Here is a 57,671-nt window from a genome sequence, read left to right as displayed (position 1 = left end):
TTGCTTGGATTTGGAGTTTATCTTGGCTGATCGCAGCACCTGTGGCAGCAGCAAGTTTTCCTCCCCACAAGTATATTGCACATTTTATCCTTTGTGGAGCAGCAGCAGCCAGTGTCGGAGTTGTACTGGCACTGGTAAGATTATACTTAGGCTGGTTCTACGTGTGCGATCGCCTTTCCAGCCCCACAGTATTTTATGAAGAGTCCGGCTGGTACGACGGCCAAACTTGGACGAAACCACAGGAAATCCTTAACCGCGATCGCTTAATTGTTGCATACGAAATCAAACCCATTCTGCGGCGGTTGCAATTTACCTTTGCTAGCTTGGCGGGAATGTACGTTACTGGTACGATAGTTTGGCATTTGTTTTAAAGAGTCATTGGTCATTAGTCATTAGCTAAGGACTAATGACTAATGACCAATGGCTAATTAATTAAAAAAGGTAATAAATATAAACCCATGACAATGGGAAAACGAACTCAAGCCACAGCACTGGAAGTCCGGTTGCTGCGAGAAGGTATTATTGAATCCAGGCATATAGTCCAAGCCGTTGTATGCGACGATCGGGGACGGGTTCTAACAGTTGCCGGAAATTCTGAAACTGCTGCATTTATCCGTTCAGCGCTCAAACCATTTCAGGCACTCGCAGTCACCACTACAGGTACACTGGAACGCTATGACCTTAGCGATCGCGACTTAGCAATTATCACAAGTTCCCATAAAGGAAGCATAGATCAAGTCCGACAGGTATTTAACATCCTGTGGCGGGCCGATCTTGACCCCACCATACTCCAGTGTCCAACTCCTGAAGGTAAACACAGTCCTCTGGAATACAATTGCTCTGGAAAACATGCGGGAATGTTAGCTGTTTGTCAACAACGCCGTTGGCCCTTAAATAACTACTTGGATCGCAAGCACCCAATACAGCAATTGATTTTAGGCAAAGTAGCAGAATTGCTGCGAATGCCAGCCGCAGAATTTATTAACGCTCATGATGACTGTGGCGCACCCACTTATGTGATGCAACTCGGTCACATGGCATCTTTATATGCCCTGCTAGCCTCTAGTACTAATTTGGATATGGAGCGCATCGTCCGCGCTATGACTCATCACCCCGCAATGGTAGCAGGAGATGGAGAATTTGATACGGAACTGATGCGCTTAACTCCAGGGGAACTAGTCAGTAAGAGTGGTGCTGAAGGAGTGCAGTGCATTGGTAGACTCGGTGAAGGCTTGGGATTAGCAATCAAAGTCATGGATGGGACAAAACGAGCCAAACATGCCGTTGCTATTCACTTACTTAAGCAAATGGGTTGGATTAGTCCTAGCGCCGCCGAAAGCCTTTCAGAAAAGTTTGCCACGTTGGGAAAATACACGCGTTTAGAAGTAATTGGAGAATTATCGTTTTTATAGTTGCCAAACTCTTGACTATAAGTTATTATAAATAAGTCGAGAGCAACGCGGGATAGAGCAGCCTGGTAGCTCGTCGGGCTCAACGGGCAAAGTTAACTAGACGCTTATTAGTTAGGTTTGCTATGGGCGGCACGTAAAGAAACTTATGTGCGTTTATCTGTCAAACTCGGGGAAGCCAATAGCGCGGTAATCCCGAACCAATCCTCAGAAATGAGGAAGGTGTAGAGACTGGAAGGCAGACACCCTAACGATAATGGCGAGGGTGAAGGGACAGTCCAGACCACAAACCAGTATAACTGGGCAACGAAAGTTGTAGTTGGTAAGCATAACCCGAAGGTCAGTGGTTCAAATCCACTTCCCGCCACCAAATTAAAATAAAACCTCAGAATTTGAAAAGATTCTGGGGTTTTGTTTTATTTAATTATTTTTATTTTGCAGATGGACACAAAGCTTAGAGGAGACATAGCAGAACAAGCTGCTGTTCTTCATGCCTTAAAGCGTGGTTGGGAAGTTTTAAAACCTTTTGGCGATCGCCTACCTTACGATCTAGCATTTGATGTAAAGGGAACTCTAATTAAAATCCAAGTCAAATATGCTTGGTTGGATGAGCCTTCCGGGAATTATGTTGTAGATAATCGCCGCACTAAAACTAATCGACGGCTCATGCTTCGAGAACCATATCAGCTATCAGACTTTGATTTTGCTTTAGTATATATAGAAAAACTTGACCTATTCTATGTCTTTCCCGTAGATGTGTTCATAGATTATGGGAGCGAAGTACACCTAGTTGAAGCTGAAAAAAGACAGCGTAAACCACGTTCGGCACAATATAGGAATGCTTGGGAGTTAATTTTAACAAAATCTCTAGGTAAAGAAAGTTGTGTTCGATCGCCTGTTAAATTCCCAGAAGCAGGATTTTAATCTATTCTGGAAGAAATAGCCATCTAAAAGGCGCGGAGAATCATGGTTGTGAAGTTGCAGCGACCAATTTTAGTGGGAGGATTGGGACTTTCCTTTTCTCTGTGGATGTTGGACAGTTGGCACGATTCGATAGTGCAGGTGGGTGAGTTTGGTTTGTTGAGTGCCTTAGCTGTAGGTGGTGGTTTGTGGTTATTCCAGCAAAATCGCCCGAAAGACAGTTTAGAGCCGCTAAATGGTATGCTGGTTGATCGGAAAACAGTGGAAAGTGCGATCGCTAAAACTGAAACTGTAATTAACCAACTGGCACAAGAAGCAGAAAACCATCCAGCATTACCGACACTGCGAGAACAAGTTGCCCAATTGTTCTTTGAATTAGATAGACAAAAAATTAAAGTGGCTGTGACTGGCGGGAAATCCGTAGGTAAAAGCACCTTAATTCCAGTGTTAAAGCAAAATCTAGAGACACAAAACTGGGTGTCTTTAGAAGAGACAGCACCTTTGTTTAGAGAAACTGGGGACAATTCAGATGCAGCTGTTTTAGCAGAAGTTGCAAAATCAGATTTTGTTCTGTTCTTGACAAACGGTGATTTGACAGACTCAGAATTTCAAACCTTACAGCAGCTAAAAGCAGCAAATCAGCCGACAATATTGGTTTTCAACAAACAAGATCAGTATTTAGCCGATGAAAGCGCCAGCATCTTGCTGTCATTGAAACAGCGAATGCAAGGAAATGTAGTTGCAACAGCAGCCTCTCCCATCTCCATCAAAGTCAGAAAACATGAGGCTGATGGTGCTGTACAAGAGTGGATGGAAAAACCAGCAGCAGATATCCAGCAGTTGACGCAGCAGTTGGGTGAAGTTTTGGCACAGCAAGGACAACGGCTAGTTTGGGTAACTACCATGAGGAAAGCCGGATTGTTGAAAGCTGAGGCGAAAAACTGGTTGAATGGAACTAGACGCGATCGCGCCACCCCAATTATTGAACAATATCAATGGATAGCTGCGGCTGCTGCCTTTGCTAACCCAGTTCCAGCCCTTGATATTCTGGCAACTGCGGCAATTAATGCTCAAATGGTAATGGATTTGGGTAATATCTATCAGCAGAAATTTTCCCTAGAACAGGCGCAAACTGTAGCTGGAACAATGGGAAGTTTGATGCTGAAACTGGGTTTAGTCGAACTTTCTACAAAAGCTGTTAGTACTGTTCTCAAAAGTAATGCCATTACCTTTGTTGCTGGTGGCGTAGTGCAGGGAGTTAGTGCAGCTTATCTGACTAGAGTCGCAGGGTTAAGTCTAATTGAGTATTTCCAACAGCAGGAAATAGCAATAGATTCTGGTAATGATTTGAATTTGGAGAACTTGCGGCAAACTTTGCAAAAGGTATTTGGGCAAAATCAGCAGATTGGTTTTTTGCAGGGATTTGTTAAGCAAGGCGTGAAGCGTTTGTTGCCAGAAGTGCAGCAGGTTGAAGTTGTAGGTATGCAGAAGGCTGTAGGATAATTTCACTTACTTCTTGCTTTAGAAACCTAAAATTTACCCAAGCCCATAATGGGCTTGGGTGTATTTAAGAATTATTGCAAGAGTTGGAGTTAACAAAAAATTGTGAATAAGGGTAGTTAGCTAAACAGCGCCACTGTTTCTATTAAATAGAATAGCTATAGTTTTGAAAATTAGCTTTAAATCGTACACCAAACTCCAATTTTTTTGATACTGCAAATCTAGGCGAATTACATCTTCAAAACTGCGGACTGTAGACCTTCCATTGACTTGCCATTCGCCAGTCATACCGGGTTTTACATCTAAACGTTGCCACTCTGGTACTTCATAACGTTCGACTTCATCGGGTGTAGGTGGTCGAGTACCAACTAAACTCATTTCTCCTTTGAGGACGTTCCAAAATTGCGGTAATTCATCAAGACTAGTTCGCCGTAATAAGCGCCCTACCCTAGTAACTCTAGGATCGTTCTCATTCTTGAAAAATGCACCTTGTACTTGGTTTTTAACTTGGGATTTCTTCGCTTCTGCATCCACACACATAGAGCGGAATTTCCAAATCTCAAACCGTTTACCCATCCAACCACAACGGGTTTGACTAAAGAAAATTGGGCCGGGATCGTTAATTTGAATAGCGATCGCAATCGGAATAAATAAAACTCCCGTAATTAATAAACCAACTATAGACCCCACAATATCTAAAAACCGTTTCATCCAAGATGCCACAGAAGGATGAGTAGTAGGTAACGGCTCTACTTTACGGGAAGTTGTTTTCCGATTATCTACTAAGTCTTCTGGTTCTATGAGTAACCCATCGTCAACCGACTCTAGGGGAAAAACCTGATCCAATCCCGTGAGTTTTAAGACTGCCATTACTTGAGGTGTTACATTCCGCAGTGTTAATGTAACACCTTGAGTTTGGGCATATTTAAAATTACTCACCAATGCACCTAAACCACTACTATCCATAAAAGTAGTTTGGTGAAAGTCAATGATGATTTGTTTAGGATGTGAATTAGCCCCAATTAAGCTTTGGCAGGTTTGCTTAAAGCCTAAAGCCTCCAGCACGCTCAACCGCGCGGGCACCTGCATTATAGCCGTGTCGTTTAGGGAATTCACTGGAAAATCGACCTCTGTCGGTTGGCTAGTCATGAAGCTCTGCACTTTCGTTGCCATGTATAATGTAATCTGCCAAACATTATTTTGTCCTCCAAAATTACTTAACCTAATATTTAGAATCAGTAGTAATAAGGACTAATTTTTATTTACGGGGCTGAGATTGGAGATCGCTAGCGACGATTCACAATAGAACAAGAAGCCAAAAAACATCCTTGCTGTTGTGCCGACGCAGCGCGATCGCGTTACTCTCATCAAATGATTGCTAAAACTACGGTTACACCTACCGCACGCCTAATTGAGGTCTTTTCTGCCATTCAAGGGGAAGGACTGAATGTAGGGACACGTCAGATATTTATTCGTTTTGCTTTGTGTGATTTGCGCTGCCACTTTTGTGATAGTGCCCACACTTGGAATGCACCTGCAACTTGTCGGATAGAGCGATCGCCTGGATTGCGCGACTTTGAAATCCACTCTAACCCTGTTCCATTACCTATGTTAATCGAATGGGTGGAACAACAAAATCTACCTCGTCTACACGACAGCATTAGCTTAACTGGGGGTGAACCACTTCTTCATGCCCCATTTCTAACGCAGTTTCTACCCCAAGTGCGAGACATAACTGGTCTGCCCATATACTTAGAAACTGGGGGACATCGCTCAGAACAACTAGCAATGATTCTTCCCTATTTAGACTCTGTGGGTATGGATTTTAAATTGCCCAGTGTTAGCGGCGAGAGCCATTGGCAAGAACATGCTAAATTTCTCCAATTATGTCATGACTCATATTTAAATGTTTTTGTCAAGATAATTGTGTCTCAAAACACAGATCCAGCCGAGTTAGAACGTTCAGCTTCGTTAGTGGCAGAGGTTAGTCCAGATATCTCAGTATTTTTACAACCTGTTACGCCTTTAGCAGCATCCGAACAATTCTCCCCAATACCGATGCTTGCACCTACGGCCGATCAAGTTTTGACCTGGCAAGCTTTGATGAAGGGCTTTATCAAGCATGTGCGTGTGATCCCTCAGACGCATAAGATGCTTAACCAACTGTAAAAGCTTCTGTAAAATTTGAGTTTGATAAAGATGTAGTCAAGAAAAAAGTAAGATTCGATGAAATAGTCATTGCTGCCGTGAATCAGCAAAGCAACAGCCGCCTCAGCAGGTATTCCACTCAAAGGCAGAGTTTGAAGTTTAGATTTCACTCATATACAGACGCGATGAATCGCGTCTCTACTCCTAACTCTTGTACAGACGCGATTCATCGCGTCTCTCCTAACTAATTACAACCCGCCTTCATCTGGAGTTTTGGATTTAGCTTTTGCTTTATTGGCACTGCGCTTGAGGGCAGACAGCCTTGCTTCGTATTTCGACCGTTGGCGCTTACTAGGAGTATTGTCAATCAAGGTTTTCAAGGCGCTACCAAGACTCTTGTAGGCATTGGGGAGGCTATAACCAAAACGAGTTGCTAGAGCGATCGCTTTCTCATCAGCATTGAGCAATTCTCTTAGTTGCTTTTCCCCGCTATTTTTTTGGTACAGTCGCCAACCTGACACACCACACAGCGACAAAGCTAACACCAGCAGCAATCCATCTTGTACCCACAATTCGCCGACAGCACCACCTAAACCGATGGCTAGCGCTGCCATTTCCCAACCATCTTTAGGAATTGTGTCATTTTGAACGCGAGCAACTTCATGCCAGAACAGCAGATTACGCTGATCCATTGCCAGGGCATCCCATTTCACCAAGTCAATTTGAATTTCTACCTGGTCTTTACCAATTTCTTCGCAGCGAACCAGGGGTGGATTGACCTCAGTTGTGCCTTCAACCGTGACCCAGCTCTGTAATTCTGGCGGTAGTAAGCCTTTCAACCGCCGTAGTTCACTCATTTCCGCTTTGGCAGAGGAGGTTGCATAGGATGTCATAATATCCAGCCCTAGAAAATTTCAGTATATAGTGAGGGTATCACTTTGGAGTATAGCGATTTAAGTGATGATCCGTCTCAGTCGTTAGGAAAACTTCCTCGTTTTTTCCGCGCCTCCATTGCCTTTTCTAGCAAATCTAGTAATCCTGGAGCTTCTTCTTGGATACTGAGTAACAGTCTTTCCCCAAGTTCTATATTTCCCGGATCGAAACCTGTTGCCATCACTTCTTTAAGGCGAGGTATCGCTATCCCATCCACAATCTGAATTAATCCACTCAGACAACGGTGAAATTGCTTTTCTGTGAGAATCGAGTCTTCTAAAGGAAACTCAATAATGGCACGAATTTCACCATCAGACGGGTCATACTCCCATTGCAACATTTTGGTTTCCCAGGAAATGGCAAGGATCGTCTGTAAAATAACCCCCTTGTGAGGGTGATCTTGAATTCCTGCCAGAACTTGGGGGGCAAATACCCTAAAAAATTTCCCCTCTTCATCTAACTGAACAACTATTAGAAAATCTTCTAAGTTATCAGCCTCCACACCTGTTATAATTCGGTCTTCTTCATCATCAAAACGGTAGTCCCAACCAAGGTTATCTAAATAGTTGGCAATCTGTTTGAGGTTAGCTCCCATAAAAGCCTCATAAGGAACGGTGGAGCAGCTGTTACCAGACCTAGTTTAACCTGTCAGGGGAGTTGTTTAGGTTGGTGTAGATACTTCTGATTACATAGAAGTATGCAATTAGGGAGTTGGGAATTGAAGATAGGAAAAATAGATGATCGTTCGGCGCTGTGAATGATATTTTCCTTTATGACTTTTGCTCATTCTTAAAGAAGCAGACTTCAAATTGTTGTTTCGCTAGGTTGTCAATGTATTCTTGAAATAGAAATTCTTAAATCAAGCACCGCCATAAATTGGAATTAAACCTGTGTCTGCTAAAGATGCTTTTCATGCAGTTGTCAAAACAGCACTTGAGAAAGAAGGGTGGTTAATTACTCACGATCCTTATGCTCTCCAGGCGGGAACTCTTGAGCTATATATTGATTTAGGAGCAGAAAAAGTTATTGCAGCCGAAAAACAAGGACAAAAAATAGCTGTTGAAATTAAAAGTTTTTTGAGTCCTTCAAAAATTACAGAACTTTATGCTGCATTAGGGCAATTTATTATTTACCGAATTGCTTTACAAAAAAAAGAAGCCAATCGCACTTTATATTTAGCAGTTCCTAGTACTGTTTACAATGAGTTTTTTATACTTCCATTTATCCAATCTGTTATTCAAATTAATCAACTCTGTTTACTAATTTATAATATTGAACAGGAGGCAATAGACCAATGGCAAAGCTAGACGAATATCGACAGTATATTAAGAATTTACTTCAACAACACGCTAGTATTGTTTGGGATAATCGCATTCAAGCACAGACAATTTATGATACAGAACACGATCATTATCAATTAGTTTATGTAGGTTGGCACGATCAAGACCGCATATATGGGCCTGTTCTCCATCTAGATATTATTGACGAGAAAATCTGGATTCAGCAAGATGGGACAGAGGTAGGGATTGCTAATGAATTGGTTGAATTAGGTGTACCAAAAGAGGATATTGTTTTAGGTTTTCAATTACCATCTGTGCGTAAATATACAGATTTTGCTGTTAGTTAGTTGAATTTATTAAAAATAGCGATCGCTCTCTCATCTGTGGTTTGTTCAATCCTCTGGAGGATGCCAACCCGCAAGTACCCAATAACTGCGAACTTCTAGTGCATCTGCGTCATCACTCAAATGTAAGGCTGCAACAGTTGCTCTACCAGTTGGTGTTTTGCCAAAAATCTGCAGACCATCTTCAGTCCAGCCAAAATGCTCAAGCCAGACTTGGTTACGAGGGTTAAATAGCTTTACAATTTCGTTCGTATCTGGATCTAATCCTGTAGTTTTATCACTTTTATAGCGATTACACAGGGGACAAGCTAACCACAAGTTTGATTCATGATTGCTACCATTTTTAGATATGGGAATAATATGTTCAATTTCCAAACGTGCCATTACTAAACGCTGAGGACTTAAGCAATAACCACAGCGATTTCTAGCAGTAGTGCGGACACGACGTTCTATTTCTACAGAAATATAAAAGCGGGCCATTATTATTAATTAAGGGCGGGTTTCAAGCCGCGTTCAACAGCCACTTTTAAGGCTCTTGCTTTACTTACTAAGCCACGTCGATAGACCTGCATGAGTTCATCTAGTTGAAGAACTTCTGCATCATTCAGCTGTCCCTCTCGGTGACGTGCTTGCAACTCACTGAAAACCTCTTGCTGCTGAGTTTCCATCTGCATATCGCAGATAGCTAAAACCTGCTCATCGGGTAGAGACTCCAGAGGTAGTTCGGTAATAGCGCGATCAATCCATTCTAGTAATACATCTTCAAGTCGCCGATGTGTGAAAGCAGCGATTTCCTTTGCTCTTTGTGCCAGGATTTCAGGCAGTTGAAGGGTGACAATTTCAGTCATTTTCTACCAGCTTACCTTTTACTTATGATTGTATCTGCGATCGCTCTCTCATCTGCAATTTCCTAATTGAGAGCGGGTTTCAAGCTTCGTTCAACGCTTGTATCTGCGAGCGCTCTGCATCTTCTGGTTAAAAAGTGCGATCGCCTTAACTAAAAAAATATCCCCACTCAATAAAGTTTATTGTTCATAATGATATTTACAAGTCAAAATAATCAACAAATCTTCTTCCACTTTGTAAACTAATCTATGTTCATCTGTAATCCGCCTTGACCAGTAACCTTGTAATTCATATTTTAATGGTTCTGGCTTCCCTATCCCTGCAAAAGGATCTCTTTGTATATCTCTAATCAGTTCTAATATTTTTTTAAAGATTTTTTTATCTTCTGTTGCCCACTGACCTAATTGTTCAAAAGCTTCTGGCTCAAAGGCAACTTTTTTCATATTCATCTAAATCAATATAAACTAGGTTTCCTGCTTCTACATTTTCTAAAGCTGTGAGTAGATGTTTTTTGTTAGTTTCTGATTTCAGAAGATAGGTAGTTTCATCTTCTTCGGTTTGTGTTTCAATTAACACAATAACTTCTACAACAGTTCCTTCTGGTAATTCAGTTGTAGACAGTTCAATTTTGCCATCTTTTCCGACAATAGCCTTTTGCTTAATTCCACTAAGCATAATTTTTATTTACTCGCATCTTTATTACCATATTCTAACTGTATCTGACTGAGATGAGAGTGCGATCGCTCTCTCATCTGCAATTTCCTAATTGAGAGCGGGTTTCAAGCTTCGTTCAACGCTTGTATGTGCGATCGCTCTGCATCTTCTTGTTAAAAATTGCGACACCGAACAGCCCGTCGGAGACATCGCTATTAGACAGAATAGAACTCACATTAGTATTAGCTGAATTGTTAAACAACACATCAATGTGGGAATACTGAGTAAAGTGTAAATATTTTAGTAATTAGGAGAAGATTATGAGTTTACCAGTAACAGTAACCTTTATGCTTGCTGATTGGATTGTCAAAGGACTAAAAGATGGAACTCTTGAACGAGTTGGAGGTGTAATTAGAGAAGTAGGAAGCAAACATATCGTTACCTGGTTACGGGAGCAGATACCAAATAATTCTACTGTAAATCAGTTAGGGGAACTTGGGCGAAGTGTGCAACTAACTCAAGAAATTTTGCAGGTAACTAGTGCAGTCAGTATACTTAACCTTGGTGTCTCAGTTATAGGCTTTGCTGTAATAGCACAACGGCTTAAAGAATTAGAACAACGCTTACAACAAGCGCAAAAACTGTTAAATAACATTAATCGTAAAATCGATCTTAGTTTCTATGCTAATTTTCGTGCTGCAATCGAATTAGCAACTAATGCCTTTACGATGACCAAAACTGAAAATCGAAGAAGCAGCGCACTACAAGCCATTAACCGCTTTTTAGAAGCAGAGCATATTTATACTGAATACACAGATATCGAAATTGAGCAAAAAAGCCAAATTGCTGATGAATATCTGCTGACTTTATCTTTAGCCTATTTAGCTGAAGCTCGTTGTTATTTAGAATTAGAGGAACATGATACAGCACTTCGTCGCTTTCAAGAAGGGTCGATAGTTATTGGTTCTCGCATTCAGAAATATGTTAAGCTTCTGCTTACTTTTAATCCAGCAGTTTACTTACAGCCTCAGTTCAGAGGTCAGATTGATTTGCGGAGATTAACCCGAATTTATCAATGGCTCGATCCAACCTTGGATGAAAATGCAGTCTTCGATATGCAACGGATGAATCTATTCATGTTGGCTCAAGACCCGAATAACTCGAAGTGGGTACAATCAATACCAGGCGCAATTTGGGATTCCGAGATAGATTGGGTAGGTAAAGCAATTTGGGATGATCCTAAGCCGCAGATTTACGCACGTCTTCCTAAAACTTTGGCAGTAATGGAATCTATGATTGAAACCAATCGCCGCTTTGAATCTTACCAAACAGAAGTACAAGCAATATCCAAATTAGGAATCAGCTTTCATGATTGGCTTAAATTAACTCCGTCTACAGAAATTAAACCAGACAGCGCAGAATTAATCTACATAATTCCATCCAAACCTTTATAGTTACAGCCTTCCATCTGAACTAATTACAGGATTAAAGATGAATTAATTAAGGTCAAGAAACTCTCTGGGAGTAATAATCTGGTTTTGATATTCGGCTAGGGTCTTGAGTGATAAAAGGTCTTGATCTCCTGTGATTATAAATTCTGCATTGGCATCTTTAGCAAGTTCTAAAAATTTGTTATCATTTGGATCTCTACAGGTGTTTATTTGAGATTTTATTTCTATAAATTGACTGTACTTTTTAACTATGTTCAAAAAATCTTGTCGGTCTTCATCTGAGATATATTTATCGAACTTAGGTTTATAAATTCGTGTGTTTAATTCTTGATAAGTTTCATCGCTTTGAGCAATTTTAAATTCTTTATAGACTTTATCTAGGGCTTTACGGGCTGTTCCATTAGGACTTAGAGCAGCACTAATTAACACATTTGTGTCAATGACAATTAGTTTATGATTCATCGGCGAGTAATTTTTCTAGAGTCTCTTCGGTTAATCCTTTAGCTTGAGCATTTCTGCCGATTCTGTCAAAAACACTAAGTAAATTTTCATCTTTATTATTTGAAGAGGTTTTCTTTATTTCTTGAATAAGTTGTTCTTGTTCTTGTGCGGGAAGTTGTAGGACAAGATTAAGAATTTGCTCGAAGGTTAGGGGGAGTTGATAGGTTTTTTGAGTCATGGTGAGTTCTGGAGTTAGGGAATAGAAACTTGTTAGCTTTTTTAATCAGGTTTGAACCAGTTTTCTACTTTTAAATTATGATTCCTCTATACCTTGGCGAATTGCATTATCCATATCCTCAAGGGTTTTAGGTTTTCCTTGATATTTTAAACAACCTGCTACATCATCTAATTTAGTTTTTGGAAAAAGCTTCTTAGGTTTTAAAATAATTCCATTACGTATATCAATAATAATAAATTCTTGCTCCTTTGGTAGTCATGATTGCATTTTAAATTACTTTAATTCATAGATTCAAAGTCAACAAAAAGCCAATTTATTCCATCCATTATTATTGGAAATTTTTCTTCAGGTATGTTTAACTCATGAAAACATTTATCTCTATATTTTTCTTTTTGAGTAAAGTTAGTGATGGCTTTAACTAATGGCTTTTTTACTTCGTAACTTTCTTCAGCTTTAGCAATTGCACCTGCGGGGATTTCGTTATTTACACGCAATATTGCTAAGTCAATCAAATCTCTAGATTGTGTACTTGAATCGTTCCATCTGTCAGCATTAGCTATTAGTTTTGATGTAAATCTATCGCTTATACTCAGACAAGGTATTTTTGTCCATTCTGGATAAATAGGAGGGTCTAAAGTAAAAATCCCATTAGCTACAATTTCTACTTTAATAGTTGTTTCATTGACTACAACAAGGAAACGAATACCATATTGATTTATTGTACTGTCACCTAATTCGATATCTGTTGTACTTTGAAATAATGCCACAATTCCTTCATCGTAAATCAAATTTCTTAAATACCTATAATTTTCCATTCCATAAGGGAAGAGGAAATCAATATCTTTACTAAGCCTGTATTCATCATATTCTAACGCCAAGAGAGTACCACCGCCAAAGTATGCAGAAGCTTTTTTGAAAACTTCTGGATTGAAAGCATTAAGGATTTTAAGTATATTATTATGATGATCGAGATGAAACATTTCAAAATCCGGTAATATCCAGGAGTTATATTTTTTTGCTAAATAATGAACAAAATCCTTTTCTTCTTGTTTTAAATTCTTGAAGGTAGTTTGATGATGCCAATTGCGTTGATACAATTGAACAATTTCTTTCTCACTCATTTGATATACATTTTTTAGCTGCCAACCAATAGACTCTAGAAATGGTAGCTTTTGTGGATTGAGCTTAAGCATAATTAACTCTAATGGTTAAATTTTCTCTAAGTTATGATTTAGCGATATCCACCTGATTGTAACTATTTTTAGGCGATCTTCCTTTGCGCCTTTGTGAGACAAAAAAGGCGAACTTTTTGGGTTCGCCTTAATTACATGCTGTTGCTAAATCCAAATCCAAATCTAAATCTTCGCTTCTTCTCTCACCAACTTATCCCAACCCAAATCTTTCAAATTATTATTCCGACGCAACGGACGAGTCACCAACTCTAACATGTCACGCGCATTGGTAAAGCCGTGAATTTGAGCAAAGGTGAATTCTACAGACCACTTAGTATTAATACCGCGTGCTTCCAACGGATTAGCGTGAGCCATACCAGTAATTACCAAATCTGGTTTCAACTCATAAATCCGTTGAAGTTGATTGTAATTATCCGGCTTCTCTACAATCCTTGGCAGGGGTGAATTCATTTCTTGGCAAGTTTTCTCCAACAGCGCCAACTCAGCAGCTTGATAGCGCTTATCCATGTAGGGAATGCCGATTTCGTGAACTGTCATCCCACAACGGATTAAGAATCTTGCTTGGGAAACTTCTAGCAAGTTATCACCCATGAAGAATACAGATTTACCGCGAATCAGTTTCACATAATCTTCCAAACCTGCCCAAATTTGTGCTTCCCGTTCATCCAAACCCTTGGGAGTAATACCGAACACCGAGCAGATTTTCTCAATCCAAGCGCGGGTACCATCGGGGCCAATGGGGAAGGGTGCGCCAATGAGTTTACACTTGCGGCGGCGCATTAAGGTTGTAGCTGTGCGGCTAAGGAAGGGGTTGACACCAGCGACATAATACCCTTCTTCCAGGACTGGCAGTTCTGTGAAGCGCTTCGCGGGTAGCCAGCCGGAAACTTTGATGCCTTGTTTCTTCAGTTCCAAGGTTAACTGAGTAACTACGGGGTCGGGAAGGGAGCCAAAGAGAACTAAGGGTGGATGAACCACGTATTCAGATTCTTCTTGGGCGACATCTTCTTTCTTCTTACCGAAGTTTAGCAATTTAGCGATCGCATTCCGTTCAATTTTCTCAGTTTCCGCCACAGGAGCCTTATCAGGGCAACGGTTAGCCATTGCTGCTAAAACAGTGTCTTCCCCTTGGGTGAAGGCGTAATCTAGACCATTTGCCCGCGCTACTACGATGGGAATCCCAATTTCAGATTCTAGCTTCGGCGCTAAACCTTCCAAATCTGTTTTGATAATTTCGGTGGTGCAAGTGCCAATCCAGACAATTACACTAGGATTGCGATCGCGTTTAATTTGCAAGCACAACCGCTTTAATTCTTCATAATCATTCAACTGTGCCGAAATATCGCCTTCTTCCAACTCTGCCATTGCATAGCGGGGTTCAGCAAAAATCATCACCCCCATCGCATTTTGCAGGAAGTAGCCACAAGTTTTTGTCCCAATCACCAAAAAGAAGCTATCTTCAATTTTTTGGTATAACCACGCCACGCAGCTAATAGGGCAAAAGGTATGGTAATTTCCAGTTTCACATTCAAAGCTTAAAGCTTCTGGTTGTTGAGCGACAGTCATTTTGGTTTTTCTCCCCTTGATATTTAATGGCAGATCGACGAATTTTAGATTTTAAATTGATAATTTTGGATTAAAGACTGGGACAACAAAAGTATCCTCTGCCTAACGACAATTTCCCTAACTTCTAATCCAAAACCCCAAATCTAAAACTTAAAATTGCGAAGAACGGCAATAATTAAGCGTTGGGGAAGAGACGGGCAATTTCTGATTCATCAAAAACGCCTGCTGGCAGTTCTTCCCCTAAAAAATCGTTACTTTCTTCAGCCTTTTGCAAAGCTGTTTCATCACCCCAGACATCTGATAACACGTCTTTAAACGCATTCTCATCTATTGGGCTATCTTCAAGCGCTTCTTCATCCAGCTTTACTTCCGTTGCAGCTGTTGTATCAAAAGCAATTTCCCCAAACTCATCTGCTTCTAAACCAGAGCTTTCGAGAGACTCATCTTTTGAAGCGTGTCCGTTGGTTAAGGAAATATCGCCAAAGTCATTTTCGATTTCTTCCAACTCACTGATTTCCAGGCTTTCATCCTCAGAATCCAGGATTGCGAATTCTTGAACTACCGCCACCGCCGCAAAGCCATTGGTATGAGCATGTGTCAATGTTTCATCTTCAGGCTTTTCGTCAATGATATCTGCTGCTTCTTCTACGTATTTCTCTACATCTGGGTTGATAGCGAAGCGATTACCGAGAGCGAAATCTGGGTCAAAATGCAAATCCAGCACCTCAATCAGGGTATCGGCATCAGGATTAAGTTTGGCAAAGGGCAACATTAACTGCGCTAGCTTTGGCTCTAGGGCGTTAAGAACTCCCAGGATGAGGTAAGAAGGTGGCCGCTTCCCGCCATCAGGGGTGTACACTGATTCCACTTCCATGTGCAGGGTAATCCAGTCTCGATTATTCTGGAAAAATTGCAACCACTTTTGCTTTATCGAATCCGTAAAACTGTGAAAGAAAGCCATATTATTGTCCCCCATCCTGAGAACTTGGTGATTTATACAATCATCAAGTCTAGTTCCTCTTGTGAATTAGGAACCTGGGGTTTACCCGGATTTAGATAAAAATCGGATAACAAAGAGAACAACTCCCGATCTGGTGTGTCGTTAGGTACAACACCTTCGGGACGCGCTAGAATTTGGTCGGCGATGCTGAGATAGTAGTCGCAAACGTAGTCTAGGGAAGGATCTTGCTCTGCCATCTCAAACAAAGTCTTGCCTTTCACACGGGAAACACGGATATCTTCAATCAAAGGTAAAACTTCCAAAACTGGCATGGGCACAGCTTCTATATATTTTTCAATCAAGTCGCGCTTGGAGGTGCGATTGCCAATTAACCCTGCCAAACGTAGTGGGTGAGTCCGGGCTTTTTCGCGGACTGAAGCGGCGATCCGATTGGCAGCAAACAAAGCATCAAAGCCGTTGTCTGTAACGATCAGGCAGTAATCTGCATAGTTGAGTGGTGCTGCAAAACCACCACAAACTACGTCACCCAGAACGTCAAAAAGAATTATATCGTACTCATCAAAGGCGTTGAGTTCTTTAAGTAATTTTACGGTTTCACCGACTACGTAGCCGCCACACCCAGCACCCGCAGGTGGGCCACCGGCTTCTACGCAATCCACACCGCCGTAGCCTTTATAAATTACATCTTCAGGCCAGACATCTTCGTAGTGATAATCCTTTTCTTGGAGGGTGTCGATAATTGTGGGAATCAAAAACCCAGTCAGGGTAAAGGTGCTGTCATGTTTTGGATCGCAGCCAATTTGCAGCACTTTCTTGCCACGTTTAGCTAGGGCGACGGATATATTACAGCTAGTTGTGGATTTACCGATACCACCTTTTCCGTAGACTGCTAGTTTCACTGTTGTTTCCCTCTTATAGCTTTTTTTCAAACTTGTGGCTCAAACATTTGCCTTCACCTTTCCTGAGATGGCGATGCGTGAGGTCTGTTGATGTCATTATTGGGCAAATTACATAGAAAAGAAAGTGGCCCTTAATTTATAAAACGGTTTTATCGGGTGAATTAGAACTTAATTATGTTTATTTTGGCTTTTATTACCTTAAAAGTCATATTTAGACCTAAAAGTTATCTATAAACAGTTTTTATTACTTACCTTTATAAAAAGAGTTACAAAAGACAAAAAGTTTAGATTGGCTTTTTTGAATGGTTTTCATAGAATTAGGTGATGTTCTTCCAACCTGTTTTCAGGGGATTGGGGCGCAGTGGTAAGGGTAAAGAGAGTATATCTAGCCTGATGCTGGAAATAGTAATGGAATTTGCGTTAGCGTAGCTCACCGAAGGTATCGCAGATAATCTGGCAGTTTTTAATCTGTAGAGAGAACCACTTAATTGCTGCTTGAGAGTGAGTTAGTGTGATTTTGTAAAATATTATTAAATTACTAAATATTCTCTAAGATTATTAAAATCTTTCGGCTGCGCTAGTGAAGGAGGCGGAGCCTCTTAATGGGTATTCCCAGTCTCTGACTGGGAACGAGTGAACGAGGAAAATCAGGACACCTCAGTTTGAATTTCGTAGATTTCCTGTAATGTTTGCCAGCCAGCTTGCCACTGGGAGTTATCTTGTAATAATTTGGCATTTATCCAAAAACGGACTTTAGGATCGCAAGCGGCAACCATTTCGGCATAAACCCACTTAGTCTGATTTTTCCGATTGACAACTTGGAAGTGTCTCCAACCATCAACTTTCTGCTGTGCCGTCCACTTAGAACCAACTAGGTAAGGAAATTTTTGTTTTTTAGTCATTTATTATTTATTGGGCATTGGGCATTGGGCATTGGGCATTACTTATTTCTCCCTCATCCCCCTCATCCCCCTCATCTCCCTCACTGCTAAGATGTCACTAAATCACCGTTACGGGTAAACTTCTGGCAATCCAACTCATTATCTTGCTGGACGCATAGCGAAAACCATCTGATATGGCTCCAGCAGGTGTTGATGTTGTTGGTGATTTTGCGCTTTTTCTTAGAAAGGCGTTGTCTTACAACTTCATTAGGGCAAAGAATTTCTAACGTACCTGTACCATCTTCGTCATTGACGATGTGAAATAGACAGTTTTGCAAGATCGCACGGCTGCTGCTGTCGAAGAACCGCTTGAATCGCTGTAGCTTTTCCCCTTCAGTCATTTGGCTGATGGGTTTTATTTTCAAGAAATCCTCATCCTCAAAGTCAAAATCATTAAACTCAAAGTCGTAGGGGTCAATCATTTTCAGCATCCACTAAGGCCCAGCAACGCCCAAAATCCTTTTGATTTAATTCAACTTAAGGTATTGCGTTAAGTGCAATAAACAAGAATCGTATGTACGAAAATCGGAACTAGGGGAAAATACCACTTTTTCAAGACGTGAACACCGATCTAGGCGATCGCGCCACTCTTCTTACAATATCTATGTGAGAACAGAAATTTTATTGACTTGGTGTTCTGGTGGTAGCCTCTGACAAGCTGCTGCACCTCTACGTTCCTGAAAAAGCCTATGCAACCTACTAATCCTAACCAATTTACAGAAAAAGCCTGGGAAGCGATCGCCCATACCCCCGATATTGTTAAACAATATCTACAACAGCAGATTGAAAGCGAACACCTGATGAAAGCGCTGCTAGAACAAGATGGTCTAGCAACTGGTATTCTCACCAAAGCGGGTGTTAACCTCCAAAAACTGCGCGATCGCACCGAACAATTTTTTCAACGTCAGCCGAAAGTATCGGGTAATAGTACCTCAGTATACTTGGGACGCAGTTTAGATACACTGCTAGATCGAGCAGACGTGTATCGGAAGGAGTTTCAAGACGAATATATTTCAATTGAACACTTATTGCTGGGTTATGCCAAAGATGACCGTTTTGGCAAAGCTTTATTCCAAGAATTCGGTTTAGACGAAGGCAAGCTAAAAGATATTATTAAACAAGTTCGGGGGAGCCAAAAAGTGACCGATCAAAATCCAGAAGGCAAATATGAAGCACTGGAAAAATATGGACGTGACCTCACAGAGGCCGCCCGGAAAGGTCAACTCGACCCAGTTATTGGGCGAGATGATGAGATTCGTCGGACTGTGCAAATTCTCTCTCGCCGTACCAAGAATAATCCTGTGCTAATTGGTGAACCGGGTGTTGGTAAAACTGCGATCGCCGAAGGATTAGCACAGCGCATTATTGCAGGTGATGTACCTCAGTCACTCAAAGACTGCAAGTTGATTTCCTTAGATATGGGTGCTTTGATTGCAGGGGCAAAATTCCGGGGTGAATTTGAAGAACGCCTGAAAGCAGTATTGAAAGAAGTTACTGAATCTACCGGCAAGATTATTTTATTTATTGATGAAATTCACACCGTTGTCGGCGCTGGTGCAACCCAAGGCGCGATGGATGCTAGTAACTTATTAAAACCAATGTTGGCGCGGGGTGAATTGCGCTGTATTGGGGCGACAACTCTGGATGAATACCGCAAACATATCGAAAAAGATGCTGCACTAGAAAGACGCTTCCAACAAGTTTATATCGATCAGCCCAGTGTAGAAGATACTATTTCGATTTTGCGTGGGTTGAGAGAACGCTATGAAACCCACCATAGTGTGACGATTTCTGATAGTGCTTTAGTTGCAGCAGCTATATTGTCCAGTCGATATATTAGCGATCGCTTTTTACCTGACAAAGCTATTGATTTAGTAGACGAAGCGGCTGCTAAACTGAAAATGGAGATTACCTCCAAACCAGAAGAACTCGACGAAATCGACCGCAAGATTCTGCAATTGCAAATGGAGCAGTTGTCTCTGCAAAAAGAAAGCGATGCCGCTTCTCGTGAACGTCTAGATAGACTAGAAAAAGAAATTGCGGATTTTCAAGAAGAACAAAGAACGCTAAATACTCAATGGCAGTCTGAAAAAGGTATTATTGACAAAATCTCGTCGGTTAAAAAAGAGATTGAACGCGTTAACTTGGAGATTCAGCAAGCAGAACGTGACTACGAACTTGAAAAGGCTGCAAAGTTAAAATATGGTACATTAACCGATTTGCATCGTCAATTGGAAGCAGTAGAAGCTGAATTGGCAAGCGCTCAAAGAAGTGGTAAATCACTATTACGGGAAGAAGTTACAGAAGGTGATATTGCCGAAATTATTTCTAAATGGACAGGAATTCCCATCAGCAAGTTGGTGGAATCTGAGAAAGAGAAACTGCTGCATTTAGAAGATGAACTACATCACCGTGTCATTGGACAAGAAGAAGCAGTCACAGCTGTAGCCGATGCTATTCAGCGATCGCGCGCTGGACTAGCTGATCCCAATCGTCCCATCGCTAGCTTTATTTTCCTTGGGCCGACAGGTGTGGGTAAAACCGAGTTGGCGAAAGCGCTGGCGGGCTTTATGTTCGATAGCGAAGAAGCGCTGGTACGAATCGATATGTCTGAGTATATGGAGAAACACGCCGTCTCGCGGTTAATCGGTGCGCCTCCAGGATATGTGGGTTACGAAGAAGGGGGACAACTTACAGAAGCGATTCGCCGCCGTCCTTACTCAGTGATTCTCTTCGATGAAATTGAGAAAGCGCACCCCGATGTATTTAATATCTTCCTGCAAATTCTTGATGATGGTCGTGTCACTGATGCCCAAGGTCATAAGGTGGACTTCAAGAACGCTATTATCATCATGACTAGCAATATCGGTTCGCAATATATTCTTGATGTCGCCGGAGATAACGCCCACTACGACGAAATGCGCCGCCGGGTAATGGAGGCGATGCGGAATAGCTTCCGTCCAGAATTCCTCAACCGGATTGACGAAATTATCATCTTCCACGGTTTAGATAAGAAGGAATTGCGGCAGATTGTGCTGTTACAAGTAGAGAGATTGCGCCAAAGATTGTGCGATCGCAAAATATCTCTCAAACTCTCGGATATTGCACTTGACTTTTTAGCAGAAGTAGGGTATGACCCTGTGTATGGGGCACGTCCACTGAAGCGGGCGATTCAGCGCGAGTTAGAAACTCAAATTGCCAAAGCCATCTTGCGCGGTGAATTCAACAATGGCAACACCATCTTTGTAGATGTGCAAAATGAGCGTCTTTCTTTTAGTCGCTTACCCATTGAGGTGTTTAGCAGCTAATTCAGCTACTAGGGATTTCTAAGAAAACAAACCACAGAGGCGCAGAGGGCACGGAGAAATTAAGAGGATAGAGGATTTTTGGATGTTTTTTAATTGTAAGTCCCTTATCTCACGCAAAGACGCTATTAAGCAAATGCGTCTTTGCGTTTTTTGTGAAACTCTTCCCAAATTTACAGTGCTTTTCAAGTCATTGAACTACACTATTCCCAATTCCCAATTCCCAATTCCCAATTCCCAATTCCCAATTACCTACTGCTTACAAATTACTTGTCGCATTTTACGCATATTTGCGGGTAACTCAAAGTTCATTGCTTGTTGAATGAATATTGAGGGAATGGGAATTAGAGGTGTAGCCTGCACAGTATAAGCAAGCAACGTGCCGTTACCGCAATCTTGGAGTTCTAAATAGGCATTAAAATCTTCAAAAGTCCCTTTTTCCATGCGGAATTGGATTTGTTGCCCCAACACCTCTACAACGCTGAGGTAAATTTCGACTTGAGCCGTGAAAAAGAAAAACGCTTTTTGTGCTGCTTGATATAGGCGCTTAACTTCGCCTTTATGTAATATCTCGCTTTTAGTGATATCAGGAAAATATTGCACCCACCGGGGATAATCGGTTAATTGCTGCCAAACTTGCGATCGCACCATCGGCAAATACATCCAAGCTGTTACCGCGCCACCACAGGTTTTGTGCGATCGCGTTTCTACTAAGATTTCACCCTGTACCAGCAACTTTTGCTTATCTTGACTCCAAGCCATATCTGAACCTGCAATAATTGAGTCTGAGATATAAGACGCAGACATCATGATTTTTGTTACTCCTCAACTCATCCACCTAAATAAAGTTGAAACTCCAAGCTATAAAACTTGATTAAGCTCTAACTTATTAAATTTTAGTTCCAGTTTAATACCTATCCTTTCCGGAAAGGTGAGCTTTTGGTAATTATTTCAGTTACTTTACTGTAAAAGCTGTAGTTCTTATCACAATTAACATAATTGATACTTAAGTGGGTTTGATAATAGGAATATTTATAAATCAAAAACTAAGTTCTTAACGGCTAGAATGGCACAAACACGATCTAATATCAAGCACCTTACCAAAGAATTGGGTCTAAAACCCCGTGCTTCACGCAATGCTTTAAAGCATTGCGCTTTTAGGTCGTTGAGGATGTCAACCCAAAGTCTGGATCGCATCTCTTGATTTTTGTGTGTTAATTTTGATGAAACGGAAACTTCATCGTAACTTCATATTTTAATTGTCAATATCAAGTGTAATGTCTGTTGAATTGAGAGGAAAATTAAGTGAGTCAATCTTCTTTAAATCGTAGATTAATCCAGATTTTTGGTATGCTTCTCGGCGTTAGCGTCGCTATCTGGGTACTGAGAGGTTTTGGTATTCTCACTTTTATTCCAGGTGGAATAATTTTGCTACTGTTACTAGGAGCGATCGCGATCGGGCTGATCAGTTACGCCCAAAGAACTTGGTGGCGCTTGTAATCTGATTCCTCATAATCTGGAAAATTTTCCTCAAGGGTATATATTTATTCTCGTTTAAGAATTGTAGCGTGGCTATTATTACTCACCCGTAGAAGTATTTAATAGGGAAGCAATGCCAACAATTTACTAAGGGAAAGGAACATGGCAAAGTATATATGTACCGTTTGCGGCTATGAATACGATCCAGAATTAGGCGATCCAGATAGCGATATAGCGCCGGGAACAGTTTTTGAAGATATACCAGATGATTGGTTATGTCCAACCTGTGGTGCAACAAAAGATGAATTTGAACTAGTTGAAGAGTAAAGATAACAGCTAGCCTAGTAAAGTACGTGCTATTGAGAAATTTTAGAACTTGCTACCGTTACGAATTGTAGTTATTGGGGGTGGGGCTGCGGGATTTTTTGGCGCGATCGCTTGTGCTAAAGCCAATCCTGATGCCGAAGTTACTTTACTCGAAGCCAGTCGTCAACCACTGGCGAAAGTCCTAATTTCTGGTGGTGGACGCTGCAACGTGACTCACGCTTGCTTTGAGCCGGAAGAGTTAGTCCAAAATTACCCCAGAGGTGCAAAAGCTTTGCGGGGTGCTTTGACTCGCTTTGGCCCTCAAGATACAGTAGCTTGGTTTGCTGCTGGTGGAGTCTATCTCAAAACTGAAGCTGATGGCCGGATGTTTCCTGTCACCAACACTTCAGAAACCATTGTGGAATGTCTAATTAAATCGGTGGCGAAATCTGGGGTAAAACTCCGTATAGGTACACACGTAACTTCGGTGACAACCTCAGCAGATGGGGGTTTTGATGTTCTTCTGAAGTCGGGAGAGACGATTAAATGCGATCGCCTACTTCTTGCCACAGGTAGCAGCATTGTGGGTTATAAAATTGTCCAAGAGTTAGGACATCAAATTGAACCGCCAGTACCCTCGTTATTTACCTTCAATATTGCCGATCCGCAATTGCGGGCTTTAGCTGGAGTTAGCGTTAACCCTGCCCAATTGCGGCTATCTGCGGGCGGAAAATCCCAATTACAACAAATTGGGCCATTGCTAATTACCCACTGGGGTTTGAGTGGCCCGGCTGTTTTGAAGCTTTCTGCTTGGGGTGCGAGAGTTCTACACGAAAGCCGCTATCAAGCCAAGTTATCGATTAATTGGCTGCCCCTGATGGAACAAGAAGAAGTGCGAGAAAAAGTTTTAGCAGTTAAAGATGAGTGGGGTAAGAAAGCGATCGCATTGCATCGCGGCGTTGAACTCCCACATCGTCTCTGGCAATATATCATTACCCGTGCAGGCATCGCTACAGATGACCGTTGGGCAGAAATATCTAGTAAAACCTTAAATCAACTGATACAAGAACTGACTCAGGGACAATACTTAATCAACGGCAAAGGAGCCTTTAAAGAAGAATTTGTGACCTGTGGCGGCGTTAAGCTAAAAGAAGTCAACTTCAAGACAATGGAAAGTAGATTAATTCCTGGTCTTTATTTTGCCGGAGAAATCTTAGATATTGATGGCGTTACCGGTGGGTTTAACTTCCAAAGTGCTTGGACAACTGGGTATTTAGCAGGGATAGCAATGGCGACTAGTCAGACAGCTTAAGAGAGTTAGTAGTAAGCACTTTAGTGCTTAAAAAATCAGGACTAAAGTCCTTACTACGAACTTATCAAAAATAATGTAGCCAATAAGATCCCCGACTTCTCAAAGAAGTCGGGGATCTGAATCCTGTGGATTTTAACTAATTATCTAGCTAGTACAAAGCGACAAAAATAAAGCTACCATCCTTTGTAGATCAATTTTGAACACACCCAACAATGAAATTTAGCGAAATTCTCCGCCAATTTGGTGATGCCGTCACTAATCATAGCCTGACTAGCAACCCAGACCATGATCCAGAAATTACAGGGGTAGCAGCCATTGATGAAGCTACCACTGGTACTCTCAGCTATGTAGAAGGGGCAAAATTTGGGTCTTTTGTCAGCAAAACCAATGCTACTGCTTTAATTTTGCCCAAAGACGAAAAATTACAGTTGGTTGCCCAAGAGAGAGGTATTGTCTGGATAGCAGCCTCAGATCCGCGACTATTGTTTGCCAAAGCGATCGCACTTTTTTACCAACCATATCGCCCCATCCCAGAAATTCATCCCACTGCTGTGATTCACGCTACCGCAAAAGTGGGTAACGATGTTTATATTGGCCCCCATGCTGTGATTCAGCAAGGCGTAGAAATTGGCGATCGCGCAATTATTCATCCCAACGTAGTGATTTATCCAGATGCTAAAATTGGCGATCGCACCACCTTACACGCCAACTGTACCATCCATGAACGCACCCGCATCGGTGCAGATTGCGTCATTCACAGTGGTGCTGTCATTGGTGCAGAAGGCTTTGGTTTTGTTCCTACCCGGACTGGTTGGTTCAAAATGGAACAATCGGGCTATACAGTCTTAGAAGATGGCGTGGAAGTTGGCTGCAACACTGGTATTGACCGCCCAGCCGTCGGAGAAACACGGGTAGGTCGCAATACAATAATTGACAGCTTAGTGCAAATAGGTCATGGTTGCAAAATTGGTTCTGGCTGTGCGATCGCAGGTCAGGTTGGTATGGCGGGAGGTGTTCAACTGGGAAATCGCGTGATTTTAGCTGGACAAACAGGAATAGTCAATCAAGTGAAGATAGGAGATGGAGCAATGACATCTGCTCAAACTGGAATTCACAACGATGTTGCACCAGGAGAAGTTGTCTGCGGAACTCCAGCGCTTCCTTACAAACTATATCTCAAGGTATGTGCTGTTTATGGTCGCCTGCCAGATATGTATCAATCACTAAAACAATTGCAACGTAAATCTAAAAATAGCAATGATTAATCAATGAAATTTGAGAATTGGGAATTGGGAATTGGGAATTGGAAATTGGAAATTGGAAAACCCACGCTTTAAAAGCCGTGGGTTTGTAACAAGGACACCGAATTTAAGAGCGCTGTGCCTTTCAAAAAACATCTTTTTTTAAATGGACTGTTGACCCATAACTAAAATTTCTATCACTGTTAAGAGTTTCCAATTTTCAATACTTCTCTACGAGAGGCTGTGCCAACGGCTTCTCTACCAGACGCTATGCGTTAAGCGAAGCTATGCCGTAGCCTTTACGCTCAGTACAAGTACCCCATTCCCCATTCCCCATTCCCAATTCCCAATTCCCTACCCAAAGGGTTTTGTAAATCCTAAATAGGAATGGCGATCGCAAATTGTGTACCTGTGCCAACCTCAGACTCCACAATGATTTTACCACCGTGTTTTTCTACCACAATTTGACGAGCGATCGCTAATCCTAATCCTGTACCTTGACCAACTCCTTTAGTTGTAAATAAATGCTCAAAAATTCTCTCTTTTACCTCTGCTATCATCCCATTACCATTGTCAGAAATCAAAATATTGACATAATTATCTTGTAAAAAAGTCCGAATTGTGATGCGATTAAGGTTAGCCTCAATTTCTTGATAACTGCGTCCCTGGTTTGATTCTTCTAAGGCATCAATGGCATTTGCTAGTAAGTTCATAAACACCTGATTTAGTTGTCCAGAAAAGCATTCAACTTCAGGTAAATTGCCATAGTCTGTAATAACTTCAATTGCTGGACGAGTTTCATTTGCTTTGAGGCGATGCTTCAAAATCAAAATTGTACTATTAATACCTTCATGAATATTGCAAGCAACTTTGTAGTATTGATCTGCCCTAGAAAATGTTCTTAAGCTGGTGCTAATATCACGGATACGATTAATTCCTAATTCCATAGATGCAATCAGCTTCGGCAAATCTTCTTGTATATATTCCAAATCAATCTCATCAATTTTATTTGCAATGATTGGATTAATTTGCTGATATTCTTGTTGATACAAATCAATTAAAGAAAATATGTCTTTGAGGTAATCTAAGGCTGGGGGAATATTTCCAGCAATAAAGCCTACAGGATTATTTATTTCATGGGCAATACCTGCAACTAAATTACCCAATGCTGACATTTTCTCACTTTGGACAAGTTGCAATTGAGCTTTTTGTAAGTCTTGTAATGCTTGCTGCGACTGTTGATAAAGTCGAGCATTTTCTAGAGAAATTGCAGCTTGAGTACAAAGAAAATTAATCACTACTAGGCGATCATTTGTAAATATACCTTTAGTTAAACTGTTTTCTAGATAAATAATTCCAACCAAATGTCCTTGATTAACAATCGGTATACATAAAACACTTTTTGGTTGATATTGCAACATATAATCGCCAATCACACCACTAATTTCAGTTTGGCAATCGTCAATCACCAAGGGTTCTAATATATGTTTAACGTATTGAATAAGCTCTACAGGAACCTCTTGAGAATCATCTAATCGTTGTGAGCTAACAATTGTTGTAAGTTGATTATCGTTAGGATTAATAGAGGCCATCGCTTGAATTTTCCATTCATCTTCATCTGGTAGAATTAGTACACATTTTTTTGCCCCAGCATTTTCTAAGATAATTTTAGTGAGATTAGTAATTAATTCATCTAATTGGATGCTGCGGGAAATAGCTTGAGCCACTTTAATGACAGATACAAAATCTAAAATATCAGAAATACTAGTAGTAGATGTTGATTTGGAAATACTGCTAATGACTGCTATAGTTTCTAGAGAGTTGAAGATAAGCTTTTGTTGTTGCAAAATAGGTTGAAGTAGCTGAGGATAAAGTTTTTCTAAATCATCAGTTTTTGCCTTAGCACCCCATTTTGCATAGCAATAATAAGCTTCTTGCATATATGCCTGAGCTACTTTTTCTTTTCCCAATTCTATGTATAATTTGGCAGCAAGTTCGTTGGCGAGAGCTTCTTCTTGGATATATGAGTTTTCTTTGGCAAAGGAGATGGAGCGATCGTACAATTCTATTGCTTTATTTTTTTGATGCAAAACACGATGCTTTTCTGCCTCAATTAAGTAAAATTTATGTTGATGATTCATTGGGGCATGATGGGCCCATTTTTTTAATTTATTTTGATGGGAAGTGACTTTTTTAAGAATTTGTTTTTGCTCAATAGAGGTTGCTGTTGGATAAAGAGCCAGTTGCGTTAATGCATCATAAAAATAAACAACTGGTACTACTGCCGCCGATGTTACTCCATCTAAATAGGTTATGGCATTAACTGCTGCATCTGAAGCGTCAGCATAATTTTGAAACAGGTAGCAAAGTATTAATTCATTGGCATAGCTAAAGCTTAATCCGGTGCGATCGCCTGATTGTTTTTGTAATGTGCGAATGCTTTGAGCATCATAAACAGAACCTGATAATTCACTAGGATTAGTAGATTCTCCCAACAGATTTTTGATGGCTTGACGAAATGAATTTATGTATACATAAGGTTTTTCTTGTTTAAATTGCCTGTAGACTTCGGCATAATCGCCCATCTTTTTTTCTAACTCAGACAACTCTTCACCGATAAGATACCCATGAAAACTACAAGTATAACTAGCCCATGATGCATATTCAATATCTCCCGTTTCTAAGCCTACTTGATAAGCTTCAATTAACGGTGCAATTGTCTCTTGAGTATGTTGATGCCAGTGATTGACAAATGTTTCAACAATGAAAAAAGTTCTAGCTTTTAATTCCTGAGCATTAAATTTATCTATAACTTGTAATGCTAGTTGGCCAAACTCATAACCTGCCTGAATATTTCCGATAATGCCACATTGAATTAATCCATACCAGGCATAACCAAATGCAGATTCTGCTGCATTACCATACTGCATCGATAAACTAACTTCGCTCAAAATAATTGGTGGTAGTAAATCTGGACGAGCAATATAAGCCGTTGAATTAGTACTAGCCAAAATTCTGATTGCTGCTAATTGTTCGCCCCCAGTCATGTTAGGCAAGTCAATTAAACTTAAAGGAGATTTGCCTAACAATCGTAATGTTATTTTGCCTAAACCAAGTAATGTTTGCGTTTGACTGGCTTGGGGAGAGAGTTTAACACCTAAGAGATTCAGAAGTGCGATCGCAGTCTGAATCGAATTATCAAAGCGACTCTGAGCTAAATAAGATTGGATTTGAATTTCAATAGATTTAACCCGATCTAATAAAACTTTAGCATGGTGTTGTACTTGGAGAGCAAACTCTTCTACCTTGTCAAATTCGCCAGTTAAATAAGCAGCCGCAGCAGCTTCTTCATACAAAGCTAAAGCCAGGGTATATTTTCGTTCCCAACTATCTGTTGCCAATAGCTGAATACCAAAATTAAGATATTCCATTGCCGCAGTATATGCAGTAGATAGTTTCGCTTTTTGTCCAGCCAGCAGATTTAACTGTGCTAATTGATCTCTCTCTGACTGCTTAATAATTAACTTCACACCAATATTTAATTGATTAACAATCTCAAAAATTCTCTCTTCTTGCTTTTCAATAGGTGTGTTGTTTAATAGCAGTTCCCCAATTCGCTGATGAATTACTTGATTATCATCATCTGGGATTAGAGAATAAGCAGCTTGCTGAATGCGATCGTGCAAAAATTTATAAGTGATAGTTTGAGAACTTTTTAGCTCATCTTCTATTTCTTGTCCTATATAGAATTTGTATATTTCACTTCGAGGCAAGATGAATCCCTCTTGCAATGCTTTCCACAAATCTGATGAGGTTTCAAGCTCAGACTGTTCAGAAACAATTGCCAAAGTTCCTAAATCAAATTGATTGCCAATACAAGCTGCAAGTTTCAAAACATTCTGTGTTCCTGCTGGCAGCTTCTGCAATTGCAACGCCATAAATTCGACGACATCATCAGTTAGACTTAAAGCTTTTACTGCTACAATATCACATTGCCAATAACCTAATTTTTCATCAAAAGTAATTAAATTATCTTCATAGATAGCTTTAAGAAATTGTGTACTAAAAAACGGATTACCTTTACTCTTTTGGTAAATGAGTTGAGTTAATGGTTGGGCAACTCCTAGAGAACAACTCAGGGTATCAGCCACCAATTCATTTAAGCTTAACAAACTGAGATTAGCTAATGTAATCGTGTTAATAGTAGTCTTTACTTTCCTGATTTCTTCTAATGTAAAATTCAAAGGATGAGCAGCAAAAACTTCGTTATCACGATAAGCACCAATTAATAATAAATATCCATCAGTTGATTCACTCATCAACAACTGCATTAACTTCAGAGAGGCTGAATCAGCCCACTGCAAATCATCTAAGAATATTACTAAGGGATGTTCCTTAGTTGTGAATAATTCTACAAACTTTTGAAATAATAAATTAAACCGATTCTGCACCGCATTACCTGATAAATTTGGTGCAGGTAATTGTTGACCAATAATTATTTCTAATTCAGGAATAACTTCAATAATTACTTGTCCATTGTCACCAACAGCTTCTAGAATCCTAGTTTTCCAGTGATGTAGTTGTTGGTCACTTTCTGTTAACAACTGCATCATGAGATTACGAAAAGCTTGTACAAAAGCAGAAAAGGGAATATTCCGATTAAATTGGTCAAACTTACCTTTGATAAAATAACCGCGTTGTTTAACAATGGGTTTATGAACCTCATTAACTACAGCAGTTTTACCAATACCAGAAAAACCTGCTACTAACATTAATTCACTGCTTCCTTGAGAAACCCTTTCAAAGGCTGCTAGTAGTTGCTTAACTTCATTTTCTCGACCGTATAGTTTTTCTCGAATGAGGAAGCGATCGCACACATCTCTGCTTGCAATTTTAAAGGTTTCAATCTTATCTGTAAAATTGAGTTGTCCTAGACAATTTTCCAAATCATATTTTAATCCCAATGCACTCTGATAGCGATCTTCAGCATTTTTTGCCATCAGCTTAATCGTAATATTACAGAGAACTTGGGGAACTACTTCTCCATTTTTGAATTTTGAATTTTGAATTTTGAATTGATCCGGTTGTTTGGCAATATGGCAATGCAATAACTCCATTGGATCATCAGTCAAAAATGGCAGTTGTCCCGTCAGCAATTCAAAAAAAGTAACTCCCAGTGCATAGAAATCTGCTCGATAATCAATCCCTCGATTCATCCGCCCAGTTTGTTCTGGTGCGAGATAGGCTAATGTTCCTTCTAGAACATTGGGATTTTTAATTTCCTGGGTTTCTTTGGGTAATAATGAGGCAATACTAAAATCGATGATTTTAACCTGCTTTGTCTCTGGGTGAATGAGAATATTTGCAGGTTTGATGTCTTTGTGGATAATTTGGTGATGGTGCAGGTAGTTGAGGATATCCGCCAGTTGAATGGCAATTTCCAAAAACTCTCTGGATGCTAATGGTTGATTTTGAACATAGTGTCGTAGTGAAGTACCGCCAAAATCTTCCATCACTAATGCATAGCTATTGCGGTAGGTTTCTAAACTATACGGACGAATAATCCCCGGATTATCTAGATTTTTGGCAATGGTATACTGGTTACGAAACTGCAACAGTTCACTGAAGGTTGGATACCCACGCTGTAGCAATTTGACCACAATCCCCAGATGATCTGCTTCTCTTATGCCTCGATAAACCACTGTTCTAGAGCCAGCATAGAGTTTTTCTATTAGTTGATATTGGGGAATTATAGCGATCGCATCCATCTGTACCTACCTTACTGCATAAGTTTCGCAGCAGAAATTTATATGCTTAGTATGCCCTTTGCTTGAGTATTGATAACGGCTAATACATCAATGGCATTCGCTAGCGTAATAAGCAGGTGATTAGAGACGAGTTAGCCCACGTCGTAGGGGCAATTCATGGATTGCCCCTACGACGAATTTGGTTTTTCCAATCATGTTTCAGCAAATGTTTGAATAGCGTATAAGTTGTATAACTTGTGCGAAAAAACTTAATTTTTAATGATACAGGACTCATGTTTGATTTTTGAAATATACGTAGGGGAGCCAGTCGTGTGGGCGAGTTTCCCGACTTGAGCGTTAGCGACACTCCTGCGTCGCGTTGTGTTAGCGACAGCATAACGCACCAAAAGCTTTGGAGTCAGGTGCGTTATGGCTTACGCCTAACACACCCTACTGGCGTGACAAGCCTAAATTAGTGCAATAGAAAATTTTTATAATTACTCTTTAGCACTGAATAAACTAGAAATCTAATGCAACATTTTAAGCTTGTCACGCCACTAGATTAAAAATCTTGAGATTAGTTTGTAGTGAACGCGAACAGCCCTGATTTTAGGACTAAAGGCCTTTCCAAGAAATAAATTATCCATTTGTGGGATGGGCATCTTGCCCGTCCTAATATTGGGACGGGCAAGATGCCCATCCCACAAGAAAATTTGGGATATTTTTTTATTTGGAAGTCCCAAAGTCCTCACTACAAACTTTTAATTATTTACGCCGCTCTACTTAGATTTTTTCATAAATCAAATCGGATTCGTATAGCTTATAAAACATATTAACTAAAATCATTCTTAAACTATTACAATTACAATGTTATTAAGGCTATAAATAAAAATAATTTATTTCCTGAAAAAAATGGGTAATAGGTAGCAAATACATCTACTTTGAGAAACATATTTTTGAGAAATAAACTGTTAAATTGCATATTCCGAAAGGTATATGTGTACGGATAATTAATAATGATATAAACAAAGATGTATGATTTTTATAGCAAGCTTCACGATAAAAAACAATAAATAAGAGGTAAAAAATGCCCAGGCTTGTAGGACAGCGCTCTAATGCTGGAGCAAACATCACCGTTCTCATCACCCTTGTCGCTATCTTTGGGATATTTCTCGAATACTTTGGCGTTATTGATATTGTCCCCGGTTTTGGCAGAGAGGGACGATATTTTCAGCTAAAAATTCAGCCAACCAACGAACAAGTTAATGAACAACCGAATAAATAAAAACTATAAGGAATAGATAAATGCGTAAAGGTAGTGATGTTATCGATAAAGTAGTCGTCACATACGACAATGGGAAGAAAATTGAGCGAATTATAGATTTAATTTTTGATCAAAAACATAATCAACTTTTAGGTTTCCTGGTTGAAGAGAAGGGGCTGTTTCGGGATGCAAAAGTAATTCCCCTGGAAGAAGTGCAAGCGATCGGGTTAGATGCGATCGTTGTTAACTCGAAAAAATCTGTTGTTAAGGCACATCGCGTACCTGCAATTAAAGAGATTCTGCACCAGAATATCATCCTAAAGGGAACGAGAATTCTAACCACTGAGGGACTCGATCTTGGTGGACTAGTTGATTTGTTCTTCGATGAACATAGTGGACTAGTGGAAGGATACGAAGTTTCTGGCGGTGTATTTGCCGATGCTTATTCGGGGCGATCGTTCGTTCCTGCTCCCGAAACGCTGACAATTGGTTACGATGTTGCCTTTGTGCCTCCACAAACTGCTCAGATGATGGAAGAACAGGTCGGTGGTATTCGGGGAGCCGTCCAAGCAACTGAAGATAGCTTGCAAGAATCGGCCCAAATGGCTAACCGCAGACTACAAAAAGCCAGCCAGTCAGCAGGTGAGCATCTACAAAGCTCAGTAGAGAATGTGAACCGCAGGCTACAGTCAGTAAGCGATAATGCAGGTGAGCAACTGCAAGCTGTAACTGATGCAACTAGCAGCAAACTACAAGACCTCAATCGAGATGCATCTGCCTCCCTGACAAACAATCTGGTTGACCCTGCGGAACAAAAAATATATGTGATTGGCAAGCATGTCGAATGGGATGTGCTGACTCCAGACGGTAGTGTACTGCTACTACAGGGGCAGGAAGTCACACTAGTCGAAGCAGAAGCGGCCGATCGCATGAGTATCCTTGATGAACTCTATCGAGCTACGGGTGGCAGTTTGACTGCAAACATTAGCCGCAATTTGAAAGCAGCAACAGAATCTACTAGTAATCAAATTCAGAGCGCAACTCACAGCGTTGTTGCTAACTTGCGTCAATCGGTTGATGGGCTGACAGAATATGTGGCGATTCAGCAGGCAAAAGGGCGTAGAGTCTTGCAAACAGTACGTGCTGACGATGGCTTAATTATTGCGGCATCTGGGCAAATTGTAACTGAATCCGTCCTTGCTCGTGCCCAAGCTTACCGTAAAGAAGCAGAATTACTAAATGCTGCTGGTCTGGCTGTGGTAAGTGCAGTTAGTTCTAGCGCAAATGACACATGGTTAGAAACCAAAGTTCAAGTGCGCGATCGAGCAAGCGTTGCCCAAAAGAACCTCAACACTTTCTGGCAAGCTTTGAAAGATCAGGCAGAAAAGTTACAAGGACGCAGCACACGGGCGCTGAAGAAGCAACGAATTGAACAAGCACTGGGTCGTCCAGTTACCCGCGTCATTCTCGATCCACAAGACAATGTGATTTTGAATGTGGGTGAATTGATTACGCATCGCGCTGTCCGTCAGGCTGAAGAAAGTGGAGTCTTGAATATCTTAGTTAGTTCGGTCTATATTAAGGAGCCAGAAATATCCGATCAAGAACTGCGGGCCCAAGAACATGGAATGGCCGCTCTGGCGCATCACACTAATGGGCGATCGCAAATTGAAGTCAAGTCAATCTCAGTCAATTAATCCTTGAATTTAACAGTATCGTTCACATCCCCCTAAATCCCCCGATAAATTGGGGGACTTTGATTGCGGTTCCCCCCTTTTTTAGCTGCGGTGTACACACAAGTCTGAAATAGCTTACTCATCTGGGTTTGAGCGTTAGTTTTACCCCACCCTAACCCTCCCCTTGCAAAGGGGAGGGAACTAGATTTCCTGTTTCCCCCCTTTCCAAGGGGGGTAATTCGACTTGTGTGTACACCGCAGCCTTTTTAAGGAGGGATCTATCTAACAGTACCTAAAGTCACAGCAAAATACTTTTCAAACAGCCTCTAAGGTATATCTACAACTAAAATCCTAATTTCTCTAGCACTGGCTTGGTGGAAACAACATGCCGTTCTAAACCCAGTTCTTTGGGGCTAACCCCAAGTGCCAAAGCAATCAACTGGGGTAAATGCAATACTGGTAAACCTAACTTTTGCCCAATAACCTTTTCTACCTCTGGCTGACGCGAGTCTAAATTTAAGTGACACAGTGGACAAGGTGTAACTATACAGTCAGCACCAGATGTCAAAGCATCCTGAATATGCATCCCCGCCATTTTGAAAGATTGAGTAGTGGCATAACTAGCGAGAGGCCAACCACAGCATTGTGTCCGCCCTCGGTAATAAATTGGTGTTGCACCCACCGCCCGAAACATATTTTCCATCGCTTCTGGTTGGAACGGATCGTCATAAGGCATGGATTTTTGGGCGCGGAGAAGATAGCAGCCATAAAAAGCCGCACATTTTAATCCACTTAACTTCCGGGTGACACGTTTGGTAATTTCCTCTAAACCGTAATCTGTTACCAAAGCGTAGAGAAGATGTTTAACGTCAGTACTGCCGCGATAAGGCGAACAACCTTCTTTATGGAGCAAGCCATTAACCTGTTCAATGTAAGCAGGGTCAGTTGTCTGACATTCTTTCAGATGTTCGTTAACATGACCAATCACACCTTGACAAGTACTGCAATGAGTAAGTAAGGGCAAATTTAATTCTTCTGCTAAAGCAATATTTCTAGCGTTGACTGTATCTTCTAGCAGTTGGGAATCTTCTTTAAATGTGCCAGAACCGCAGCAAGCAGCTTTTTTAAGTTCAACCAATTCAATACCGAGTGCTTGGGTAAGGGCTTGAGTTGACTGGTAAAGTTCCCGACAGGCCCCTTGAGCAACACAACCGGGAAAGTAAGCGTATTTGAGTTTGAGTGTCTGAGATAGCATAGAGGTATATTTGGGTTAGAGCGATCGCTCTAAACAATAACTGTTTTATCATTCCTTGTTAGCACTAAAGTTCTGATGTTTGACGTTGAGCGACCTTTAACCATCTAGGTTAAAAGCCCCAGCGTCTACATGTTCTGATTGCTAGCAAGGCTGGAAATACCGATCGAGACATTGTAAAAAAAATTAGCAATAATTAGACCACCGAAGCATTTATAGAGCATCGACGATGGCGTAGTCCGCTCCCCTACCCAATTGTTCCTAGAAAATTTACCCTATTATTTTTAGGAATGGGAGGGTTTTTCTAACAGAAAAACCCTTGGTAGTGTACGGGCGATCGCGCTTGACGATAAGATGTATATGCTCAAAACAATGTCTCCCATAAAGAGCAGAACCTAGCAACTGGTTAAGGACTTTTATTATTTATGAGCCAAACGGAACTTTTTGAAAAGGTCAAAAAAATCGTTATCGAACAACTGAGTGTTGAACCCCCTGAGAAAGTCACACCACAGTCCAAGTTTATGGAAGATTTAGGGGCCGATTCCCTGGATACCGTTGAACTCGTGATGGCTTTGGAAGAAGAATTTGATATCGAAATTCCCGACGAAGCTGCCGAGCAGATTATATCGGTTCAAGACGCAGTAGATTACATCAATAGCAAAGTTACCGCATCAGCTTAAAAGAATTTTGAGTTTTCAAAGTTCAGATGGCAATGCCATGCCCCCTCTGGGCGTTTATGGCAAAAACCACTCATTTAACTTTTCACTGAATGCTGAACAGTTAAAAGTTTAAGAGTTAGAGTTTTAGGAGGCAAAAGTTCGGAGTTTTCTCCATCTTTAAGTGCTTCCAAAACTCAGAACTCAGGACGGGCTAAACCCTAGCTATACACTAACAGAACTCAGCACTGTTTAATACCTGCTGCTTTTTCGCCACCTTTAACTGAATCATGACAGATCATACACGTAAACGCGTTGTTGTAACTGGTGTTGGCGCGATTACACCTATAGGTAACACAGCAACAGAATATTGGGATGGATTATTGAGTGGACGCAATGGGATTGACTACATCACATTTTTTGATGCGTCTCGCCATGATTGCCGCATTGCTGGTGAGGTAAAAAACTTCGATCCACATGATTATTTGGAGCGCAAAGATGCCAAGCGCATGGATCGATTTTCCCAATTTGGGGTTTCAGCAGCAAAACAGGCTCTAGCTAACGCGGAGTTAGTTATTAATGAACTGAATGCAGAACAGATAGGTGTCATGATCGGTTCTGGCGTTGGCGGCATTAAGGTATTAGAAGACCAGCAAACTATCTACCTAAACCGTGGGCCTGATCGCTGTAGTCCATTCATGATACCGATGATGATCGCTAATATGGCAGCAGGATTAACGGCAATTCACACGGGTGCTAAAGGGCCAAATTCCTGTCCTGTAACTGCCTGTGCTGCTGGCTCCAATGCTGTAGGCGATGCCTTTCGCTTAATTCAAGGGGGATACGCCCAAGCGATGATTTGCGGCGGAACAGAGGCAGCTGTGACACCATTATCAATGGCTGGTTTTGCCGCCTGCAAAGCCCTCTCTTTTCGCAATGACGATCCGGCTCATGCTTGTCGTCCTTTCGATCGCGATCGCGATGGATTTATCTTGGGTGAAGGTTCAGGAATTTTAATTCTAGAAGAACTACAACACGCCCTAAGTCGCGGCGCTCACATTTATGCTGAAATGATTGGCTATGGTATGACCTGTGACGCATACCATATCACATCCCCCGTCCCTGGCGGACTAGGCGCAGCGAGAGCCATAGAACTGGCGCTCAAAGATGCTAATATCACTCCCGAACAGATTAGCTATATTAATGCCCACGGCACTAGTACCCCGGCGAATGATTCAACTGAAACCTCAGCCATCAAAAAAGCCTTGGGAGAACATGCCTATAAGGTGGCAATTAGCTCCACTAAATCGATGACAGGTCATTTATTAGGCGGTTCTGGAGGTATTGAAGCAGTAGCAACAGTACTGGCGATCGCTAATGACCAAATTCCACCGACAATCAATCTGGAAAATCCCGATCCAGAATGTGACTTAGATTACGTGCCTAATTACAGCCGCGCTCAAAAAGTCGAGGTGGCAATATCCAATTCTTTTGGGTTTGGCGGTCATAATGTCACACTAGCCTTTAAGAAATACGTTTAAAAGAAGTCAGAATTCAGGAGTCAGAATTCAGGAGTCAGGGGGAGATGAGGGGGATGAGGGAGTGAGGGACAAGAATTAATAACCAATGCCCCATTCCCAATGCCCCATACCCCATGCCCAATGCCCAAAGTACCATAAATATCATTCCGATATAACTTAAGCGTTCAGCATGACCCAATTATCAGCTTGATTTATCACCACAAACTCAGGTGATCCCGCTTGTCCATCGACAAGTGGGAATGGGATGATGAGGATACTGTGGGGAATCTAAAATAACCCCAGCAAGAGAAGCTACAAAGAGTGCTAACCCGTCGTTAAAAACAAGAGATTATGACTGTTGCAACCCAATCCCTCAAAGAACTGTCCCTCGAAGAACTTTGTATTAACTCGATCCGTTTCTTGGCTGTTGATGCCGTAGAAAAGGCAAAATCGGGACACCCAGGATTACCAATGGGCGCGGCTCCAATGGCTTTTGTCCTCTGGGATCGCTTTATGAAGTTTAATCCCAAGAATCCCAAATGGTTTAACCGCGATCGCTTTGTCTTGTCTGCCGGTCACGGCTCGATGTTGCTGTATGCCTTACTCTACTTGACAGGCTACGATAGCGTCACCATTGAAGATATCAAGCAATTCCGTCAATGGGGTTCTAGAACTCCCGGACACCCAGAAAACTTTGAAACCCCAGGCGTGGAAGTCACAACTGGCCCCTTGGGTCAAGGAATCGCCAATGGAGTTGGTTTAGCGATCGCTGAAGCACACCTTGCTGCTAAATACAACAAACCCGATACCAAGATTGTTGACCATTACACCTACGTAATTTTAGGTGACGGTTGCAACATGGAAGGGATTTCTGGTGAAGCTGCTTCTTTCGCGGGGCATTTGGGACTAGGCAAGCTAATCGCTTTGTACGACGATAACCACATTTCCATCGATGGTTCCACAGATGTGGCATTCACCGAAGATGTTTCCAAGCGTTTTGAAGCTTACGGTTGGCACGTGCTGCATGTTAAAGATGGTAATACCGATTTAGCAGCGATCGCTAAAGCAATTGAAGAAGCTAAATCTGTCACCGATAAACCATCAATGATTAAGGTGACAACCACCATCGGTTATGGTTCCCCCAATAAACAAAACACTGCTGGTATTCACGGTGCTGCTTTGGGTGGAGACGAAATAGCATTGACTCGGAAAAATTTGGGTTGGGAATACGAGCCCTTCGTAGTTCCACAAGAAGCCCTCAACCACACACGGAAAGCAGTTGAGCGTGGTGCAGGTTACGAAAGCGAATGGAACAAAACATTTGCCGACTACAAAGCTAAGTATGCCCAAGAAGCGGCTGAATTTGAACGCTACATTAGCGGCAAACTACCCGATGGCTGGGATAAAGTACTACCAACCTACACCCCAGAAGACAAAGGATTGCCCACTCGTAAGCACTCAGAAAACTGCCTCAACAAACTAGCAACAGTTTTACCTGAATTGATAGGTGGTTCAGCCGACTTAACCCACTCCAACTTGACCGAAATCAAGGGCAAGGGCGACTTCCAAAAAGGACACTACGAAAACCCCAACATCCACTTTGGTGTGCGGGAACATGCTATGGGCGCAATCTGTAATGGTATAGCGTTGCACACTTCAGGATTAATTCCTTACGGTGCTACCTTCTTGATCTTCACAGACTATATGCGTGCTGCCATCCGCTTATCCGCCCTTTCCCAAGCTGGCTCGATTTGGGTGATGACTCACGATTCCATTGGACAAGGTGAAGATGGCCCCACACACCAACCCATTGAAACTCTAGCTTCCTTGCGAGCTATTCCTAATTTATTAGTGTTTCGTCCCGCAGACGGTAACGAAACCTCCGGCGCTTATAAAATAGCGATCGAAAAGTCGAAGCAAAACGCTCCATCTCTATTGGCGTTCACTCGTCAAAACGTCCCCAACTTGGCAGGTACATCAATTGAGGGCGTAGCGAAAGGTGGATACACCGTGGTAGATAGCGAAGGTACACCTGAAATTATCTTGATTGGTACCGGTTCAGAATTGAGCCTCGCCGTCGGCGCAGCCGAAAAACTTAAAGCTGAAGGTAAAAAAGTTCGTGTCGTCTCGCTACCTTCATGGGAACTGTTTGAAGCACAGGATGCGGCTTATAAAGAATCCGTTCTGCCGAAAGCTGTCACCAAGCGTTTGTCTGTAGAAGCTGCTAGCAGTTTCGGTTGGCACAAATATGTAGGTACTGAAGGCGATTGCGTTAGTATCGATCGCTTTGGTGCTTCGGCTCCAGGTGGTGTTTGTTTAGAGAAGTTTGGTTTTAGCGTTGATAATGTGTTAGCTAAGGCTAAACAATTGTTGGGTTAATAGCAACAAAATATTCTCAAAATTGTGTGAGGTGGGCTGAAAGGCCCACTTTTTTTAACGCAAAGGAACGCTGAGGTAAACGCAGAGGTTCGCTGAGTAAGATTGTTTATAATTGAGGTAATTATTTGATGAATGGAGGGAATGATGCCAGAAGTTGCTAATTATCATCAAGAAGTGAGTAATCGCATATCACCAATCGTTGAAAAGCTAATTAAAGATAATAGTTTATATCAAGTTAAGTTAAACCAACAGGAAATGGTAGAAATGTTAGTAGAACTCTTTGGACAGTTATTACCAGAGGAAATGAGAGCTATAACCGAGCATGAACTGACACGTAGAATTGATAAGATTCTTGTCTTAGAAGCGGTTTCTGGTACGTTAAATGATTTGACCCCAGAGCAAATCAAAATGTACGATGAAGCAGTAAAGCGAAAATAGACAAAGGACAAAGTGGCTTATTTATTAGATACAAATATTGTTATTATGGATAGCCCTTCTTCGCCTCATAAAGATTTACTATTAAGCACTACCTTCTTTGCAGGGATTGCAATTGGAGTTATGAATGCAACTCTAGTTATTCCTTTGATGAAGGAAGTTACTAACCTGAATTTAGCTATCACCGGAGCAAAAGTAGGAGCAATTGTTGTAATTTTAACTGTATTCATTGTTTGGAGTATACAGTGGATTCTTGAAAATGATTTTTATATTGATATATTCTCTTGGTTAGTATTAGCCTTGATCATAGGAACTATAATAGCGCTAATTATTGAAGATAGAATTGGAACTATAATTGCAGCAGGGTTCACATTTGGTATTGTCGCAATGACTGTGACTTTAACTTTAGTTGGTTATGTCACTATTGGTATTTTATCTATTGGTTTTTACCCTAGATGTGTTATTTGGGTAAATTCGCTTGAGGCTATTAGAGTATTCTTGACTACGCTGGCAGTGAAGCTGGTAGTAATTATCTTTTTCTACGGTATTGATATACAGAACATAAAGTCTTATTTGCTTTGATAAGCGATTTCTACGGGTGGCGATGGGTGTGGAATTAGGAATTTGGCAAGGCAGGCCGCTATCAAAATCTAGAATTACCCTGGTTGCGCTGGTGGACAAATGGTAATTTGCTACAAACAGGATGGGAGCGATCGCACACGGGCGGTTTAATTTTAGTTTCTAACGATTATGACTTGCTGCGGGTTAAAGGACTAAGCCTGAAGAATAAGCTATCAACAGATTCTTAACCTCTCTAGTAAGTCTTGCTCCCCTAGATTTTGTTGAACATGCTATGGGCGCAATCTGTAATCGTATAGCATTGTACGCTTCAGGATTAATTCCTTACGGTGCTACCTTCTTGATCTTCACAGCCGCCTTTTTTTATGCGGAGGAGAATTGTTTATAATTTCATTATTCAAATTGTATCTGCGTGTATCCCGAACTTTTGATCTCAGAAAACCAGAAATTCCTGAATTATCTGTGTTTTTATAGTAATTTGAACTATGCAACTTTATTTACCTTCTTTTTTTTCAGGAGATTTATCTGATGAAATTAGTCCAAAAGCTTGGTATTGCTACTGCTAGTGCTGCTATAGGTATCACTAGTATCGGTACATCTTCTGCGGCACAAGCTGTACAATTATTTAATTTTCAGTACTCCTTTCCCAGTTATGAAGCAAATGGTACAGCGATTTCTGCTAGCGGCATCCTCACGACTACTGATTTAGATCCCATAAACAACAATTACACAATCACAGGAATCACTGGTACAAGAAAAGTCGAAGGAATTACTGAGACAATCGTCGGGCTACTCTCTCCAGGTACATACGGAATCAACGATAATCTTTTAAATGCAAGTACCCCGCTATTAACCCAGAACGGTTTTTCTTACCTGGTTTCTGGAAGCGGGGAAGACGGAAATGGCAATGTTAACGTATTTTACAGTAGCTTCAATGAAGGTTATTCAGAGCTTTCAAGCGACGTAGATTATGGCAACTTTAGTGTAAACCCACGTACTGTTCCCGAACCTTACACAGTAGTTGGCTCATTGCTTGCTCTTAGTTTTGGCTGGTGGACAAAGCGAAAACAAACAGTAGCTTCCCAGAAGTATGAGAAAGAATTTTAACCTTAACTGAACTCTATTGTTGTAATTGGGACTTCCAAATAAAAATATTTAACTATTTATTTCTTGGAAATCCCTAACATTAGAATATCAGCCGTAGCTTTATTAGAAACTTCCAGGATTGTCATCAAGTGCTAGCAAGAAATTAATTAGGTCTGCTTGCTGCTTGGAATTAAACCCGGCTTGTCTATCTACATAGAAATCATGACCTGTGCCATCAAGGTTACTACGCACTAAAGCAGGGTTAGCTTTATTGGTTTTCACAACTTCTGCACGAAGATCGCGATCGACTAAGGCACGTAAGCTGCTAGCAGCATCGGCAGGTATACCTTGGCTTAGAGTACCAGAAAGCCCTAAGCCATTCTTGTTAACAACCGTGAAACTACCATCTGACTCAACAGCAAGGCTTCCTGCCTGTACTGCTGCACCACCATCATGCAAATATGGTGCGCTTAAATAAAGACCACGTAAGGTACTAGTTTTGTAACCGCCTTTTGGCAATATCCCTTTGGGTAGAGTTGTAGGACTATCTGAGATACCTTGTGTTGGTACATCCAGCACTTCAGCATTAGCAGGTATGGGAACGGGAGTATTAAAAGTGTATAGCTTGGGTGGTACTAACAAATTATTTAACCCCAAGCGAGACTCGGCGCGGGCTGGATTAGTATGAATTTCATCAATTGGATGAATTTTGTTGTCAGTAAAGAAGGGTGGAATATGGCAAGTTGCACAATTGGCCTTCTCAAATATTTTTGCGCCACGCTTAACAGAATTGCTATTTAACGCTTGCGAGTTTTCCAAAGTCTGGTTAGGAGGGGGTACTAAGCTATTTTGAAAAGCAGACATGGCGTTATCAGCAAATAAGAAGTCACCACTGGCAATATCAGTGGGCTTTTCAGTATTTGGGCTGAAAACTAAGCCGTTGTAAGTAAACAAACTAGGACGCAGGTTTGGGTAAGTTCCTGTGCCAGGGGCAGGAATTTGGTCTTCTAATTCTGCTTCTGTAGGATTCGGTGCGATCTTCCGCAGCCATTCTGAGGGTTTTACTATAACTCCTTCTGGTAAACGTAGGCTGAGATTGTCAGCATTCTGAAGAAATGTACCAATATAAACTTCTGGGTCAATGCCAAGAGTTTCTGCACTGAGTTGAGCAGCTGCAAACAGATTAATTTCTGAAGAATGAACACCGTTATTGGTAGAGGTTAGTCCAGCAAACGGGCCAAAAGCAAACTCTCCAGAGGCTGTATAGGGATGATTGTTAAATGTGAACAGGCTGGGAATTTGGGTCGTGTTTCTAATACCATCCGGTGTACTCTCAAAATTCCCAAAAGGCACATCTAAGACTGCATCATCAAAAGCTTTTTCAAACTTTTCAGGATCGGGTAATTCTACTTTGTTACCTTTACTATCCAGAATAATTTTACCATTGCCTCGATATTCCGGGTTGAGGGGGTTAAGATTTAACCGTGCAAATCCAGCAGATGAATTTGATGCTAGGGTAACTAAAAAAGCTGTAGCGATTTCATTATTAGGTACTCCCATAAGACGTTCACCCTTCTTTGAAAGGGATATGTGGCAAGCAGCACAACGAAGGTCAATCTGAGTTGTATTTGTTGTTGTATTAACTGTAATTCCCAGTCCAACGGGAAAAGTCCCTCCCTTTTCCACTTTTAAGCCTGTATTAATGACACTTCCTTGGGGAAAAGTTCGACTACCTAATGCTATATCCTTCTCAAGAATAAGTTGTAAGTTCGTTGTCGGCTGACCTTGCAACTTAACTATTGCTGTCTGTAATTCTGGCAAAATTTTAGCAATGCCATATCCAAAACCAAATACCCCTTGCAAACCGAATGTGTCGCCAATCTTCCGGTTGAAGAATATATCTTCACCTTGAGCGATTAATTCCTGAGTAATTTTAACTGCACCTACCCGTTGATAGGAAATAGGGTCATTAGGATCGAGTCCCTTATTTGAAACTACTCCTGCTGCTTCTTGAGGGCTAAGTAGTTTACCAAAATAGTCGTAATAGCCTAGCGGTTGAGTAGGAGCAGGTTGCAAAAAGTCAATTGTTGCGAAAGCTGTCTTGCTTGTCATCAACCAATTTGATAACAAAATGCCAAAAACACTAATGATAAAAATGCTGATTAATAAGAAAATCTTGGTTTTGGAAGTATAAAGCCCTCTAACTACACCAGTCTTAGGGTTGTTTTTTTTTGTTTCATATTGAACAATCCACTAAAAGATTACAAATAGATATATCACACTATTACGTAAGTAGATGTAATAGTGTGTTTAAGTTTTTTATCAATTTGATAGCTCGATTAGTTGATTATACTTAATATACCTAAAAAGCCCTAGCTCTAGATTGAATGTACTACATTCAAGCTAAAGGCTTGTCTTTTGTGCCTCTAGGCATTTTTTAATTTGTTAAATCAGGTTAAATTTAATGAATTCTTTCTCTAAGTAATTGTTCTTCTAAAGCAGCGATGCGATTGTATGCTGCTGTTAATTGCGCTGTCAGTCGTTGTATTTGAATTTCTGGTGTTATGTTATCTCCACTTTGACGATGCATGTCTAGATAAATACCATCCGTCAATACATCCTTATGTTCCATTTCTGGATTTAAACTGATACGTCTAATCTGATAGCCTCCAGCCGTGCCGTTTTCCTGATAATTATCCTTTGCTTGTGTATTCGCTAAAGAACACTCTGAGAAAGCTTGAGTGACTTTAGTATCAAGTTGATCGATCACTTGGCAGAGGGCATCCAGTTTTTGGCTTAAAGTCAGGATCTGCTGCTGTAATGGCTCCATTTAATACCCTATATACGTATATTTTCTTTATGTTATTCAATTTATCCCCAACCTTAACAATATTTATGGATTATTTAAGTATTGATAATTTTTGGTGCGAACGTGACATTTAAATGATTACTTCTAAATATAAGTAAATATTGATTACAAGTACTATTCAGTAAATTTATAGAGGTAAATACATCTATAGGCATAAATTTACTGGAAAAATCGCTAATTTGAGTCAAATATTCAAAATTATCGGTATTCTCAAGGAAAAATACAGATGATTTTGCAACTCCAGTTTTTCAGATAGTCAGCCTCTGGTGAATCTCTGCTTAATATTAGGTATAATCAAAAATCTCAAATCCAAAATCAATGGATCGACGGTCTTTTTTGCTAGGTACAAGCACACTGGTACTTTCACAACTGCTTTTTGGCTGTGGTGGAAACAAGCAGACACAACTAAAAGTACAGTTATTAAAAGGTTCTATACCTGGTCAGGTAGTGAATCAGTTTCACAAAGGTTTACAGCAACAGGTAAAATTAAAGTTTGCCCCAGTCGAGCAGATACAAGATTTATTTGAGCAATTACAAAATTGGCAGCAAAAACCAAAATCTAGCGATGAACAAGGATGGAGTCGTTTTATACCCTTTAGGCAAGGTCAAAAAACGGTTGATGCAGACCTCATAACATTGGGAGATTATTGGCTAAAAGCAGCTATTGAGCAAAAACTCATTCAACCACTCCAAGAGTTACAGGGAAATCAATTAAAGCAATGGCCTGCTTTAGACGAAAAGTGGAAAAAATTAGTAACGCGCAACGACCAAGGTAACTTGGATACTCAAGGGAAGGTTTGGGGTGCGCCTTATCGGTGGGGTAGCACGGTAATAGTTTATAACCGTGACAAGTTCCGAGAATTGGATTGGACACCCAAAGATTGGAGTGATTTGTGGCGAGATGGAATGCAGCAACGCATTTCTCTACTTAATCAACCACGAGAAGTTATTGGTCTGGTTTTAAAGAAGCTAGGAAAATCTTACAATACAGAGAATCTTGACCAAGTAGCAGACTTGGAAAAGGAATTACAGACATTAAACCAACGGGTGAGGTTTTACAGTTCCAATAACTACTTAGAACCTTTAATTATGGGAGACACTTGGTTAGCGGTTGGTTGGTCAAGTGATGTACTACAAGTTCTGGGACGTTATCCCCAACTTGGTGTGGTTATCCCTCAGTCAGGAACAGCGATGTGGGCGGACTTGTGGGTACGTCCAGCAGGTGTTACTAAGGATACTTTATCAGATCAATGGATTGATTTTTGTTTGCAACCAAGCATAGCTAAACAAATTTCGGTGCTGACTAAAAGTAATTCGCCAATTTCTACAAATATTACCGCTTCCGACATTCAAGAACCATTTCTGAGTCTGTTACAGAGCGATGTTTACGACGGGCTACGCCTACGCACAGTTTTCGATAAGAGTGAATTTTTGCTTCCCTTACCGCCATCTGCAATAAAACAATACGAGTCTTTGTTTGCCAAAATTAAGGTTTAGTTGGGAATTGGGAATTGGGAATTGGGAATTGGGAATTGGGAATTGGGAATTGGGAATTGGGAATTGGGAATTGGGCATGGGGCATTGAAATTTTCCCATCTGGCTCATCTCCTCCAACTCCTAACTTCTAACTCCTGATTAGAGTAAACGCTGTAAACCTATTTTGTTCTTAAGAGTGGTTTGGATACTGCATAAAGCTGGACTTGTACTAAAGTTACAAGTGTAGGTTGCCAAGGGTTCTTTTTGATAGTTAAATACCCGAACGTTGTACCCAAAGTTCCGTGCTGCACTACCTAAGCGATTTACGAAGTCGTAGCGCTCTACATACTCTAGTAAGCTCCAGATTTGCTGATTCACGATCAAGTCTACTCGTGCTGGTTCTTTGTCAGAAGCTGGATATGCTATCCAATTATCTAATAGCTTTTTCTCAGAGTTTTGTTGCGCCCACCATAAACTCGGAACGGTTAATCCCTCTGGATGAATGGTGTTAGCTGTGATGATATAGTCTTTTGGCTTAGTCAATAACTCTAGTTCTAAAGGCGCACTAGAAGGTGACGGTATTGAGGGCGTTTGCGCTTGTGAGGGTGAGGGTACTAGTAAAGTGGTGAGGGCAATGGTTAGTAGTAATGAAAATGATGTTTGGCGATGCCTTCGGCGGGCGCAGCCATCGCACAATTTAGGTATATGCATAGTTAATACTAATTCGTAATTAAGGCATTAGTAAAAATTCACACAAATTAAACTTTGATGGCAACGATGCGAATTCTTCGGTAGTCTGCTGTCCAAGTTCCTTGTTGATACAGCGTCGGCTTGAGATATTTCTCTACGACGCGAATTACTTGTATTTGTTGCTCATCAGAAAGTCCTGCTAAAAAAGAACTAGCGAACATCCCAATCCAGTTTGCCATACCTGCTTCTCCTTCTGCTAAAGGAGTTGGACGAGCAAAAAGTATGGCATGAATGACATCAAAGCCTTGCTGTTCTAGTAGGGTGGCGTACTCGCCGATACTAGGGAAATACCAAGGATTTAGGGCTTGTGCAGGAATATTAATTGCTTCTAAGGCACTTTCTAAAGCTGTGGCGATCGCCAAAACATTCCCCTTACCCCCAAATTCTGCCACAAAACGGCCTCCGGGTTTTAAGGATTGATGGATGGAAGCGATCGCCTTATCTGCTTCTTTCACCCAATGTAATACAGCGTTGGAAAACACAGCATCCAATGGCTTATCTACTTGAAAGTTCCTTGCATCACCAACATCAAAGCGGATATGGGGATAGTTTTCTCTTGCCTTTTCGATCATTGTGGATGCATAATCAACTCCCATAACTTCAGCACCAGCTTGGGCAATTTTTTCTGTGAGTTGTCCAGTACCACAGCCGAGATCCAAAATCGATTCTCCTGGCTGAGGGTTGAGGAATTTTAGTAAGTCCTCGCCATACTGCCAGACAAAGGCGTGTTTATCTTCGTAAAGGGTAGCATCCCAATAATTTTTAGGTATTGAAAGATTATTCATAAGTAGTGAAATTACAGAAGGTTTATTTTCAGATAATCAACCCTCTGCCTTGGGTTGATCACCGCCTATTCATTAGAGTAAAAAAGATTTTTAATTATGTCCAATATATATTTTCACCATAACTAATATTTTAAAGATATGAGTTGAGGTAACAGATGGAACTACGACACTTGCGCTACTTTGTCACCTTGGCAGAGGAACTGCATTTTGGACGGGCGGCGGAACGATTGCACATTGCCCAACCTCCCCTAAGTCAACAAATTCGACAGCTAGAAAGGGAATTGGGTTTTGAACTGTTTCACCGCACGAAACGAAATGTGCAATTAACAGAAGCGGGGCAAGTGTTTTTGGGTGAGGTTCAGCAAATTATGAAGCAATTACAACAGGCAATCCAAGTCGGGCAGCAAACTAGTCGGGGCGAAATTGGACAGTTGGTGGTTGGCTTTGTCAGTTCTGCGGCGTATAATATTTTGCCTATTATTTTGCGAACTTTTCGTAGTCACGTTCCTGATGTGGACATTGAGTTGCATGAACTGACTACAGATCAACAGTTAGAGTGGTTAAGAGAAGGTAGGATGGATGTGGGATTCTTGCGTCCACCTGTTGAAGAAAATAAATTTAGTTACGAAACAATTTTTCAAGAGTCGTTGATGGTGGCACTACCTGAAGCACATTTCCTAGCGAGTCAATCTGATGTGTGTTTGACATCCCTTGCCAATGAACCGTTTATTTTATTTCCCAGGATATTAGCGCCAGGACTTTACGACTCGATCATTAGTATCTGCCAGCAAGCAGGTTTTAGTCCCAAGGTTGCTCAAGAAGCCATCCAGATGCAGACAATTGTTAGCCTAGTAGCAGCTGAGATGGGTGTGGCGATCGTGCCAGAATCTTTGCAAAACCTGCAACGCATTGGCGTAGTTTATAAAAAATTACAAGAACCTACCCCAAAAGTAGCGATCGCAATGATTTGGCGAAAAAACGAGACATCCCCAACTGTGCAGAGGCTTGTGGAGATAGTTAGACAAGTTGCCCAGCAGTTGTGAATAGGGCGGCTTACAACAATAAGAAAATATTTGGTTACAACTAAAAACAATCATTCGAGAGTTTTATCTTGATGTCAACGCGGATGCTTTTTGGGTTGAATTGTCGTGTCCCTGTTTTGTTTCTGTCCTTGCCTGTCTTACTCTGACAGCCAGCGCTTGCGTGTCTTGAGGAACAGCCCTAAGACTGTGAATATTCCCATACCCAGATCGAAGGAAGGTTCAGGAACAGGAGAGGCTAGTGCCCCATCCTTAAACAGATCCGAGAGGTCTTTGGTGTCTGGGGAGTTTGCATCACCCAAAAACCCGCCCCCTGGGCCGTACACACCGAAGAGTTCCTGCCAGCTTTTCAGGTCGGAGGAGTGGGTATAATTTACGAGGCTTTCATAGGCGTTGCCCTTAGCCAGAGGTGAGATCACGATTTCCGGTAGGGTGTGGCTGAAGTCGTTCTGATTCTTGCCTTCAGTCTCATCCCACCAGATCACGATCGCGCCATTATTTTTGTAAGCATCGGAAGACATGATCTGGGGAATGATTGTGGCAAGGAAGTTGTCGCCCTGTGCAAGTTCGGCCTCATCGCCTGTGTAATGCACCCCATTATAAGTAAAGCCGTCGGTCAATGCGGTGTGTGAGTCGTTGTACTGGTCGGGGGTGATGAGGTTATATTTGCCGACCGTATTGTTAGCAAGGTCTGTTGACAACTGCTGCAATGGTGCGTAATGGGAGGCTTCGGGGTTTGAAGGTGTTGGATCGTTGCCGCCGTTGGTATCGGTAAAGAACAGCTGCCCATCGTGTTTGGCCGCGAAGTTATACTGGTTGCTACCGTTGTAGGCGTTGGTGTAGTCCGCCGACGTACCACTGACACTGCTCAAGGGAACAGTCCACTGACTTTGCGGTAGGACGGTGTTGGTCAGCTTACCCTGGCTGTTGGTGGCTAGGTCGATATCTTCCTGGTAAGACTTCCAAGAGATGCCAGCGTTCTGGAGTAGTCCGCTAAGGTTAATCGCGTTCTGGTTAGTACCACCGGGGTTCTTAAAAGGATCGTTGTCGTTCAACACGCCAAAGTTATCGCCGGCTTCCTGCCAAATGTAGTTTGGTTCGGAGGGGTGGATGCTGGGGTTATTGCCCGATGGTGTAGCCAGAACGTTATGATAAGCAGCAGCGTAGGAGACTTGAGCGGCATTCGGATCTCCGGGGGTGATGAGGCTGTTCTGATACGGAGTAGCAACATTGCCGAATATCTGATTGGGCGCATTTGTATCGCTACCTGGTTGCGTGAAGTTGTGGTTCTCCATATCTATGACGAAGATATCGCCGAGGCTTGCTGCCACTGCCGCCTGTGCGCTTAGGAGGCTCCCGGCCACAAAAGCAACAGGAAGAAGCGTCCACTTAAATAGCTGTAGTTGCATTGATTTTTACAAACTGATTGTAAGCATCAGGAATATAGTGATATGGGTTTAAGCACTCACTATTACAGCTTTAAGGAAACATTAAGTTTTTCACTCAACTGCTCCAGAATTATGAATTATCGTGAATTTTCACGGTATCTGGAAAACCTCTCTCTAAATCTCTCTCCTAGAAGGAGAGAGACTTTGAATTTTCACCTTTCCTGATGCGGGAAGGGGGCTAGGGGGTTGGGTTTTTCGTAAGCTTTTACTCACGACGTGAAAAGTTAGATGAATTATCCGGTCAAAGTGCCAATGGGCCACGAGTTACACCTAGCTGATTTTGCAGTTTCAACTCTCGCCAGAGTTGAGAACCTGTAATCTTACCTTGCAATAATTGACGGTAGCAATGTATTGTTTTACTCACTTGTTCTGGTGTCTCATTGACAAACTCGATGCGAAAGTGACCTAATCCAAGCTCTAGAAGGCGCTGTACGTACTCGGCTCCGGTTTGGGCAGTGCCGTTAAATACAGTATTACGGCAACCTACATCTGCTTTAATAACGTGTTCGCTACCTACACGGTCTTTTAATTTGACTTCCTGCTTTTCACAAGGTCGTCCACAGTTGGTATAGTCTGTACCCGTTGAGAGAAAGGCACAAAAAACACAATGCTCCATGTGGAACATCGGTATATGCTGATGGATTGTCACCTCAAACCACTGGGGTGGACAACTGGTGAGCAGGTCTTGCAGTTGGGTAATATTCAGGTCATAAGATGCCGTCAGCCGTTCTAGCCCAAAGCGTTGCTGAAAGTAGTCTGCTGTTAAGGGATTAGCAACGTTGAGCGAAAAATCTCCGATACAACGGTCTTGGGCAAAAAATTGTAGTTGGTCATAGTTTCGTATCAGATAGCCATCTGCTTCACAGGCGCGTACCTGTTGCAAAATCCAATTTTCCCCTGGTTTGGTAATTCGGGGTGGTGCAACCCAGATTGTGGGGAGTTGGGAGACGCGATTAATCGCGTCTGTACAAGAGTTAGTAGTAGAGACGCGATTAATCGCGTCTGTTAAAAGAGAAGAATTGTCTGCTTTGTTTTTTTGCTGTTGTTGGCGCACCATTTGCACTGCTTCTCGGTAGGCGCGAGGGTCTTCAAATTCACAGTACAGTGTTTCAACACCAGCTTTGAGGGCGGCTTGGAGTTGCTTGAGGTTTCGTACTAAGACGATGAGTGAGGGGGATGAGGGGGATGAGGAAGATGAGGAAGGGAGTAAGTCTTGGAAAGAGACATCAGAACGTAATTGCCAGGGTTTGGGTTGACTTCGCAATTCTTCCAACTGCACCACGATTTCCCGCCGCATTCGGTTCAACTCACTTATGGGAAGCATAAGGGAAGTGCTGAGGTGATTGGTTAGCGTTCCCAACATGAAAGGGGTGTTACCAAGACGACCGAATTGTTCTTGTAAACGGTTTGTATCTAAGGGTTTCGTGTGCGCCTCCACCAGAAAAATTGTAGACTCCACCTGTACAATATTACCGAGTCGATCGCGGGCGATCGCAATCAACGCCAGACCAATTTCTCCATAAACCTCTACATCAATGGGACGCTGAAATTGGGGGTTTTCGCCAGCAAAACTCTGACGTAGTTGCTTATCGAGTTCTGGATCGCTGGTTTTCCAAATGCGATCGCCTATATGCACTCGCCGCAGGTTCAAGTCATTTCGTCCAAAGGTCAGCATGGCTTCTTTACCCTTGGACACCACAGCATAAACCCGGCCGCCTTCTTCCTTCGCCTCTGGATGACCGCAGTCAAATACAATTCCATCCCCAGGTTTTACAGGCGCTTCGAGTTTAACTGTTACCTGTTCGTTGTGAATACGGGTAACTTCACCTAGATAAACTCCACGTTTTTTACCAAAGCGGGCATGAACTAATTCCTGATTATTAATCCCGCCAAACCAACCCGTGTAGAGTCCGCGAGAAAATGCCATTTCTAGGTTGTAGTGTTCTCGATCTAATTGACCTCTCCCCCAGCCCCTCTCCGTTTCGGAGAGGGGAGCTTTTATTCCCCCTTCCCTCATAGGGAAGGAGGTTAGGGGGTTAGGTCTTTCCAATTCCGCCATCACTCCATCCAAAGCTTGCCGATAAACACGGGTGACATTAGCAACATACTCTGGAGCTTTCAAACGACCTTCAATCTTGAGACAAGTTACTCCTGATTTCACCAAATCGGGCAGAACATCTAAACCTGCTAGGTCTTGAGGACTAAGTAAATATTTGCGTTCTTTTAAATTTACAACTTCCCCATCGGCAATCAAATCGTAGGGCATCCGGCAAGCTTGGGCACATTCGCCTCGGTTAGCAGAACGTCCGCCTAAAGCCTCGCTAGTTAAACACTGACCGGAATATGCCACGCACAAAGCACCGTGAACAAAGAGTTCCAAGGGCAGCGAAGCTTCTTCTAGGGCAATCTGCTGCTGTATTTTATTGATTTCCTGAAGAGAACATTCACGCGCCAGCACTACTAATTGACAGCCGAGGGACTTGGCAAATTCCACCCCAGTCGCACTGGTGATGGTCATTTGGGTGGAAGCATGGATGGGAAAATCGGGCGACAGATGACGGATGAGACGACAAATTCCCACATCCTGGACAATCACCGCATCCACACCTGCGGCAATAATTGTGCGGAGATATTGCTGGGCTTCTGCTAGTTCTTTGGGAAATATTAATGTGTTGACAGTGACATAACCCTTTACGCCGCGACTGTGCAGAAATCTCATCAAGCTGGGTAAGTCTGCCTCAGTAAAATTTTCTGCCCGCATTCTGGCGTTGAAGCGATCCAAACCGAAGTAAATCGCATCTGCCCCATTTTCCACAGCAGCTTTAGCACAGTCCCAATTACCTGTTGGCGCAAGTAGTTCGGGACGTTGAAGAGAAGGAGGGGAAGAGGGGCGTAGGCTTTGCCCATCGGAGATATCGCTTTTCATCAGATTTAGGGTTAAGTAGCACCATAGTGATTTTATCTAAGTTTGTGGGAGGGGGTGCGATCGCTTTTTGAAAATAGCAAAATCTTATAAGTTGTACAAATTTTTAAACCATATTAAAAATGTCTCTGCCTTTGGATGTTGAGAATTCAGAACTTCATACTTTATAGCTTGATGCAGTTGTCTTCCTGGCTCTTCTTGCCACGATAGCCAAGTATAGATTTTAGCTTTATCAAGATAAGAATTTTTGAATGATGCTCCTTTCTTTTTTGCTTCTTGTGCTACTTCCTGAGCATATTGCCAAATAGTTTCGCCTTCATCTTTAATCATGTAAGCTAAAAAAGTTTCTAGCATACCTCTCATTTTGTTATCTGGCATAATCCAGATACCAAACTTAATTCCATTTTTTGTCATGTGGATAAGTCCTGTCTCTGATATTTGTTCGGGAATATCAGGGATACTTGGCAAACAAGCATTTCTTATACTTATCCAACGTACAGATAAATCTTCATCTGCGTCTATTATGACCCCTAAATGAGTGAGTCCTGATGCTTGTAATTCAGTAGATATAAGGTTTGCATCAATATTTTCGTAACCTCCACAATCTTGTATTAATACAATTGCCTCCTTTTTATTATCACCCCAACGAATTCCGTTTTTTTCTATTAATTCTGGTATAACTCGCAAATCGTCCTGTCCTTCTACTAATAGTTTCTTGGCTACATAACCTTTTACCATTACTAACGTACCTCAATTTCTCTTTCAGCAGCAATGACGATTTGAGGTTCAGTGAAGACTACACTTGTTTCTTTACCTTTCTCAATTCTGTGAATTTTAATACCATCCTCAGTTGCATCTTCCTCGCTAACAATGCTAGCTAAACTTGTCCAACAGTCGCTATTGTGAGTAGTTGCGAAAACTTGCACATTAAGCTTTTTTGCTGTTTTCCAGATCAGCTTCCACATATCAGACATCGCAGTAAAGTGCAGTCCAGTATCAATCTCATCAACAAATAAGTATCCGTCTTTAGCACACACTGTAGCCAGTGCGAGTCCTAAGATACGCCAAATACCATCACCCATACTACCAATTGGTACACGCTGATTTCTGTCAGACAGACGTGCAACAAAACCACTACGTGAATCAAAGGAAGTTCTTAATCTCAGTGGGCTTACTTGCTGAAGATTAACTGAAGCGATACGTTCAATTTTGGGTTCAATCGTTTGAAGTGCTTCTTGTACAAATATCTCTTCAGGCGTGAGTACCACTTGATCAAACAATTGATTCATTTTCTCTGTGGTTAAAAAAGACGATGTGACGAATTGGGTATTTGGTAGTGGATTTTTACCATCTCGACGGAATCGCTGAACATAACCTAAATCCAAAGCACTATTATTTGATAAAGGAAATGTCAAAATTTCTGTTTCCTCTCCACGAGTCCAGTTGATACCCAAATTCAGACCATTTATTTGAGCTGAAGATTCATGGAAACTACTAGATTCTCTATTTAATTCTTCACCTAAATCATCATCAAGGTGAAAGTAACGCGCTCCTATACTAACAGTAATCGCCTCTTGATTGTTGCCATTCATGCCTGATATACAAAGTTTGCTATCTGGTTGAATTTCATGTCCGTAAAAAAGATGACAAATATCAAGCTCACGATTTCTTCTTGGATTATCATTCCAAAAATATTCACCTCTGTTAGTCATAACCTCAGCAAGTGGCTCAAGATTAGTCCGTGAACATAAAAGTTGAATAGCTTCTAGTATTGATGTTTTACCACTGTTGTTTTTACCAACAAGTAGGTTGACTCTACCAAGTTGCTGAAGCTCGAAAGATTGGAAACTACGGAAATTCTCTATTTTTATCGTCTTCAACATAATTTTGCTAGCCGGAGACAGCAAAGAGCTAATGACTGGTATTAGTATAAGCAGTCTTAATACTTTTAACTCTAGCAAAAAGGGGCGATCGCCTTTGTCAATTGAGATAAATTAAGCGATATCTTCTCTGCGAGACGCTACGCGAACGATGGGCTACGCCTACGCACCTTACCCCAACTTAATGAATGGATAGGTGAAAAACTACCTTTTAAATCCTAACTTGTAACTCTTCATAAAAGCGGCAAGATTCGCAAGGGCCATCTGGGTTGACTGCACAGCGAATGAGTTCTGAATGAGCATTGTAGCAACAGGTGGCATCACCAATTACCCAACGTCCACCTACCAAACTTTTCTCAGATGGTCGTTTTGCCGACTGCACATAAATGGCAATATTATGTAAGCGGTAGCGCCCTGATTTCAGTTGGTATCGATGGCGGCGTTCTAAAACCGCGTAGGTTTTACCCTCAAAATCGAGATAATTTCCGGGTTGGGGTGTCCAATCAAGTTGCACTTTACCGAGTGACTCAGGCGGATGTGTCAGAATCACCTCAGTTAGTAAAGAGTCTGGCTCCATAAGCTTATGTGATTTGGTTTACATTACAAGAATCGTATAGCATAGCTTTCTTTAGCTTACCGAATTTAGATTACAATAATGACTAACTCTTCGCATCCATACAGATTAAGGCAGCCAAAAGTCAGGTAGGATAGATTTGCCCAAGTCACGTAGAGTTTGGTTGAGCGATCGCGCCACTTGGATATGTACTTCATCCTCTTCTACAGCTAAAATCTCGGCTGGCTGACCTTTTCCCAAATAAGACACCACCAAATTCGCCGCCTCCAAACCAGTAACATAAGCCTTTTCTTGTGACCAGGAACCATGACGGTTCACAATCCAATCGCCACTCATAAACACGTTTTCAAAACTTGTCTTGGCGGGTAACATATAACGATAGCTACCAGGTGCAAAGTGAGTCACCGCTTGAGGTAGCCGAATTACACTGCTATCAACTATTTTTGCCTCCCGAAAGGCCGGCACACAAGTTGCTAAATAACCCTGAACTATTGCTACAATCTCCTCATCGCTCAAACTGAGAAACTGATTTGCGTGATAAAAATCAGCTTCAATCACTGTTCCCGCTTCATCCCGATATTCATCATGTAGAGCATTCAAATCAAAAAACGTCCAGCCTGTACTTTCGTCAAATCCAAAGCAAGCATTAGAAGGACGCGGAATATCAATTTTGCGGTCAAACCATAGCCGCGTTGCCAAAACATCAATTGCTCCTAAATTGCTCAAATTACGGAATTCTTCATGGCTTTGTAAACTAGGGCTAGTTGAGACGATTTTCTTCATTCCCGCAATGCCAACCGCAAAAATCACGGCATCTGCTTCAATTACTTCATCACCGCAAACCACACCCTTGGCGCGATGATTGCTATCAACAATTAAGTCTGTAACCCGACGCTTGGGTAGCACTCGCGCACCAGCTTTTTCAATCTGTTCTACCCAAGGACGAAATATCTTTTCTCCAACAGTTCCCCGACACCAAACTACATCAAAGTCAGGTTGATGAGCCAGAATAAAAAAGTAAAGCATCCCTAAAGTCGCGGCGGCTGAACATTGTTCGCCAGGGGCAAACAAGCCTACTAATAACATTGGTTCAAAAGCCTCGCGGTAAAGTCGTGCAGAAACCTTAAATTCCTTGAACAATTCCCTAGCAGTTACAAAATCATAGCGCCGCCAAGCATCATCAGAATTGTCAAAATCAACAACAGCATACAGTAAAGGCAGAGCGCTCAGACGGTCAATTAGTGGCAATCGTTTAAACTGAGTATATAGAAAAGTTCCTAGTGGGGATGGGAGTCGCGGTAAGTCTTGAAAAATTGGTGATTCAACTTCCAAGCCTGCTGGCGAATATTGCGAAGAACGAGTCCAAGTAGTAAAAGGATTAATTTCTAATTGATTGATTAAGGAAAAAATATTTTTGTAAGGATACCAAAAGCCATGAATGCCAGCTTCAACAGATTTTCCGGCGGCTGTCTGCCAACCTGCCACCAACCCACCAGGATAGGGGCCTGCTTCTAGAAGAGTCACATCATAACCTTGTTTCGCCAAATGGTAGGTTGCTCCTAAACCAGCCCAACCAGCACCTACAACTACCACCCGTTTTTGTTGCGATCCTTCTACCATCCCAGCCTCCGATTGTTGCTGTCCATCAACTAATGTATACGAACTTGTGTTGCGATCGCGGTTTTCGTTGGGATACGGTTCAGTAAAAATCCCTTGCGGTTAATGCTGAGTTACGAGTATAACAGAAAACAGACTTAACTATTGATGAGGAATAATCATAATGACTCAATTAGCAAATACAAAATTCAGTCTAAATGACTTTGAATTACGAGATGGCATTTATTTTCCTAGTGACTATGAAGAATTGAATAATACTCAACATAAGAAAACATGGGACGCAATTGGTAAAACATATTATGGTTCCCAAAAAGTTGAAAAACTTGCAGATACATCACCTATAAAAC

54 protein-coding genes and 2 pseudogenes (2 of these 56 only partly in view) are annotated in these 57,671 nt (G+C 41.5%); 26 read left to right on the top strand and 30 right to left on the bottom strand.

Features of this window, described 5'->3' with window-relative positions; all coding sequences use genetic code 11:
* The 4 genes from V7K98_RS15195 to V7K98_RS15180 form a co-directional block, all read left to right on the top strand.
* Positions 1 to 371, top strand: partial view of a CGLD27 family protein gene (locus V7K98_RS15195; protein WP_335023159.1) — the 3' portion only. Its footprint begins 130 nt before the window's first position; only the last 371 of its 501 coding nucleotides appear in the window; its start codon lies off the left edge, out of view; the stop codon is at positions 369 to 371.
* A gap of 87 nt (positions 372 to 458) precedes the next feature.
* Complete coding sequence (locus tag V7K98_RS15190) at positions 459 to 1,412, top strand: asparaginase (RefSeq protein ID WP_335023157.1); 954 nt, start codon at positions 459 to 461, stop codon at positions 1,410 to 1,412.
* 438 nt (positions 1,413 to 1,850) lie between these two features.
* A complete protein-coding gene (locus V7K98_RS15185; RefSeq protein ID WP_335023155.1) occupies positions 1,851 to 2,333 on the top strand; it encodes a group I intron-associated PD-(D/E)XK endonuclease in 483 nt (160 codons plus the stop codon).
* Between the two features lie 42 nt (positions 2,334 to 2,375).
* Positions 2,376 to 3,833: a YcjF family protein gene (locus tag V7K98_RS15180; protein ID WP_335023153.1), complete on the top strand. Its 1,458-nt coding sequence runs from the start codon at positions 2,376 to 2,378 to the stop codon at positions 3,831 to 3,833.
* 120 nt (positions 3,834 to 3,953) lie between these two features.
* Here the strand turns inward: V7K98_RS15180 and V7K98_RS15175 are convergent, their stop codons facing one another.
* The gene (locus V7K98_RS15175) at positions 3,954 to 5,003 is read right to left on the bottom strand and encodes a sugar transferase (protein WP_335023151.1); all 1,050 of its coding nucleotides are present in this window, start codon (positions 5,001 to 5,003) and stop codon (positions 3,954 to 3,956) included.
* A 198-nt stretch (positions 5,004 to 5,201) separates the two neighbouring features.
* Here V7K98_RS15175 and V7K98_RS15170 point away from each other — a divergent pair, with 198 nt between their 5' ends.
* On the top strand, positions 5,202 to 5,999 hold the full coding sequence (locus V7K98_RS15170) for a 7-carboxy-7-deazaguanine synthase QueE (RefSeq protein WP_335023149.1): 798 nt from the start codon (positions 5,202 to 5,204) through the stop codon (positions 5,997 to 5,999).
* Between the two features lie 227 nt (positions 6,000 to 6,226).
* On the opposite strand, the gene V7K98_RS15165 is transcribed toward V7K98_RS15170, so the two are convergent.
* Entirely contained in the window at positions 6,227 to 6,871 is a 645-nt protein-coding gene (locus tag V7K98_RS15165; protein WP_094342488.1) for a DUF3318 domain-containing protein, read from the bottom strand.
* 77 nt (positions 6,872 to 6,948) lie between these two features.
* A complete protein-coding gene (locus tag V7K98_RS15160; RefSeq protein WP_335023147.1) occupies positions 6,949 to 7,506 on the bottom strand; it encodes a hypothetical protein in 558 nt (185 codons plus the stop codon).
* Positions 7,507 to 7,801: 295 nt separating this feature from the next.
* Between V7K98_RS15160 and V7K98_RS15155 the strand changes: the two genes are divergently transcribed.
* Positions 7,802 to 8,218: an element excision factor XisH family protein gene (locus V7K98_RS15155; RefSeq protein ID WP_335023145.1), complete on the top strand. Its 417-nt coding sequence runs from the start codon at positions 7,802 to 7,804 to the stop codon at positions 8,216 to 8,218.
* Positions 8,206 to 8,538, top strand: coding sequence for a XisI protein (locus V7K98_RS15150; RefSeq protein WP_335023143.1), 333 nt, complete (start codon positions 8,206 to 8,208; stop codon positions 8,536 to 8,538). Before V7K98_RS15155 ends, V7K98_RS15150 begins: the two co-directional genes overlap by 13 nt.
* A gap of 45 nt (positions 8,539 to 8,583) precedes the next feature.
* Here the strand turns inward: V7K98_RS15150 and V7K98_RS15145 are convergent, their stop codons facing one another.
* The 4 genes from V7K98_RS15145 to V7K98_RS15130 form a co-directional block, all read right to left on the bottom strand.
* The gene (locus tag V7K98_RS15145; protein WP_335023141.1) at positions 8,584 to 9,015 is read right to left on the bottom strand and encodes an HNH endonuclease; all 432 of its coding nucleotides are present in this window, start codon (positions 9,013 to 9,015) and stop codon (positions 8,584 to 8,586) included.
* 5 nt (positions 9,016 to 9,020) lie between these two features.
* Positions 9,021 to 9,383: a hypothetical protein gene (locus V7K98_RS15140; RefSeq protein ID WP_335023140.1), complete on the bottom strand. Its 363-nt coding sequence runs from the start codon at positions 9,381 to 9,383 to the stop codon at positions 9,021 to 9,023.
* Between the two features lie 177 nt (positions 9,384 to 9,560).
* Positions 9,561 to 9,824, bottom strand: a complete 264-nt coding sequence (locus V7K98_RS15135; protein ID WP_335023138.1) for a Txe/YoeB family addiction module toxin — start codon at positions 9,822 to 9,824, stop codon at positions 9,561 to 9,563.
* On the bottom strand, positions 9,805 to 10,056 hold the full coding sequence (locus tag V7K98_RS15130; protein WP_335023136.1) for a hypothetical protein: 252 nt from the start codon (positions 10,054 to 10,056) through the stop codon (positions 9,805 to 9,807). The genes V7K98_RS15135 and V7K98_RS15130 overlap by 20 nt, the downstream gene beginning before the upstream one ends.
* A 299-nt stretch (positions 10,057 to 10,355) precedes the next feature.
* Here V7K98_RS15130 and V7K98_RS15125 point away from each other — a divergent pair, with 299 nt between their 5' ends.
* Positions 10,356 to 11,489, top strand: coding sequence for a hypothetical protein (locus V7K98_RS15125; protein ID WP_335023134.1), 1,134 nt, complete (start codon positions 10,356 to 10,358; stop codon positions 11,487 to 11,489).
* A gap of 42 nt (positions 11,490 to 11,531) precedes the next feature.
* Here the strand turns inward: V7K98_RS15125 and V7K98_RS15120 are convergent, their stop codons facing one another.
* The 9 genes and pseudogenes from V7K98_RS15120 to V7K98_RS15080 all read right to left on the bottom strand — a co-directional run bounded on the left by V7K98_RS15120 (position 11,532) and on the right by V7K98_RS15080 (position 18,147).
* Entirely contained in the window at positions 11,532 to 11,948 is a 417-nt protein-coding gene (locus tag V7K98_RS15120; protein ID WP_335023132.1) for a putative toxin-antitoxin system toxin component, PIN family, read from the bottom strand.
* Entirely contained in the window at positions 11,938 to 12,165 is a 228-nt protein-coding gene (locus V7K98_RS15115; protein ID WP_335023130.1) for a hypothetical protein, read from the bottom strand. The genes V7K98_RS15120 and V7K98_RS15115 overlap by 11 nt, the downstream gene beginning before the upstream one ends.
* Before the next feature lie 75 nt (positions 12,166 to 12,240).
* Positions 12,241 to 12,408 (bottom strand): annotated as a pseudogene (locus tag V7K98_RS15110) (AbrB/MazE/SpoVT family DNA-binding domain-containing protein); the annotation flags it as partial.
* Positions 12,409 to 12,443: 35 nt separating this feature from the next.
* The gene (locus V7K98_RS15105) at positions 12,444 to 13,358 is read right to left on the bottom strand and encodes a nucleotidyl transferase AbiEii/AbiGii toxin family protein (RefSeq protein WP_335023128.1); all 915 of its coding nucleotides are present in this window, start codon (positions 13,356 to 13,358) and stop codon (positions 12,444 to 12,446) included.
* 162 nt (positions 13,359 to 13,520) lie between these two features.
* Entirely contained in the window at positions 13,521 to 14,924 is a 1,404-nt protein-coding gene (locus V7K98_RS15100; protein WP_335023126.1) for a ferredoxin:protochlorophyllide reductase (ATP-dependent) subunit N, read from the bottom strand.
* A gap of 175 nt (positions 14,925 to 15,099) precedes the next feature.
* Positions 15,100 to 15,885: a DUF5331 domain-containing protein gene (locus tag V7K98_RS15095; RefSeq protein WP_335023123.1), complete on the bottom strand. Its 786-nt coding sequence runs from the start codon at positions 15,883 to 15,885 to the stop codon at positions 15,100 to 15,102.
* Positions 15,886 to 15,917: 32 nt separating this feature from the next.
* Positions 15,918 to 16,784, bottom strand: coding sequence for a ferredoxin:protochlorophyllide reductase (ATP-dependent) iron-sulfur ATP-binding protein (gene bchL / locus V7K98_RS15090; protein WP_334861642.1), 867 nt, complete (start codon positions 16,782 to 16,784; stop codon positions 15,918 to 15,920).
* A 647-nt stretch (positions 16,785 to 17,431) separates the two neighbouring features.
* Positions 17,432 to 17,686 (bottom strand): TIGR02450 family Trp-rich protein, encoded by a 255-nt coding sequence (locus V7K98_RS15085; RefSeq protein ID WP_335023121.1) that lies wholly within the window; start codon positions 17,684 to 17,686, stop codon positions 17,432 to 17,434.
* Between the two features lie 86 nt (positions 17,687 to 17,772).
* Complete coding sequence (locus tag V7K98_RS15080; protein ID WP_335023119.1) at positions 17,773 to 18,147, bottom strand: hypothetical protein; 375 nt, start codon at positions 18,145 to 18,147, stop codon at positions 17,773 to 17,775.
* 267 nt (positions 18,148 to 18,414) lie between these two features.
* On the opposite strand from V7K98_RS15080, the gene clpB reads away from it, so the two are divergent.
* Positions 18,415 to 21,033 (top strand): ATP-dependent chaperone ClpB, encoded by a 2,619-nt coding sequence (clpB, locus tag V7K98_RS15075; RefSeq protein ID WP_335023117.1) that lies wholly within the window; start codon positions 18,415 to 18,417, stop codon positions 21,031 to 21,033.
* A gap of 249 nt (positions 21,034 to 21,282) precedes the next feature.
* Here the strand turns inward: clpB and V7K98_RS15070 are convergent, their stop codons facing one another.
* Positions 21,283 to 21,837: an SRPBCC family protein gene (locus V7K98_RS15070; RefSeq protein ID WP_335023433.1), complete on the bottom strand. Its 555-nt coding sequence runs from the start codon at positions 21,835 to 21,837 to the stop codon at positions 21,283 to 21,285.
* Positions 21,838 to 22,062: 225 nt separating this feature from the next.
* Complete coding sequence (locus V7K98_RS15065; protein WP_335023115.1) at positions 22,063 to 22,227, bottom strand: hypothetical protein; 165 nt, start codon at positions 22,225 to 22,227, stop codon at positions 22,063 to 22,065.
* A gap of 108 nt (positions 22,228 to 22,335) precedes the next feature.
* On the opposite strand from V7K98_RS15065, the gene V7K98_RS15060 reads away from it, so the two are divergent.
* The 4 genes from V7K98_RS15060 to lpxD all read left to right on the top strand — a co-directional run bounded on the left by V7K98_RS15060 (position 22,336) and on the right by lpxD (position 25,392).
* Positions 22,336 to 22,530: a hypothetical protein gene (locus V7K98_RS15060; protein ID WP_322641475.1), complete on the top strand. Its 195-nt coding sequence runs from the start codon at positions 22,336 to 22,338 to the stop codon at positions 22,528 to 22,530.
* Positions 22,531 to 22,671: 141 nt separating this feature from the next.
* A complete protein-coding gene (gene rd, locus V7K98_RS15055; RefSeq protein WP_335023112.1) occupies positions 22,672 to 22,836 on the top strand; it encodes a rubredoxin in 165 nt (54 codons plus the stop codon).
* 49 nt (positions 22,837 to 22,885) lie between these two features.
* The gene (locus tag V7K98_RS15050; RefSeq protein ID WP_335023110.1) at positions 22,886 to 24,127 is read left to right on the top strand and encodes an NAD(P)/FAD-dependent oxidoreductase; all 1,242 of its coding nucleotides are present in this window, start codon (positions 22,886 to 22,888) and stop codon (positions 24,125 to 24,127) included.
* Between the two features lie 212 nt (positions 24,128 to 24,339).
* Positions 24,340 to 25,392: a UDP-3-O-(3-hydroxymyristoyl)glucosamine N-acyltransferase gene (gene lpxD, locus V7K98_RS15045; protein ID WP_335023108.1), complete on the top strand. Its 1,053-nt coding sequence runs from the start codon at positions 24,340 to 24,342 to the stop codon at positions 25,390 to 25,392.
* A gap of 353 nt (positions 25,393 to 25,745) precedes the next feature.
* On the opposite strand, the gene V7K98_RS15040 is transcribed toward lpxD, so the two are convergent.
* Entirely contained in the window at positions 25,746 to 31,136 is a 5,391-nt protein-coding gene (locus tag V7K98_RS15040; protein ID WP_335023106.1) for a trifunctional serine/threonine-protein kinase/ATP-binding protein/sensor histidine kinase, read from the bottom strand.
* A gap of 311 nt (positions 31,137 to 31,447) precedes the next feature.
* Here V7K98_RS15040 and V7K98_RS15035 point away from each other — a divergent pair, with 311 nt between their 5' ends.
* The 3 genes from V7K98_RS15035 to V7K98_RS15025 all read left to right on the top strand — a co-directional run bounded on the left by V7K98_RS15035 (position 31,448) and on the right by V7K98_RS15025 (position 34,076).
* Positions 31,448 to 31,591, top strand: a complete 144-nt coding sequence (locus V7K98_RS15035; protein ID WP_335023104.1) for a hypothetical protein — start codon at positions 31,448 to 31,450, stop codon at positions 31,589 to 31,591.
* A gap of 611 nt (positions 31,592 to 32,202) precedes the next feature.
* Positions 32,203 to 32,400, top strand: a complete 198-nt coding sequence (locus tag V7K98_RS15030) for a hypothetical protein (protein WP_335023102.1) — start codon at positions 32,203 to 32,205, stop codon at positions 32,398 to 32,400.
* A 20-nt stretch (positions 32,401 to 32,420) separates the two neighbouring features.
* Positions 32,421 to 34,076, top strand: coding sequence for a PRC-barrel domain-containing protein (locus V7K98_RS15025; RefSeq protein WP_335023100.1), 1,656 nt, complete (start codon positions 32,421 to 32,423; stop codon positions 34,074 to 34,076).
* A gap of 322 nt (positions 34,077 to 34,398) precedes the next feature.
* On the opposite strand, the gene V7K98_RS15020 is transcribed toward V7K98_RS15025, so the two are convergent.
* Positions 34,399 to 35,310 carry a CoB--CoM heterodisulfide reductase iron-sulfur subunit B family protein gene (locus V7K98_RS15020; protein WP_335023096.1) on the bottom strand — a complete coding sequence of 304 codons (912 nt, stop codon included), beginning with the start codon at positions 35,308 to 35,310 and terminating at the stop codon, positions 34,399 to 34,401.
* 422 nt (positions 35,311 to 35,732) lie between these two features.
* On the opposite strand from V7K98_RS15020, the gene acpP reads away from it, so the two are divergent.
* From acpP to V7K98_RS14985, 7 genes and pseudogenes are all read left to right on the top strand, one after another.
* Entirely contained in the window at positions 35,733 to 35,987 is a 255-nt protein-coding gene (acpP, locus tag V7K98_RS15015) for an acyl carrier protein (protein WP_335023094.1), read from the top strand.
* A gap of 266 nt (positions 35,988 to 36,253) precedes the next feature.
* Positions 36,254 to 37,504, top strand: a complete 1,251-nt coding sequence (gene fabF, locus V7K98_RS15010) for a beta-ketoacyl-ACP synthase II (protein ID WP_335023092.1) — start codon at positions 36,254 to 36,256, stop codon at positions 37,502 to 37,504.
* A 330-nt stretch (positions 37,505 to 37,834) separates the two neighbouring features.
* Complete coding sequence (tkt, locus tag V7K98_RS15005) at positions 37,835 to 39,862, top strand: transketolase (protein WP_335023090.1); 2,028 nt, start codon at positions 37,835 to 37,837, stop codon at positions 39,860 to 39,862.
* A gap of 144 nt (positions 39,863 to 40,006) precedes the next feature.
* Entirely contained in the window at positions 40,007 to 40,300 is a 294-nt protein-coding gene (locus V7K98_RS15000) for a hypothetical protein (protein ID WP_335023432.1), read from the top strand.
* A gap of 12 nt (positions 40,301 to 40,312) precedes the next feature.
* Positions 40,313 to 40,879: a hypothetical protein gene (locus tag V7K98_RS14995; protein WP_335023088.1), complete on the top strand. Its 567-nt coding sequence runs from the start codon at positions 40,313 to 40,315 to the stop codon at positions 40,877 to 40,879.
* Positions 40,880 to 40,901: 22 nt separating this feature from the next.
* A pseudogene (locus V7K98_RS14990) lies at positions 40,902 to 41,106 on the top strand (hypothetical protein); the annotation flags it as partial.
* A gap of 298 nt (positions 41,107 to 41,404) precedes the next feature.
* Positions 41,405 to 41,983, top strand: coding sequence for a PEP-CTERM sorting domain-containing protein (locus tag V7K98_RS14985; RefSeq protein WP_335023086.1), 579 nt, complete (start codon positions 41,405 to 41,407; stop codon positions 41,981 to 41,983).
* A 102-nt stretch (positions 41,984 to 42,085) separates the two neighbouring features.
* On the opposite strand, the gene V7K98_RS14980 is transcribed toward V7K98_RS14985, so the two are convergent.
* A complete protein-coding gene (locus tag V7K98_RS14980; protein WP_335023084.1) occupies positions 42,086 to 44,074 on the bottom strand; it encodes a hypothetical protein in 1,989 nt (662 codons plus the stop codon).
* A gap of 349 nt (positions 44,075 to 44,423) precedes the next feature.
* On the bottom strand, positions 44,424 to 44,792 hold the full coding sequence (locus V7K98_RS14975; protein WP_335023082.1) for a hypothetical protein: 369 nt from the start codon (positions 44,790 to 44,792) through the stop codon (positions 44,424 to 44,426).
* A 357-nt stretch (positions 44,793 to 45,149) separates the two neighbouring features.
* Here V7K98_RS14975 and V7K98_RS14970 point away from each other — a divergent pair, with 357 nt between their 5' ends.
* Entirely contained in the window at positions 45,150 to 46,328 is a 1,179-nt protein-coding gene (locus V7K98_RS14970; RefSeq protein ID WP_335023080.1) for an extracellular solute-binding protein, read from the top strand.
* Between the two features lie 138 nt (positions 46,329 to 46,466).
* Here the strand turns inward: V7K98_RS14970 and V7K98_RS14965 are convergent, their stop codons facing one another.
* Both V7K98_RS14965 and V7K98_RS14960 read right to left on the bottom strand, forming a co-directional pair.
* Positions 46,467 to 47,018, bottom strand: a complete 552-nt coding sequence (locus V7K98_RS14965; RefSeq protein WP_335023078.1) for a hypothetical protein — start codon at positions 47,016 to 47,018, stop codon at positions 46,467 to 46,469.
* Positions 47,019 to 47,065: 47 nt separating this feature from the next.
* Positions 47,066 to 47,842: a methyltransferase domain-containing protein gene (locus tag V7K98_RS14960; RefSeq protein WP_335023076.1), complete on the bottom strand. Its 777-nt coding sequence runs from the start codon at positions 47,840 to 47,842 to the stop codon at positions 47,066 to 47,068.
* 155 nt (positions 47,843 to 47,997) lie between these two features.
* Here V7K98_RS14960 and V7K98_RS14955 point away from each other — a divergent pair, with 155 nt between their 5' ends.
* The gene (locus tag V7K98_RS14955) at positions 47,998 to 48,885 is read left to right on the top strand and encodes a LysR family transcriptional regulator (RefSeq protein ID WP_335023074.1); all 888 of its coding nucleotides are present in this window, start codon (positions 47,998 to 48,000) and stop codon (positions 48,883 to 48,885) included.
* Positions 48,886 to 49,022: 137 nt separating this feature from the next.
* Here V7K98_RS14955 and V7K98_RS14950 read toward each other — a convergent pair whose 3' ends face one another.
* From V7K98_RS14950 to V7K98_RS14925, 6 genes are all read right to left on the bottom strand, one after another.
* Positions 49,023 to 50,291, bottom strand: a complete 1,269-nt coding sequence (locus V7K98_RS14950; RefSeq protein WP_335023072.1) for an alkaline phosphatase family protein — start codon at positions 50,289 to 50,291, stop codon at positions 49,023 to 49,025.
* A 280-nt stretch (positions 50,292 to 50,571) separates the two neighbouring features.
* Positions 50,572 to 53,256 (bottom strand): U32 family peptidase, encoded by a 2,685-nt coding sequence (locus V7K98_RS14945; protein ID WP_335023070.1) that lies wholly within the window; start codon positions 53,254 to 53,256, stop codon positions 50,572 to 50,574.
* An 84-nt stretch (positions 53,257 to 53,340) separates the two neighbouring features.
* Entirely contained in the window at positions 53,341 to 53,991 is a 651-nt protein-coding gene (locus V7K98_RS14940; RefSeq protein WP_335023068.1) for a DUF3226 domain-containing protein, read from the bottom strand.
* A gap of 2 nt (positions 53,992 to 53,993) precedes the next feature.
* On the bottom strand, positions 53,994 to 55,136 hold the full coding sequence (locus V7K98_RS14935) for an AAA family ATPase (RefSeq protein WP_335023066.1): 1,143 nt from the start codon (positions 55,134 to 55,136) through the stop codon (positions 53,994 to 53,996).
* Positions 55,137 to 55,344: 208 nt separating this feature from the next.
* Complete coding sequence (locus V7K98_RS14930) at positions 55,345 to 55,710, bottom strand: DUF6464 family protein (RefSeq protein WP_335023064.1); 366 nt, start codon at positions 55,708 to 55,710, stop codon at positions 55,345 to 55,347.
* A gap of 105 nt (positions 55,711 to 55,815) precedes the next feature.
* Positions 55,816 to 57,327 carry a hydroxysqualene dehydroxylase gene (locus V7K98_RS14925; protein WP_335023062.1) on the bottom strand — a complete coding sequence of 504 codons (1,512 nt, stop codon included), beginning with the start codon at positions 57,325 to 57,327 and terminating at the stop codon, positions 55,816 to 55,818.
* Between the two features lie 160 nt (positions 57,328 to 57,487).
* On the opposite strand from V7K98_RS14925, the gene V7K98_RS14920 reads away from it, so the two are divergent.
* Positions 57,488 to 57,671, top strand: the beginning of a protein-coding gene (locus V7K98_RS14920; RefSeq protein WP_335023061.1) for a class I SAM-dependent methyltransferase. 716 nt of this gene lie beyond the right edge of the window; the window shows 184 of its 900 coding nt (coding positions 1-184); the start codon lies at positions 57,488 to 57,490; the stop codon falls past the right edge of the window.

Origin of the sequence: Nostoc sp. (assembly GCF_036917435.1) — a bacterium.
In the GTDB taxonomy this organism is placed as follows: domain Bacteria; phylum Cyanobacteriota; class Cyanobacteriia; order Cyanobacteriales; family Nostocaceae; genus Nostoc.
Note: the sequence above shows the minus strand (reverse complement) of the source record. Positions and strands in the feature narration are given on the sequence as shown.

Bases quoted from the DNA above. Each gene is read 5' to 3' on its own strand.
- V7K98_RS15190 (WP_335023157.1), top strand. From the start codon at position 459: ATGACAATGGGAAAACGAACTCAAGCCACAGCACTGGAAGTCCGGTTG.
- V7K98_RS15185 (WP_335023155.1), top strand. From the start codon at position 1,851: ATGGACACAAAGCTTAGAGGAGACATAGCAGAACAAGCTGCTGTTCTT.
- V7K98_RS15180 (WP_335023153.1), top strand. From the start codon at position 2,376: ATGGTTGTGAAGTTGCAGCGACCAATTTTAGTGGGAGGATTGGGACTT.
- V7K98_RS15175 (WP_335023151.1), bottom strand. From the start codon at position 5,003: ATGGCAACGAAAGTGCAGAGCTTCATGACTAGCCAACCGACAGAGGTC.
- V7K98_RS15170 (WP_335023149.1), top strand. From the start codon at position 5,202: ATGATTGCTAAAACTACGGTTACACCTACCGCACGCCTAATTGAGGTC.
- V7K98_RS15165 (WP_094342488.1), bottom strand. From the start codon at position 6,871: ATGACATCCTATGCAACCTCCTCTGCCAAAGCGGAAATGAGTGAACTA.
- V7K98_RS15160 (WP_335023147.1), bottom strand. From the start codon at position 7,506: ATGGGAGCTAACCTCAAACAGATTGCCAACTATTTAGATAACCTTGGT.
- V7K98_RS15150 (WP_335023143.1), top strand. From the start codon at position 8,206: ATGGCAAAGCTAGACGAATATCGACAGTATATTAAGAATTTACTTCAA.
- V7K98_RS15145 (WP_335023141.1), bottom strand. From the start codon at position 9,015: ATGGCCCGCTTTTATATTTCTGTAGAAATAGAACGTCGTGTCCGCACT.
- V7K98_RS15140 (WP_335023140.1), bottom strand. From the start codon at position 9,383: ATGACTGAAATTGTCACCCTTCAACTGCCTGAAATCCTGGCACAAAGA.
- V7K98_RS15135 (WP_335023138.1), bottom strand. From the start codon at position 9,824: ATGAAAAAAGTTGCCTTTGAGCCAGAAGCTTTTGAACAATTAGGTCAG.
- V7K98_RS15130 (WP_335023136.1), bottom strand. From the start codon at position 10,056: ATGCTTAGTGGAATTAAGCAAAAGGCTATTGTCGGAAAAGATGGCAAA.
- V7K98_RS15125 (WP_335023134.1), top strand. From the start codon at position 10,356: ATGAGTTTACCAGTAACAGTAACCTTTATGCTTGCTGATTGGATTGTC.
- V7K98_RS15120 (WP_335023132.1), bottom strand. From the start codon at position 11,948: ATGAATCATAAACTAATTGTCATTGACACAAATGTGTTAATTAGTGCT.
- V7K98_RS15115 (WP_335023130.1), bottom strand. From the start codon at position 12,165: ATGACTCAAAAAACCTATCAACTCCCCCTAACCTTCGAGCAAATTCTT.
- V7K98_RS15105 (WP_335023128.1), bottom strand. From the start codon at position 13,358: ATGCTTAAGCTCAATCCACAAAAGCTACCATTTCTAGAGTCTATTGGT.
- V7K98_RS15100 (WP_335023126.1), bottom strand. From the start codon at position 14,924: ATGACTGTCGCTCAACAACCAGAAGCTTTAAGCTTTGAATGTGAAACT.
- V7K98_RS15095 (WP_335023123.1), bottom strand. From the start codon at position 15,885: ATGGCTTTCTTTCACAGTTTTACGGATTCGATAAAGCAAAAGTGGTTG.
- V7K98_RS15085 (WP_335023121.1), bottom strand. From the start codon at position 17,686: ATGACTAAAAAACAAAAATTTCCTTACCTAGTTGGTTCTAAGTGGACG.
- V7K98_RS15080 (WP_335023119.1), bottom strand. From the start codon at position 18,147: ATGATTGACCCCTACGACTTTGAGTTTAATGATTTTGACTTTGAGGAT.
- clpB (WP_335023117.1), top strand. From the start codon at position 18,415: ATGCAACCTACTAATCCTAACCAATTTACAGAAAAAGCCTGGGAAGCG.
- V7K98_RS15070 (WP_335023433.1), bottom strand. From the start codon at position 21,837: ATGTCTGCGTCTTATATCTCAGACTCAATTATTGCAGGTTCAGATATG.
- V7K98_RS15065 (WP_335023115.1), bottom strand. From the start codon at position 22,227: ATGCGATCCAGACTTTGGGTTGACATCCTCAACGACCTAAAAGCGCAA.
- rd (WP_335023112.1), top strand. From the start codon at position 22,672: ATGGCAAAGTATATATGTACCGTTTGCGGCTATGAATACGATCCAGAA.
- lpxD (WP_335023108.1), top strand. From the start codon at position 24,340: ATGAAATTTAGCGAAATTCTCCGCCAATTTGGTGATGCCGTCACTAAT.
- V7K98_RS15040 (WP_335023106.1), bottom strand. From the start codon at position 31,136: ATGGATGCGATCGCTATAATTCCCCAATATCAACTAATAGAAAAACTC.
- V7K98_RS15030 (WP_335023102.1), top strand. From the start codon at position 32,203: ATGCCCAGGCTTGTAGGACAGCGCTCTAATGCTGGAGCAAACATCACC.
- V7K98_RS15025 (WP_335023100.1), top strand. From the start codon at position 32,421: ATGCGTAAAGGTAGTGATGTTATCGATAAAGTAGTCGTCACATACGAC.
- V7K98_RS15020 (WP_335023096.1), bottom strand. From the start codon at position 35,310: ATGCTATCTCAGACACTCAAACTCAAATACGCTTACTTTCCCGGTTGT.
- acpP (WP_335023094.1), top strand. From the start codon at position 35,733: ATGAGCCAAACGGAACTTTTTGAAAAGGTCAAAAAAATCGTTATCGAA.
- fabF (WP_335023092.1), top strand. From the start codon at position 36,254: ATGACAGATCATACACGTAAACGCGTTGTTGTAACTGGTGTTGGCGCG.
- tkt (WP_335023090.1), top strand. From the start codon at position 37,835: ATGACTGTTGCAACCCAATCCCTCAAAGAACTGTCCCTCGAAGAACTT.
- V7K98_RS15000 (WP_335023432.1), top strand. From the start codon at position 40,007: ATGCCAGAAGTTGCTAATTATCATCAAGAAGTGAGTAATCGCATATCA.
- V7K98_RS14985 (WP_335023086.1), top strand. From the start codon at position 41,405: ATGAAATTAGTCCAAAAGCTTGGTATTGCTACTGCTAGTGCTGCTATA.
- V7K98_RS14980 (WP_335023084.1), bottom strand. From the start codon at position 44,074: ATGACAAGCAAGACAGCTTTCGCAACAATTGACTTTTTGCAACCTGCT.
- V7K98_RS14975 (WP_335023082.1), bottom strand. From the start codon at position 44,792: ATGGAGCCATTACAGCAGCAGATCCTGACTTTAAGCCAAAAACTGGAT.
- V7K98_RS14970 (WP_335023080.1), top strand. From the start codon at position 45,150: ATGGATCGACGGTCTTTTTTGCTAGGTACAAGCACACTGGTACTTTCA.
- V7K98_RS14965 (WP_335023078.1), bottom strand. From the start codon at position 47,018: ATGCATATACCTAAATTGTGCGATGGCTGCGCCCGCCGAAGGCATCGC.
- V7K98_RS14960 (WP_335023076.1), bottom strand. From the start codon at position 47,842: ATGAATAATCTTTCAATACCTAAAAATTATTGGGATGCTACCCTTTAC.
- V7K98_RS14955 (WP_335023074.1), top strand. From the start codon at position 47,998: ATGGAACTACGACACTTGCGCTACTTTGTCACCTTGGCAGAGGAACTG.
- V7K98_RS14950 (WP_335023072.1), bottom strand. From the start codon at position 50,291: ATGCAACTACAGCTATTTAAGTGGACGCTTCTTCCTGTTGCTTTTGTG.
- V7K98_RS14945 (WP_335023070.1), bottom strand. From the start codon at position 53,256: ATGAAAAGCGATATCTCCGATGGGCAAAGCCTACGCCCCTCTTCCCCT.
- V7K98_RS14940 (WP_335023068.1), bottom strand. From the start codon at position 53,991: ATGGTAAAAGGTTATGTAGCCAAGAAACTATTAGTAGAAGGACAGGAC.
- V7K98_RS14935 (WP_335023066.1), bottom strand. From the start codon at position 55,136: ATGTTGAAGACGATAAAAATAGAGAATTTCCGTAGTTTCCAATCTTTC.
- V7K98_RS14930 (WP_335023064.1), bottom strand. From the start codon at position 55,710: ATGGAGCCAGACTCTTTACTAACTGAGGTGATTCTGACACATCCGCCT.
- V7K98_RS14925 (WP_335023062.1), bottom strand. From the start codon at position 57,327: ATGGTAGAAGGATCGCAACAAAAACGGGTGGTAGTTGTAGGTGCTGGT.